The organism is Streptomyces sp. NBRC 110611 (assembly GCF_001590865.1).
In the GTDB taxonomy this organism is placed as follows: Bacteria; Actinomycetota; Actinomycetes; order Streptomycetales; family Streptomycetaceae; genus Streptomyces.
This window is the reverse complement of record NZ_BBUY01000023.1, coordinates 1-56773: the sequence shown is the minus strand read 5'-3', so window position 1 is coordinate 56773 and position 56773 is coordinate 1. Positions and strand designations below refer to the sequence as shown.

At 71.9% G+C, this 56773-nt stretch carries 51 protein-coding genes, 1 tRNA gene and 1 pseudogene (1 of these 53 cut by a window edge); 29 read left to right on the top strand and 24 right to left on the bottom strand.

The window, feature by feature from the left end; all coding sequences use genetic code 11:
- Positions 1–415, bottom strand: the beginning of a protein-coding gene (gene tgmB / locus AZE13_RS29925; RefSeq protein ID WP_066938904.1) for an ATP-grasp ribosomal peptide maturase. It extends 515 nt beyond the left edge of the window; 415 of the gene's 930 nt are visible here — the first part of the coding sequence; it begins with the start codon at positions 413–415; its stop codon lies beyond the left edge, outside the window.
- A gap of 6 nt (positions 416–421) precedes the next feature.
- Positions 422–613, bottom strand: coding sequence for a putative ATP-grasp-modified RiPP (tgmA, locus tag AZE13_RS29920; RefSeq protein ID WP_066938902.1), 192 nt, complete (start codon positions 611–613; stop codon positions 422–424).
- Between the two features lie 477 nt (positions 614–1090).
- Between tgmA and AZE13_RS29915 the strand changes: the two genes are divergently transcribed.
- The 5 genes from AZE13_RS29915 (at position 1091) to AZE13_RS29895 (ending at position 4587) form a co-directional block, all read left to right on the top strand.
- A complete protein-coding gene (locus tag AZE13_RS29915) occupies positions 1091–1324 on the top strand; it encodes a hypothetical protein (protein ID WP_066938899.1) in 234 nt (77 codons plus the stop codon).
- Between the two features lie 123 nt (positions 1325–1447).
- Positions 1448–1876 carry a hypothetical protein gene (locus tag AZE13_RS29910; protein WP_066938898.1) on the top strand — a complete coding sequence of 143 codons (429 nt, stop codon included), beginning with the start codon at positions 1448–1450 and terminating at the stop codon, positions 1874–1876.
- Between the two features lie 5 nt (positions 1877–1881).
- Entirely contained in the window at positions 1882–2472 is a 591-nt protein-coding gene (locus tag AZE13_RS29905; protein ID WP_258528082.1) for a thiol-disulfide oxidoreductase DCC family protein, read from the top strand.
- Between the two features lie 10 nt (positions 2473–2482).
- The gene (locus AZE13_RS29900) at positions 2483–3244 is read left to right on the top strand and encodes a TetR/AcrR family transcriptional regulator (RefSeq protein ID WP_066938895.1); all 762 of its coding nucleotides are present in this window, start codon (positions 2483–2485) and stop codon (positions 3242–3244) included.
- A 152-nt stretch (positions 3245–3396) separates the two neighbouring features.
- Positions 3397–4587 (top strand): serine hydrolase domain-containing protein, encoded by a 1191-nt coding sequence (locus AZE13_RS29895; RefSeq protein WP_066938893.1) that lies wholly within the window; start codon positions 3397–3399, stop codon positions 4585–4587.
- A 22-nt stretch (positions 4588–4609) separates the two neighbouring features.
- On the opposite strand, the gene AZE13_RS29890 is transcribed toward AZE13_RS29895, so the two are convergent.
- Both AZE13_RS29890 and AZE13_RS29885 read right to left on the bottom strand, forming a co-directional pair.
- Positions 4610–6331, bottom strand: coding sequence for an acyl-CoA dehydrogenase family protein (locus tag AZE13_RS29890; RefSeq protein ID WP_066938890.1), 1722 nt, complete (start codon positions 6329–6331; stop codon positions 4610–4612).
- A gap of 119 nt (positions 6332–6450) precedes the next feature.
- On the bottom strand, positions 6451–8076 hold the full coding sequence (locus tag AZE13_RS29885) for a hypothetical protein (RefSeq protein WP_066938887.1): 1626 nt from the start codon (positions 8074–8076) through the stop codon (positions 6451–6453).
- 192 nt (positions 8077–8268) lie between these two features.
- Between AZE13_RS29885 and AZE13_RS29880 the strand changes: the two genes are divergently transcribed.
- Entirely contained in the window at positions 8269–9636 is a 1368-nt protein-coding gene (locus AZE13_RS29880) for a PucR family transcriptional regulator (RefSeq protein WP_258528078.1), read from the top strand.
- Here AZE13_RS29880 and AZE13_RS29875 read toward each other — a convergent pair.
- The 11 genes from AZE13_RS29875 to AZE13_RS29825 all read right to left on the bottom strand — a co-directional run bounded on the left by AZE13_RS29875 (position 9633) and on the right by AZE13_RS29825 (position 21672).
- The gene (locus AZE13_RS29875) at positions 9633–10529 is read right to left on the bottom strand and encodes a cytochrome c biogenesis CcdA family protein (protein WP_066938881.1); all 897 of its coding nucleotides are present in this window, start codon (positions 10527–10529) and stop codon (positions 9633–9635) included. The two genes, AZE13_RS29880 and AZE13_RS29875, sit on opposite strands and share 4 nt — an antisense overlap.
- Complete coding sequence (locus AZE13_RS29870; protein ID WP_066938878.1) at positions 10526–11122, bottom strand: redoxin domain-containing protein; 597 nt, start codon at positions 11120–11122, stop codon at positions 10526–10528. The genes AZE13_RS29875 and AZE13_RS29870 overlap by 4 nt, the downstream gene beginning before the upstream one ends.
- A 174-nt stretch (positions 11123–11296) precedes the next feature.
- Entirely contained in the window at positions 11297–13147 is a 1851-nt protein-coding gene (locus AZE13_RS29865) for an ABC transporter ATP-binding protein (protein ID WP_079124521.1), read from the bottom strand.
- 413 nt (positions 13148–13560) lie between these two features.
- Positions 13561–14493 carry a TNT domain-containing protein gene (locus tag AZE13_RS29860; RefSeq protein ID WP_079124516.1) on the bottom strand — a complete coding sequence of 311 codons (933 nt, stop codon included), beginning with the start codon at positions 14491–14493 and terminating at the stop codon, positions 13561–13563.
- A 138-nt stretch (positions 14494–14631) separates the two neighbouring features.
- Positions 14632–15744 (bottom strand): M20 family metallopeptidase, encoded by a 1113-nt coding sequence (locus tag AZE13_RS29855; protein ID WP_066938977.1) that lies wholly within the window; start codon positions 15742–15744, stop codon positions 14632–14634.
- Between the two features lie 40 nt (positions 15745–15784).
- Complete coding sequence (locus tag AZE13_RS29850) at positions 15785–16606, bottom strand: VOC family protein (protein ID WP_066938873.1); 822 nt, start codon at positions 16604–16606, stop codon at positions 15785–15787.
- Positions 16607–16761: 155 nt separating this feature from the next.
- On the bottom strand, positions 16762–17925 hold the full coding sequence (locus AZE13_RS29845; RefSeq protein ID WP_258528077.1) for a macrolide family glycosyltransferase: 1164 nt from the start codon (positions 17923–17925) through the stop codon (positions 16762–16764).
- Between the two features lie 98 nt (positions 17926–18023).
- Entirely contained in the window at positions 18024–18464 is a 441-nt protein-coding gene (locus AZE13_RS29840; RefSeq protein WP_066938866.1) for a TIGR03668 family PPOX class F420-dependent oxidoreductase, read from the bottom strand.
- A gap of 29 nt (positions 18465–18493) precedes the next feature.
- Positions 18494–19114 (bottom strand): L-threonylcarbamoyladenylate synthase, encoded by a 621-nt coding sequence (locus AZE13_RS29835; protein ID WP_066938863.1) that lies wholly within the window; start codon positions 19112–19114, stop codon positions 18494–18496.
- A 141-nt stretch (positions 19115–19255) separates the two neighbouring features.
- Positions 19256–20977 carry a CocE/NonD family hydrolase gene (locus tag AZE13_RS29830; protein ID WP_066938861.1) on the bottom strand — a complete coding sequence of 574 codons (1722 nt, stop codon included), beginning with the start codon at positions 20975–20977 and terminating at the stop codon, positions 19256–19258.
- A gap of 221 nt (positions 20978–21198) precedes the next feature.
- On the bottom strand, positions 21199–21672 hold the full coding sequence (locus tag AZE13_RS29825; RefSeq protein ID WP_066938857.1) for an Hsp20/alpha crystallin family protein: 474 nt from the start codon (positions 21670–21672) through the stop codon (positions 21199–21201).
- 393 nt (positions 21673–22065) lie between these two features.
- On the opposite strand from AZE13_RS29825, the gene AZE13_RS29820 reads away from it, so the two are divergent.
- The 8 genes from AZE13_RS29820 to AZE13_RS29785 all read left to right on the top strand — a co-directional run bounded on the left by AZE13_RS29820 (position 22066) and on the right by AZE13_RS29785 (position 31364).
- Entirely contained in the window at positions 22066–22839 is a 774-nt protein-coding gene (locus AZE13_RS29820) for a GNAT family N-acetyltransferase (protein WP_066938854.1), read from the top strand.
- A 158-nt stretch (positions 22840–22997) separates the two neighbouring features.
- The gene (locus AZE13_RS29815) at positions 22998–23306 is read left to right on the top strand and encodes a hypothetical protein (protein ID WP_147264761.1); all 309 of its coding nucleotides are present in this window, start codon (positions 22998–23000) and stop codon (positions 23304–23306) included.
- Between the two features lie 247 nt (positions 23307–23553).
- Positions 23554–25446, top strand: a complete 1893-nt coding sequence (gene dnaK / locus AZE13_RS29810) for a molecular chaperone DnaK (protein ID WP_066938850.1) — start codon at positions 23554–23556, stop codon at positions 25444–25446.
- Positions 25443–26105 (top strand): nucleotide exchange factor GrpE, encoded by a 663-nt coding sequence (gene grpE / locus AZE13_RS29805; RefSeq protein WP_079124515.1) that lies wholly within the window; start codon positions 25443–25445, stop codon positions 26103–26105. Before dnaK ends, grpE begins: the two co-directional genes overlap by 4 nt.
- 126 nt (positions 26106–26231) lie before the next feature.
- Positions 26232–26762 carry a (2Fe-2S)-binding protein gene (locus AZE13_RS29800; protein WP_066938848.1) on the top strand — a complete coding sequence of 177 codons (531 nt, stop codon included), beginning with the start codon at positions 26232–26234 and terminating at the stop codon, positions 26760–26762.
- Positions 26763–26791: 29 nt separating this feature from the next.
- Positions 26792–27787 carry an FAD binding domain-containing protein gene (locus AZE13_RS29795; protein WP_066938845.1) on the top strand — a complete coding sequence of 332 codons (996 nt, stop codon included), beginning with the start codon at positions 26792–26794 and terminating at the stop codon, positions 27785–27787.
- Positions 27784–30024 (top strand): xanthine dehydrogenase family protein molybdopterin-binding subunit, encoded by a 2241-nt coding sequence (locus AZE13_RS29790; protein WP_066938843.1) that lies wholly within the window; start codon positions 27784–27786, stop codon positions 30022–30024. The genes AZE13_RS29795 and AZE13_RS29790 overlap by 4 nt, the downstream gene beginning before the upstream one ends.
- A gap of 71 nt (positions 30025–30095) precedes the next feature.
- On the top strand, positions 30096–31364 hold the full coding sequence (locus tag AZE13_RS29785) for a S1 family peptidase (RefSeq protein WP_079124513.1): 1269 nt from the start codon (positions 30096–30098) through the stop codon (positions 31362–31364).
- A gap of 12 nt (positions 31365–31376) precedes the next feature.
- Here the strand turns inward: AZE13_RS29785 and AZE13_RS29780 are convergent, their stop codons facing one another.
- Positions 31377–31886, bottom strand: coding sequence for a SixA phosphatase family protein (locus AZE13_RS29780; RefSeq protein WP_066938836.1), 510 nt, complete (start codon positions 31884–31886; stop codon positions 31377–31379).
- A 182-nt stretch (positions 31887–32068) separates the two neighbouring features.
- Here AZE13_RS29780 and AZE13_RS29775 point away from each other — a divergent pair, with 182 nt between their 5' ends.
- From AZE13_RS29775 to AZE13_RS29760, 4 genes are all read left to right on the top strand, one after another.
- On the top strand, positions 32069–32530 hold the full coding sequence (locus AZE13_RS29775; RefSeq protein ID WP_066938833.1) for an RrF2 family transcriptional regulator: 462 nt from the start codon (positions 32069–32071) through the stop codon (positions 32528–32530).
- A 129-nt stretch (positions 32531–32659) separates the two neighbouring features.
- Positions 32660–33988, top strand: coding sequence for an acyl-CoA dehydrogenase family protein (locus tag AZE13_RS29770; protein WP_066938831.1), 1329 nt, complete (start codon positions 32660–32662; stop codon positions 33986–33988).
- 138 nt (positions 33989–34126) lie between these two features.
- Entirely contained in the window at positions 34127–35347 is a 1221-nt protein-coding gene (locus tag AZE13_RS29765) for a cytochrome P450 (protein WP_066938828.1), read from the top strand.
- Between the two features lie 7 nt (positions 35348–35354).
- Positions 35355–35570, top strand: a complete 216-nt coding sequence (locus AZE13_RS29760) for a ferredoxin (RefSeq protein WP_066938826.1) — start codon at positions 35355–35357, stop codon at positions 35568–35570.
- A 10-nt stretch (positions 35571–35580) separates the two neighbouring features.
- On the opposite strand, the gene AZE13_RS29755 is transcribed toward AZE13_RS29760, so the two are convergent.
- Both AZE13_RS29755 and AZE13_RS29750 read right to left on the bottom strand, forming a co-directional pair.
- Positions 35581–36693 (bottom strand): CapA family protein, encoded by a 1113-nt coding sequence (locus AZE13_RS29755; protein ID WP_066938823.1) that lies wholly within the window; start codon positions 36691–36693, stop codon positions 35581–35583.
- Positions 36694–36757: 64 nt separating this feature from the next.
- Positions 36758–38167, bottom strand: coding sequence for a short-chain fatty acyl-CoA regulator family protein (locus tag AZE13_RS29750; protein ID WP_066938821.1), 1410 nt, complete (start codon positions 38165–38167; stop codon positions 36758–36760).
- Between the two features lie 510 nt (positions 38168–38677).
- Between AZE13_RS29750 and aceA the strand changes: the two genes are divergently transcribed.
- The 3 genes from aceA to AZE13_RS29735 all read left to right on the top strand — a co-directional run bounded on the left by aceA (position 38678) and on the right by AZE13_RS29735 (position 42299).
- Positions 38678–39958, top strand: coding sequence for an isocitrate lyase (gene aceA / locus AZE13_RS29745; protein ID WP_066938818.1), 1281 nt, complete (start codon positions 38678–38680; stop codon positions 39956–39958).
- A gap of 236 nt (positions 39959–40194) precedes the next feature.
- Positions 40195–41469, top strand: a complete 1275-nt coding sequence (locus AZE13_RS29740; RefSeq protein WP_066938816.1) for a VWA domain-containing protein — start codon at positions 40195–40197, stop codon at positions 41467–41469.
- Positions 41469–42299, top strand: coding sequence for a hypothetical protein (locus tag AZE13_RS29735; RefSeq protein WP_066938814.1), 831 nt, complete (start codon positions 41469–41471; stop codon positions 42297–42299). The genes AZE13_RS29740 and AZE13_RS29735 overlap by 1 nt, the downstream gene beginning before the upstream one ends.
- Before the next feature lie 122 nt (positions 42300–42421).
- Here the strand turns inward: AZE13_RS29735 and AZE13_RS29730 are convergent, their stop codons facing one another.
- Positions 42422–43591: a DUF5685 family protein gene (locus AZE13_RS29730; RefSeq protein ID WP_066938811.1), complete on the bottom strand. Its 1170-nt coding sequence runs from the start codon at positions 43589–43591 to the stop codon at positions 42422–42424.
- Positions 43592–43738: 147 nt separating this feature from the next.
- A complete protein-coding gene (locus AZE13_RS29725) occupies positions 43739–45073 on the bottom strand; it encodes a PP2C family protein-serine/threonine phosphatase (RefSeq protein ID WP_181690491.1) in 1335 nt (444 codons plus the stop codon).
- A 512-nt stretch (positions 45074–45585) separates the two neighbouring features.
- Between AZE13_RS29725 and AZE13_RS29720 the strand changes: the two genes are divergently transcribed.
- The 6 genes from AZE13_RS29720 (at position 45586) to AZE13_RS29695 (ending at position 52674) form a co-directional block, all read left to right on the top strand.
- Positions 45586–46536: a hypothetical protein gene (locus tag AZE13_RS29720; protein ID WP_066938808.1), complete on the top strand. Its 951-nt coding sequence runs from the start codon at positions 45586–45588 to the stop codon at positions 46534–46536.
- 246 nt (positions 46537–46782) lie between these two features.
- A complete protein-coding gene (locus AZE13_RS29715) occupies positions 46783–47223 on the top strand; it encodes a hypothetical protein (RefSeq protein WP_066938805.1) in 441 nt (146 codons plus the stop codon).
- 108 nt (positions 47224–47331) lie between these two features.
- Entirely contained in the window at positions 47332–47637 is a 306-nt protein-coding gene (locus AZE13_RS29710) for a hypothetical protein (RefSeq protein ID WP_066938802.1), read from the top strand.
- 136 nt (positions 47638–47773) lie between these two features.
- The gene (locus AZE13_RS29705) at positions 47774–48826 is read left to right on the top strand and encodes a zinc-dependent alcohol dehydrogenase family protein (RefSeq protein ID WP_066938800.1); all 1053 of its coding nucleotides are present in this window, start codon (positions 47774–47776) and stop codon (positions 48824–48826) included.
- 226 nt (positions 48827–49052) lie between these two features.
- On the top strand, positions 49053–51506 hold the full coding sequence (locus tag AZE13_RS29700) for a SpoIIE family protein phosphatase (protein ID WP_066938969.1): 2454 nt from the start codon (positions 49053–49055) through the stop codon (positions 51504–51506).
- Between the two features lie 13 nt (positions 51507–51519).
- A complete protein-coding gene (locus AZE13_RS29695) occupies positions 51520–52674 on the top strand; it encodes a sugar ABC transporter substrate-binding protein (protein WP_079124511.1) in 1155 nt (384 codons plus the stop codon).
- An 85-nt stretch (positions 52675–52759) separates the two neighbouring features.
- Here the strand turns inward: AZE13_RS29695 and AZE13_RS29690 are convergent, their stop codons facing one another.
- The 4 genes and pseudogenes from AZE13_RS29690 to AZE13_RS29670 form a co-directional block, all read right to left on the bottom strand.
- Positions 52760–53590, bottom strand: coding sequence for a protein kinase domain-containing protein (locus AZE13_RS29690; protein ID WP_066938790.1), 831 nt, complete (start codon positions 53588–53590; stop codon positions 52760–52762).
- Positions 53591–53762: 172 nt separating this feature from the next.
- Positions 53763–54194, bottom strand: a pseudogene (locus tag AZE13_RS34700) (hypothetical protein); the annotation flags it as partial.
- An 85-nt stretch (positions 54195–54279) separates the two neighbouring features.
- Positions 54280–54381, bottom strand: a tRNA-OTHER gene (locus AZE13_RS37240).
- A gap of 567 nt (positions 54382–54948) precedes the next feature.
- Positions 54949–55134 (bottom strand): hypothetical protein, encoded by a 186-nt coding sequence (locus AZE13_RS29670; protein WP_066938779.1) that lies wholly within the window; start codon positions 55132–55134, stop codon positions 54949–54951.
- Between the two features lie 105 nt (positions 55135–55239).
- Between AZE13_RS29670 and AZE13_RS29665 the strand changes: the two genes are divergently transcribed.
- Positions 55240–56073 (top strand): helix-turn-helix transcriptional regulator, encoded by an 834-nt coding sequence (locus tag AZE13_RS29665; RefSeq protein ID WP_066938775.1) that lies wholly within the window; start codon positions 55240–55242, stop codon positions 56071–56073.
- Positions 56070–56258, top strand: coding sequence for a DUF397 domain-containing protein (locus AZE13_RS29660; RefSeq protein WP_066938773.1), 189 nt, complete (start codon positions 56070–56072; stop codon positions 56256–56258). Before AZE13_RS29665 ends, AZE13_RS29660 begins: the two co-directional genes overlap by 4 nt.
- The last annotated feature ends 515 nt before the right edge of the window (positions 56259–56773 follow it).

Here is a 56773-nt window from a genome sequence, read left to right as displayed (position 1 = left end):
GCGTGGCGGGCACGGCGAATCCGCTCTGCTGGGCGATATGGAGCTGCCAGGGCTTGTGGCGGGCCTGGGCGGCGGCCGCGGGATGGTTCATCCAGCGGGCCCGGGTGGCGGTGAGCATGCCGTAGAGCGCCTGCTCGGACTCCGCGGTGAGCCACGCCGACCGTTCTCCGGCACGGGTACCCGGTGCGCCGGGCCGGCGGACCCAGACCGAACGCAGACTGCTCAGGCCCACCATGCGTTCGTCCGCCCTGAGGTAGCCCTGGAAGCCGTCGCCGCCGTAGTCCGCCGAGAGGGCGACTCTGCCGGGGAGGTCGGCGGGGTCGAGGCGGACGATCGGCACTCCGCGGTCCTGCAGGTTCGCGATGACCATGTCCGCGGTCAGGTCTTCCTCGCAGGTGAGCACCAGCACGGTCATCGACGGTCAATCGTCGAAGTGCGTCTTGGAACCGGCGGTGGAGGCGGTGGTGCCGGTGGCCAGCAGAACCGCCCGGCTACTGGTGGCCGGCCGGCCGTCGGGCAGGACGTTGAGTTGCCGCGCGGCGTCGTAGGTGTACGGCGTGGCGGCCTCCGGCTTCGCCGCCGGGCGGGCGTAGCTCAACGCAAACGGTCGCATACCTTCTCCTTCAAAGCCCCGTGGTCTGTCCCCATACCGCGGTCAGGGACGGGTATTTCGCCAAACAACTTTGCACAGATGACGCAACTGTTCGGTCAATAGTTGCTGCTTTTGATCGTTTCTCGCGAATCGCTTGACGGAACCGACGCCAGAACGTTTTCCGGACGAGCGCATGCCACTTGAGAGTGAGAACGGCACTACGCCGCGTATTCCCCCGCCATTACGCGGCGATAGGGCGCACGGCAGACTTATCGGCGCTTGCCGGCGCTTGTCGGGGAGCGCGCCGCTGCGGGCGCACGCTCCTTCCGGCCATCCGGCCGGAGTCGCCGCGGGCACCATCAAGAACACCCAACCAGGCCCAGGCGAGTGATCGGCCGGGCCGGCGCCGCCCGTTGCCTTGCGCCGTCCTGGCACTCGGCTCAGGCTCATCGTGTCCCGGAACAGCTCACGAGAAGCAAGCGCGAGGAGTGTTCGTCCATGGCGGTGTGCGAAGTGTGCGGCAACGACTACGAGATGGCGTTCGAGGTGCGCGCGGCCGGCGCCGAACACATCTTCGACAGCCTGGAATGTGCCGCCCAGAAGATGGCTCCGGTGTGCGAGAACTGCCACTGCCGCATCCTGGGCCACGGCCTCCAGTCGGACGGGCAGTTCTTCTGCTGCGCCCACTGCGCACGCCAGAAGGGACATGCGCAGCTCGTCGACCACGCCTGAGCCCCACCCTGCCCCGCCCCACCTCACCCCACCTCCCCCGCCTCCAGAGTTGAACATGTTCAAAAGCAGGTCTACAGTCCTCGGCACAGCAAGTTTTTGAACACGTTCAAGAGGGGCTGGGGAATGGACCTCACTGTCGTCGCGTACGTCGTCTACCTGCTCATCAGCATCGGTCTCACCGTGTGGGTCGCGCGGACGCTCAGCCGAGCCGGGCGGATCTTCCTCTCCGATGTGCTGCACGGGAACGAGAAGCTCGCCGACGCCGTCAACCATCTGCTGGTGGTCGGCTTCTACCTCGTCAATCTCGGTTTCGTCACGCTGTACCTGCGTTCCGCCGACGCGGTGGACGACGCCCGGGAGCTGGTCGAGGCGCTGTCGGTGAAGCTCGGCGTGGTCCTGCTGGTCCTCGGCGTGCTGCACCTCGGCAACGTCTACGTACTGAACAAGATCCGGCGCCGCGGGCTGATGGAGCGTGAGCAGGTGCCGCCGGTCGCGCCGACCGGCTGGACGAAGCCGGGTGACGGGGCGTTCGCGCCGGGCACGGGGGCGTGAGCACCTTGACCGCCCTCGACGACCGGGACCGGGGCCTGCGGGCCCCGGCCCCGGCCCCGGTCCCGGTCCGCCGGCTGACAGTCCTGTACGACGCCGGCTGCTCGCTGTGCACCTTCGTACGGAACTGGCTCGTACGGCAGCGGCAGCTCGTACCGCTGGATCCCGTCCCGGCCGGCTCCGGGGAGGCACGGCGGCGCTTCCCGGAACTCGACCATGCGGCGACGCTGCGCGAGATCGCCGTGGTCGGGGACGCCGGGCAGGTCTACACGGGGGCGGCGGCGTGGGTGGTGTGCCTGTGGTCCCTGGCCGGGTACCGGCCGATGTCCCACCGGTTCGGCTCCCCGTCGGGCGCGCCGCTGGCGAAGGCGGCCGTGCTCGCGGCCGCCAAGTACCGCGACGCGGCCACGCGGACGCCCGTCCCGTCCGTGTGGCAGCCCCCTCCCGCCGCGCCCGCCCCGCCATGGGGCCTGCGGGCCGACGGCCCGAACGGCGGCTGGGTGTACGACCCCGCCCGCGGCTGGACCGCCATCCCGCCCACGGCCGCGCCGGCCGCCGGACCGGACGCCTGTGCCGGTGGCTGCGCCGTCCCCGATTAGGCTCGCAGCCATGGAACAGGCGGAGAAGACGGCGACCCCGAAGAGCCCGCGGAAGGGCGCCCCGAAGAGCGAGCAGACCCGGACCCTGATCATGGAGACGGCGCTGCGCCTCTTCCAGGAGCATGGTTACGACAAGACCACGATGCGGGCCGTCGCCAAGGAGGCCGGTGTCTCGGTCGGCAACGCGTACTACTACTTCGGCTCCAAGGAGCACCTGATCCAGGGGTTCTACGACCGGATCGCCGAGGAGCACCAGGCGGCCGTCGTGGAGGTGCTGGCCACGGAGAAGGACCTCGCGGCGCGGCTGCGCGGGGTCCTTCTGGCCTGGGTGGACACCGCCCAGCCGTACCACGAGTTCGCGGCGCAGTTCTTCAAGAACGCCGCCGACCCCGAGAGCCCGCTCAGCCCCTTCTCCCCCGACTCCGCCGGCCCCCGGGATGCCGCGATCGACGTGCACCGGCGGGTGCTGGCCGGGTCCACCACGAAGGCCGACCCGGAACTCGCCGAACCGCTGCCCCGGTTGATGTGGCTGACGCAGATGGGCCTCGTACTCTTCTGGGTCTACGACCGCACCCCCGATTCCGCGAACACCCGCCGTCTCGCCGAGCGCATCTCCCCGATCGTCGCCCGGGCGATCGCACTCACCCGGTTCCGGCTGCTGCGTCCGCTCGTACGGGAACTGAACGAGCTGGTCGGTGACTTCATGCCGACAGCGGCCGGGATGGCCGCGTCGGGCCCCAAAGCCACCCGCACCGAGCGGAAGCAGCCCTAGAACCATCCACTAGTGCACTATTTGCACAGAAATCCATCACTCGGATATTTGTCCGGAAAATGGCTCCCCATCGGCGCATGACCGAGTCACGCTGGGCCGCACTCTCACGTCATCCGACGGCGGCACATGTCCCCGGCACCATGAGGAGTCCCATGAAGTCCAGGCGCCCCGAGGCCCACCGTTCGCAGTCCCGTCGTACGTGGTCCCTGCGTCTGACCACCGCGGGTGCGGCGCTCGGCCTCGCCGCCGTGATCGGCGCCGGTCCGGCGGTGGCGGCCGAGCCGACTCCGGCGGACATCCTGCGGGCCGGGGCCCAGAAGGGGGTCGCCGACGGATACCCGGGCGTGATCGGCCTCGTACGCAAGGGTGACACCACCCAGTACGTGCACGCGGGCGTCGGTTCGCTGGCCACCAAGGTGCCCGCCGACCCCAAGGCGCGGTTCCGGATCGGCAGCAACACCAAGGCCTTCACCGCCACCGTGCTGCTCCAGCTGGAGAGCGAGCACCGGCTCTCACTGGACGACACGGTGGCCAGATGGCTTCCGGGCGCGGTCGGCGCCAACGGCTACGACGGCTCGAAGATCACGCTCCGTCAGCTGCTGAACCACACCTCGGGGCTGCCCGAGTACGCCGGCAGCGTGGATGTGTCCGTGCCGTACGTCCTCAACACCGACCCCCGCCGGCCCTGGCCGCCGCAGACGCTGGTGAACATCGCCCTGAAGCAGCACAAGCCGAACAGCGCGCCGGGCCAGAAGTTCGGCTACTCCAACACCAACTACGTCCTGGCGGGCATGGTGATCAAGGCGGTCACCGGCAACGACGCCGCCACCGAGATCAAGCAGCGGATCATCGAGCCGCTCGGCCTGCGCGACACCACCTTCCCCACCTCCGACCCGGCCCTGTACGGCACTTACCTGCGCGGCTACATGTACCCGCTGGTCGGCGTCCTCATCAGGGACGTCACTGCCTCCAACGTCCAGGTCTTCGGTCCCGCCGGTGCGATGGTGTCGACCCAGGACGACCTGGCCGCGTTCGGGCGGGCACTGCTGACCGGGCGGCTGCTGCCGCCCGCGCAGATGGCGGAGCTCAAGACCACCGTCCCCATGAACGCCGAGGGAACCGCCGCATACGGGCTCGGCATCGAGCATCTGAAGCTGCCGTGCGGACAGTGGGCCTGGGGCCACAACGGCGCCGTACTCGGCTACTTCAGCGAATGGCTGACGAGCGAGGACGGCAGCCGGCAGGTGGTGCACGCCAACAACGAGTACCACATGATCGCGGGGACACCGGGGCAGCTCCACACCGGCGAAGCCGCCACGAAGGCGTACTGCGCGCTGTCCTGAGCGGCCGCGCCGTCCCGAGGGATCACGGAGTCATCTCGTAGGAACCGGCCAGTGCCTCGACCCGCTCCCAGACGCGCGCCGAGCGGGCCTCGTCGACCACCGGACGGCGGACCGCGGCCAGCGCCCAGCGCTGCTGCTCCGGGGTGGCGGAGTCCTTGCCGTGCAGGTCGACGGCGTGCGCGGAGAAGTCGCGGACGAGGACGGCGAAGAGTTCGTCGAGGACGTCCTGGTCCAGTCCGGTCAGGCGCGCCTGTTCCAGGATCAGCTGGCCGTGGACGACGAGCGCGAACAGCTGGCCGACGGAGAGGAGCAGATCGAGGTCGCGGCTCTGCTCCTCGTCCGGGGCGGCGGTGGTGACGAACTCGCACAGGGCGTCGGCCTGTTCGCGGAAGCGGGCGACGTTGGGGGCCTCGGCGTACGCGTCGTAGGCGGTGCGCCAGTCGTGGAAGCGGATGGCGCCCAGGCCGCGGGCCGGCCCCTGGTGGAAGAGGAACGTGTCATCGGCGGCGTCGAGGCGGGCCGGGACGGGCGCGTACTCGGCCGGGTTCAGCAGGTGATTGCCCATGAACTTGAGGATCAGGGCGAGGTTGACGTGGACCGTGCCCTCCAGCTTCGGCAGGCCCCGGATCTCGGTGGCCGCCTGGGCGAAGTAGGTGTCCTTCTCGAAGCCCTTGGCGGCGATGACGTCCCACATCAGGTCGATGACCTTCTCGCCCTCGGTGGTCACCTTCATCTTCGTCATCGGGTTGAAGAGCAGGTAGCGGCGGTCGTCGGGGCCGGCGGACCGGAAGTAGTCGACGGCGCGGTCGCTGAACAGCTTCATCCCGACGAGGCGGACGTAGGCATCGGTCAGCTCACGGCGCACGTGCGGGAAGGCGGTGACGGGACGGCCGTAGAGGACCCGGTGGTGGGCGTGGGTGACCGCCTCGTACATCGCGTGCTCGCAGATGCCGATCGACGCGGTGCAGAGGTTGAACTTGCCGACGTTGACGGTGTTGAGGGCGGCGTCGAAGGCGGCCCGGCCGGTGTGCAGGATGTCCTCGGGGCCGACCGGGTAGTCGTCGAGGCGGAATTCGCTGACGTACTTCGACGAGTCGACGACGTTCTTGACGAGGTGGTATGCGGGGTGGCGGCTGTCGGCGGCGAAGAAGACATAGCCGTCCGGGCCCTCGATGTCGGTGCGGCGGCCGAAGACGGAGACGAGTCCGGCGGCGTTGCCGTTGCCGATGTAGTACTTGGACCCGCTGGCCCGGAAGCCGCCGTTCTGGTCGGGCTCCAGCAGCATGCCGGTGGAGTAGATGTCGGCACCGTGGGCCTTCTCGGACAGGCCGAACGCGAACACCTCGCCCTGGGAGAGGAGTTCGGCGGCGCGGGCCCGGGCGGTGGCGTTGTCGCTCTGCCAGACCGGGCCGAGGCCGAGGATGGTGACCTGCCAGGCGTACCAGTAGTCGAGCCCGTAGAAGCCGAATATCTCGTTGAGGGCGGCGATCCGGGCGGTGTCCCAGCGCCGGTCCGGCTGCCCGTCGGCGGCGGAGGCGGGGGTGAGGAAGGTGGCGAACAGCCCTTCCTCGGCGGCGAAGGCGAGGAAATCCGCCAGCCAGGCGCGGGAGCGGTAGTCCTCGATGAGCTTCCGCTTGCCGCGGGCCTCGAACCAGTCGACGGTGGCGCGCAGCAGCCTGCGGGTCTCGGGGTCGAAGTGCGCCGGGTCGTAGGTGTGCGGGTGGAACAGCAGCGGATCCGCCATGGGTGTGCGCCTTTCCGGCTCGAGGGTCGCCCCCGATCCTTCTATGCAACTTGTTGCACAGACAAGCGGCACCGCCCGGGTGAGACACGGCTCACCCGGGCGGACGGAACACCGCGGGATCAGACAGGCGGCAGCTTTCCGCTGCCGAAGAGCTTGCGCTCGTCGTGCAGGGCGAAGGGGGTGGTCCTGAGGTCCACGATCTCGATGCCGAAGATCTTCAGTTGCAGCATCAGCTCGGTCTTCAGGTCGTAGCCCGCGCTCAGCGCCCAGGCCGGAGCGCCGCCGTCGGTGGCCGCCGCGGCCCGTCCGGTGAGGTGGACGGAGAGATCGCCGCCGACGCCCGCCGTGTCGTAGAGGAACACCTGGGCGCGCGCCCCGACGCGGGCGGTCGCGGAGGCCGCGCCCGCCACCCGGGGTGCGGCGCCCTTGGTCTGCTGTTGCGCCTTGTGCAGCGGCTGCCACCCGTGCGCGCGGTCGTAGTTCGCGCCGACGGCGAACGAACCGGAGGTGCGCTGGTCCGCGTCGAGCTCGATACTGCCGTCGGCGGTGAAGCGGTAGGTGAAGGTGACCTCGGTGCTGACCACGACCGGGACGGGGCCCACCCAGAAGACGTGCCGTCCGGTGACTGCCGCCAACGGCACCGCGGTCTCCCCGGTGTCCGCCGTTCCGCGCACCTTACCGTGCACCTGCCAGGCGTAACCGTAGGAGCCGCCGAGGCCGATGGCCGCGCGCTCCGGCAGCAGGTTCAGCCCGCCGCGCTTCTGGTATTGGAAGATCAGCTCGGGCCGGAACGTCACCTCGCCGGACAGCCGGGCCGGCGACTTACCGGTCGCCTCCACGCCCTTCGGCAGCGGCACATTGACCCCGAGCCGCAGACCGGCGGGCGTCTTCGACGCGGCCTTCGCCGCAGCGGGCGACAGCGCACCGGTACGCGACGAGGCGAGCGAGACGGTGTGCGCCGCACGGGCGCCGGAGCGGGTGAGCTGATCGCGTGCCGCGCCGGAGGCGGAGGCGGAAGCGGAAGCCGACGGGCTGGGTGAACCCGCGGGCGGCGTGCTCTCGCCCGCACCACCGGTGGTGACTCCGGCGTCGGCGCCACCGGTGCCGCCGGGCGACGGGCTCGCACCGTCGGGCGACGGAGTCGCGCCGTCCGACGGCGCGGCCGGGGTACCGCTGTCCTTGTCACCGCCGGCCGGCGGCTGCTGCACGGTGACGCCGGAAGAGAGCGGCTTGACGGTGAGCTCACCGGCTCGCAGCGCCGCCCGCTGGTCCACCTTCTGGTCGCCCAGCAGCTCAGGCAGCGTCGCGGGGACCGTGGTCACCCGGACCTCGCCACCCTGGGACCCGGTGACCTCGCCCACCTTGAACAGCGCCCCCGACGGGGCGTGCCGGTTGGGCGCGGCGGCGATGACATCGCCCTTGCGCACGGTCTTGCCGTCGGCCGGCTTCAGCACCGCCCGCTTGTTGCGGGCGTCGTACGACGAGAGCCGTACGGGAACCGAACGGCCGGCACCGGCGGGGGCGGTGGAGGGCTTGGCGACGACGGCGCCACCCTCCGGGTTGGCGGCGCTCGTGCTGTCGTCCGGCGCGCTGTCCGGGTCGGCGGACCCGGTGGCCCGTATCCCGACGGGAGTTTCGCCGGAATTGCCGGAGCCCGAGAGCAGGGCATGGGTGCCGAGGGCGGCGGGGACGAGTACGCCGACTGCGGCGGCGGGCACCGCGATACGGCGCCAGGGAACGGCCATGGAATTCCTTGCGGGTGTGGGGGTGATCCAGAGGCACTGCGGGGCCGGGTACCGGACCACAGAGGGTTCCCGGGGACCGCGGAAGGGTCGTCCAGGATCGAACGTCTGTAGGGGTTCGGTCGGCTTGCTCGTAGCATGGCGGCGAATGATCGCTTTCGCCATGGGGAAAGACACCGAGTCGGGAGGGGATGGGTGGAGACTTCCACAACGGTGCGGGAGGCCGTCACCGCGTTGCACGCCGGAATCGACATCCTCTCCGACGAGATCGTCCGCGCCCTCCGAGCCCAACTCCCGTCCTACGCGGCGGTATCGGCCGAAGAGCTCCGGCCGCGGGTGACGGCGTCCCTGCGGAACGGGCTGTCGCTGGTGCAGCGGGTGCGCCGGACGCAATGCCGCTCCGGCGGGGAAGGCCGGCCGTCGGGATCCGGACGATCCGGACAGGGCGGCGACCCGGCGTACGCCATCCCGGCCGGACACCTCGACGAGGTGACGGCCCTGGCCCGCGCCCTGCCCGTCGAGGACATCATCTCCGCGTACCGGATCGGCACGGACCTCGCCTGGCGGCGCTTCGGCGAGGAGGTGACGGCCCGGCACGGCACGGCCGAGGACCTGCTGCCGATCGCCGAGGCGCTCCGCGTCTGGGTCGACACCAACACCCTGCACATCGTCCGCAGTTGCCGGTCCGGCCCCCGGACCGGCACGGTGGCGTACCACCGGCGGACCGCGCTGGTCCGCGCACTGCTGCTCGGCGAGGCGAACGTGGTGAAGGCGGACGGTACGGGGACGGATGGCCTGAGGGCGGACGGCCTGAGGACGGACGGTACGGGGACGGTCGCCGCGGCGGCGTACGGCGGGTACGACTGGAGCACCGCCCTGCGGATCCCCTTCCGCGCCCGGCTGCCCGGCGCCGCCGTCCGCTCCGGCGACGGCGTCCGTGGCTCCGGCGACGGCGCTCGCGGTTCCGGCGACGGCGCTCGCGGTTCCGATGAGGGCGTCCTCGCCCGGGCCGTCGATCTGCTGCGCCCCTGGCTCGCTCTGGATGCCGCGGGGAAGCCCCTGGTCACGATCGTGGACGGGGATGCGGCCGGACTGCTGGCCGGCCGCCCGGGCGGACTGTGCCGCGGGCTGGTCGTAGGGCTGGGCGCCCCCGCGCCCGCATCGGGACTCGCCGCGGAGTTCGCCCGGGCCACCCTGGCGCTCCGCGCCGCCGTCGGCTGCGGGCTCGTCGGGACGTTCACCCACGAGGAGCTGGGTCTGCGGGCCACGGTCGTGGCGATGCCGGCCGTCGGTGAACAGCTGGTACGCCTGCGCCTGGCGCCACTGGCCGAACGGGGCGAGGACGGCGCCCAGTTGGAGGAGGCGGCGGCCGCCTACCTACGGCAGGGGCTGCGCCTGGAGGCCGCCGCGCGCACCCTCTATGTGCACCCCAACACGCTGCGCAACCGGCTCCGCCGCTTCGAGGAGATCACCGGCACCAGCCTGCGCGACCCGGCCGACCTCGCGGAGATCTGGTGGGCACTGACCCACCGCCAGGTGCACGACGACAGCCCGGCGGGCTAGTGCCCTTCTGATGGGTCGGGCTCCAGGGGGCCAGGAGTGCGGCGCCGGCGGCTGCGCACCGCCCGCGCCGTCCAGCCCCCGACGGCGAGCAGCACCAGGCTCCCCAGGACGGGTGCCGGACCGGCGGCGTCCAGCCAGTGGGTGAGCGTTCCCTGCCAGCGGGTGGCGGTGGCCACGACCGGGTCCTCGGCCGCGGCGCCGTCCCGTAGCCGGATCTCGTACCAGCCGTAGTGGGCGACGTACGCGCCGGCGAGCAGCAGCAGGGCGCCGGACGCCCGGGTGACGTACGGCAGGGCCCGGCGGATACGGGCGATGAGGGCCTGCCGGGACAGGGCCACGGCCAGGGTGAGGACACCGACGACGGCGCCCATCCCTGCGCTGTACACGGCGAACACCCCGATCGCCCCCGCCGGGCTGCCGGTGCGCACCGCGGTGGAGGTCAGAGCGAGGAAGGGCCCGATGGTGCAGGACAGTGAGGCGAGCGCGTACGAGATGCCGTACAGGGCCATGGTGCGGGCGGAGTCCGCCGGGTGGGCGGTGGTGCGCAGCCGCGGCAGGGGCAGGCGCAGCGCGCGCCCGGACAGCAGCCATCCGCCGAGCACCAGCAGGAGTACGCCGATGGTGAGGGTCGCCCACGGCAGCGAGCGTTCCAGGGAGCGGGCGAGGGGGGAGACGAGCAGCGCGAAGGCCCCGAAGACGGTGGTGAAGCCCGTGGTCATGGCGGCCGCGGCGACCAGTGCGCGCAGCACCGGGCCGCGCCGCGGGACATCACCGCTGCCGGGGTCTCCGGAGATGAACAGCGTCAGGTACGCGGGCAGCAGGGCGAAGCCGCACGGGTTGACGGCGGCGAGCATCCCCGCGGTCAGGGCCAGGGCGTAGGGGACGCCGCTCATTTCAGGGTCAGCCGTTCGACTTCGTCGTCCAGCATCGTGGCGCCGAGTCCGCCGGGGACGGTGTCGACCGTGCCGTCGTCGTCGACGAAGGCGAGTGCGGGCTGTGCGGTGACGCCGAACCCGGCCCACAGCGAGCCGTCCTCGTCGATGAGGTGCGGCATGCCCTTCAGACCAGTGTCGGTGACGAACCGTCGCATGTCCGCGGCGCCCGCGCGGCCCGCGATGCCGACGAAGGTCACCTTGCCGTGCCACTTGGCGGCGGTTCTGGCGATAGTCGGCGCCTCCGCCCGGCAGACACCGCACCAGGGCGCCCAGAACCACAGGACGGCGTCCTTGCCCGCCAGGGTGGCACCGCGGAAGTCCTTTCCGTTCACGGTGGCCGCGGTGAAGTTCAGCTCCTCGGGCACCTTGGCGGCAGTGCCGCCGGGCCGCGCCGCCGGGCCGGCGGACGCGGTGGCGGCGGACGGGGGTCCGCTGCCGGCGGACCGCGGGCTGCCGCCGCTGCCGCAGCCGGTGGCCAGCAGGGCGGTGGCGGCGAGGACGGCCACGGCGGCCGGGGGCAGCGGACTTCGACGGACGAACGGGGCAGGCATCGGGATCGGGATCCTTCCGGCCGACGGTGGCGAGACCGGCCGTCCGGTCGTGACGGCGGCATACCGGACGCGTACCCGTCGGGCCGGACTCCCTCACGGGTCAGCGGAGCCCGGGGCTCCGAATCGCCGTACCGGACGGGCCCGGTGTGCACCCGAACGCGCCCCGGGCCGCGCTCATACGGGTGACCCCGGCGCCGCACCCGTCCCACGGGCCGGTCCGGGGACCGCGGCGGGGGGCGGATCCGCGGTGGCGAGGAACTGGGTGGCGGCCAGCTCGGCGTAGAGCGGGTCGGCGGCCACGAGTTCATGGTGGGTGCCGACGGCGCGTACCCGGCCCTCCTCCATCACGACGATGCGGTCGGCCATGGTGACCGTGGACAGCCGGTGGGCGACGACGAGGACGGTGGTGGTGCGGGCGACGTCGGCGACGGTCTCGCGCAGGGCCGCTTCGTTGACGGCGTCGAGCTGGCTGGTGGCCTCGTCCAGCAGGAGGAGGCGCGGGCGGCGCAGCAGGGCGCGGGCGATGGCGACCCGCTGACGTTCGCCGCCGGAGAGCTTGGTACCGCGATGGCCGACGAGGGTGTCCAGGCCCTTGGGAAGGCGGGCGACGAGCCCGTCGAGGCGGGTGGTCTTCAGTACGCGGCGCAGTTCCGCGGCATCGGCGTCCGGGTTGCCGAGCAGGAGGTTGTCCCGCAGACTGCCCGACAGGACGGGGGCGTCCTGTTCGACGTAGCCGATGGCCGAGCGGAGGTGGGATATGTCCCAGTCGGTGAGGTCGCGGCCGTCGAGTGCGATGCGGCCCGAAGTCGGGTCGTAGAACCGCTCGATGAGGGCGAAGACGGTGGTCTTGCCCGCGCCGGACGGACCGACGAAGGCCGTCATGCCACAGGCGGGGACGGTGAAGCTCACTCCGTGGTGGACGTGCGGGAGGTCGTCGGCGTAGCGGAAGCAGACGTCGTCGAAGGCGAGCGCGGCGGGTTCGGCGGCCGGCTCGGGCAGCGGTGCGGGCCGGGCCGACGGCTCGGCGGGCAGGTGCAGCGCCTCCTGGATGCGGGACAGTGCGGCCGCCCCGCTCTGGTACTGGGTGACGGCGGTGACGACCTGCTGGATCGGCGACATGAGGTAGAAGACGTAGAGGAGGAAGGCGACCAGCGTGGCGATGTCGATGGCGCCGGTCGCGACCCGGGCACCGCCCACCGCGAGCACCGTGATGAAGGCGATCTGCATCGACAGCCCGGCGGTGTTCCCGGCCAGCGCCGACCACTTGGCGGCCCGTACGCTCTGCCGCCAGGAATCCACGGCGGCCGAGTGGAGGGCCTGCTCCTCGCGGTGCTCGGCGCCGGAGGCCTTGACGGTACGCAGTGCGCCGAGGGTGCGCTCCAGTGAGGCGCCCATCGCTCCGACCGCCTCCTGGGCGTGCCGGGCGGCCTTGGTGATACGGGGCACGATCACACCGATCACCGTGCCCGCCCCCACGATGACGCCGACGGTGACGAGGAGCAGCACCGGATCGACCAGGCCCATCATCACCAGCGTCGCGGCGAGGGTGAGCCCGCTGGTGCCGAGGCCGACCAGTGAGTCGGTGGTGACCTCGCTCAGCAGGGTGCTGTCGGAGGTGATCCGCGCCATCAGGTCGCCGGGCTCGCTGCGGTCCAGCGCGGTGATCCGCAGCCGCAGCAGATACGACGCCAGGGCACGCCGCGCGCCGAGGACGACGGACTCGGCGGTGCGCTGCAGCACGTAGGTGCCCAGCGCGCCGAGCGCGGCGTTGGTGATGACCAGTGCGGACATCCAGACCAGCGGCCCGGCGACGGATCTGTCATGGGAGAGGCCGTCGATGAGCGCACTGGCCACCAGCGGCAGGGCGAGACCGGTCGCCCCGGTGACCAGCGCCAGCACGGCCCCGGCCAGCAGGGTCCAGCGGTGCGGTCGTACGTAGCCGAGGAGCAGCCGCCAGGTGGAGCCTGCCGGGTCCGGGGGCGGAGCTGCGCGCGAGGCTGCGGACCCGGTCGCGGGGGTTTCCACGGGCGGGGGTGCGTCTGCGGGCGAGGGTGCGTCTGCGGTGGTGGACAAGGGCGCTCCTCGGAACGGTTGGGTGCCAGGGCGGGACTGCCGGGGGGGCCGGGACTGCCGGGGGCCGGGAGCGCCGGGGACCTGGGCCCCGCCCCCGGCAGGACGCAACGGACGGCAACAGGCCCTTCGGCAACCGGCTTTCCACGGCCGATGCCGAACGTGTCGGAGCGGAAAGGGCGTTGGGCGCCTCACGGGTCAATCGAGCATTTCCCGATGGTATGCGCGCTACGCAGGAACCTGGGATTCCGCACTGCACCGCACCCCATGGAGCCTGACCGGCCGCAGGTCGGCAGTCGGGCAATCGCCGATACGGTCGAGAGCCGAGCATCAGGCCGACGGCCGGCCGGCATCCAGGATTCCCGCCGTCAGCCCTTCGAGAGTTCCTTGAACAGACGCTGGACGGCCCCGGATTCGTCGGCGTATCGGCCGGTCAGGGTGGTCCTGCCGCGCTCGGTGAAGGTGAGTTCCCACTGGCCTGCGGCCTTGCGAAGGCGGTAGTACTCGGTCGCCTGGAGGCCGGGTTCGTGCAGGCCGTCGATGCGGTAGGAGTCGTCGGGGACTCCGGCCCGGCGGAGTTCGGCGCGGGCGGTGGCGCGGTCCGTGACGGTGACGGGACGGGCGGCCGGAGCGGCCAGGGCGGAGCGACGGGGGGCGGGCGCGGCGGCGCCGCCGAGAGGAATCTCCTCGAGCGACTTGTCGTTCAGGAGGTCGGCGACTTTGGTATCCCCGCCGAGCTTGATCTGCGTTCCTCCACCGGCTTGACCGAACCACGCGGCTATGCGGCCCTGCTGCACGGTGAACTCCTTGTTCACCCGGTAGCGGTGGTAATTGCATTCCACGTCATTCGGGTACGTGTGCAGGTTGGACGGGGGTATGGACCGCGCCTGATAGAGGTCGGCGTTCTGGTTCACGACAGGTGACAGGAAACTGCCGTTCGCCGATCCGAAGCGGTCCAGAATCGTCCCTTGCTTCAGGGTCACCGTGCGGGGATTTCCCTCGAATCCGTCGTTCCCGGGGTACGACCAATCCCAGTTGTCCTTCTTCCACTTGTCGAAGAACGCCCGGGCCGTCGTGGCCCCCTTGATGCGGTCGTAGCCCTTGACCAGCGGGGCCACCGGCCCGGTCCCCGGCAACTGCTTCGGGCCCAGGTCCCAGTTCCCGGACAGGAAAGGAACCAGGCACTGGGTGGGCGCCGTCGCCTGCTGCCGCTCCGGTGCCGCCTGGGCCGTTCCCGTCAGAGTCACACCGCCGAGCAGCGCACCGCACACAGCCGTCGTCACGACGGTAGAAACCCTCATTGTGGTCCTCCTCAATAGCCGAGGCCCCACTGGCCCCAGGCTTCAATGACCGGGAACCTAGCAACCTGCTGAACGGCAGAGGGGAATTCACGCCAGGGAATGACCGCAGGGCGAGGATGGCGAGGAGGACGGCGTTCGCTATGCGTTCCGCACCGCGTTCACCAGTCCGGCGACGAGGTTCGCCCGCTCGGCCATGGCTTCGATCACCACGTACTCGTGGTCGGCGTGGGCGCCGCCCCCGACCGCTCCGAGCCCATCGAGCGTCGGCACCCCCAGTGCGGCCGTGAAGTTGCCGTCGCTCCCGCCACCGACCGCGTGGCCGTCGAGGCCGGGAAGCAGTCGCTGAGCCACCGCGAAGAGCTCGGCCGACGCCGCCTCGGGCATCGGGGGCCGGCTGACCGCTCCCCGAACCGTGATCTCCGCCCCGTCGAGATGCGGAGCCAGCGCCGCGAACGCGGACTCCACACGCTGCTGCTCGTCGGCCGACTCGACCCGGACGTCGACGACGATGGTCGCCTCCGCGGGGACGACGTTGTCCAGGGTTCCCGCGGCCGCGACGGTCGGGGTCACGGTCGTACCGATGGCGGGCCGGCCGAGCGCCGCGATGTCCAGGACCTGGTGCGACGCTTCGATCAGGGCGTTGACCCCGGCTGCCGGCTCAAGGCCGGCGTGCGACGCCCGGCCCGCGACGGAGACCCGGAACGTCCCGCAGCCTTTACGGCCGGTCTTCACCGCTCCGCCGTCGGCGGCGCCCTCGACCACCAGCACGGCGCCGCAGGCGAGGGCTCGTTCTTCGAGGAGGGCGCGCGAGGAGCCGGAGCCGACCTCCTCGTCCGCGGTCACCAGGATCTCCACACCGGACCGGTCATCGAGCGTCGCCAGACCATGGACGGCCTGTACCAGTCCGCCGAGCATGTCGAAGACGCCGGGGCCGGTCGCATGTCCGTCCGCGATCCGGAACGGGCGGCGTTCGAGAGTGCCGAGCGGAAACACCGTGTCATGGTGGCCGAGGATCAGTACGCGGGAGTCGCCACCCGCCGACCAGTGGACGTGCGGCCCGCCGTCGCTCTCCACGAGGACGGCCCGCCCGCCGAGGCGGCTCTCGATGACAGCGGCGACGGCGTGGGCCGATGCCGTCAGGGCGTCGCGGTCCCGCGAGGGAGACTCGACCTCGACGAGCGTCCTGAGGTCCTCCAGCATCGCGTCGACGCTCACATCGACGGTCTTGTGCGGCGTCACGGCCTTGTCCATGGTCACGGCGCAAGGGTACGCGGCACGCCGCGACGCGCGGTCAGGCGTCGGTCACCTGCGGCATGGCGCCGACCGTGGTGCTCATGTCGATCACCGCGAAGCTCGCGCCCTGCGGGTCGGCGAGCGCGGCGAAGCGGCCGAAGGGGCTGTCCGTCGGGCCGAAGTGCAGCCGGCCGCCGAGCTGCCTGGCCTTGGCCACCGCGTCGTCGCAGTTCTCGACGCCGAAGTAGATCTGGATGCAGGAGGGGACCTCCGCGGGGAACTCGTCGCCCATCTTCATCCGGCCCAGCACCGGGTTGTCGCGGCCGCCGAGGCTGAAGACCTTGTAGTCCATACCCTGGGCCCCGGGGTCGTCACCGGATTCCATCTTCTGCGCGGCGTACGGGAAGACCGCCCCGAGGAACGCATCGGCCTTGCCGGGCTCACGGGTGAACACCTCGGCCCAGCAGTACGAGCCGGGTCCGGCCGTCTTCTCGAAGCCGGTGTGCTCAGCGGCCTGCCAGACGCCGAAGACGGCGCCGCTGGGCTCCTTGGCGAGCGTCATCGAGCCGAACGGGCCGACCTGCATCGGCTCCATGATCAGGGTGCCGCCCGCGGCCTTGATCTTCTCGGCCGTCCGGCTCACGTCCCTCGACGCGAAGTACAGACACCAGGCCGACGGGGTGTCGTCGCCTCCGGGCATGGGCGGGACGACGGCGGCGACCGCCTTGCCGTCCGAGTAGGCCTGGGTGTAGTTGCCGTACTCACTGGACGACTCACCGAAGGTCCAGCCGAGCACCTCGCCGTAGAAGCTCTTGGCGCCTTCGACGTCCTTGAACATGGCATCGGCCCAGCAGGGGGCGCCTTCCGGGAAATCGGTCATGGTGCACCTCACTCCTCTCCGGCTCCTCACGCTAGGCGCGCGGTGCACCGGCCGCACGGGGAACGCGGCGACGGGGTGTCATGTCCGCCCGCTCTCCCCGCCCCGCCCTACGGCTGTGGCTGGGCGAGGAGGCGGGCCGGCCTCGGCTCATCGGCTCAGCCGAGGTACTCCTCGATCACGTCCGCACCGCGCGCCGCTCCGCCGCTCTCCCGGACGACCTTGCGCATCCGGTCGAGGTTGGTGCGTACCGTGGAGTCGGCGGTGATGCGGGCGACCGCGGCACGCAGCGACTCGGCGGTCACCGTCGCGGTGTCCAGCTGCTCACCGAGCCCCAGCGCCTGCACCTGTCCGGCGTTGGCGGCCTGTTCGGGCATCTGCGGGACGGTGACCAGCCCGACCCCGTAATACAGCGCCTCCATCGTGGAGTTCATGCCGGCGTGGGAGACGAAGGCGTCGGCATGGCGCAGTACGGCCGGCTGCGGGAAATACGGACGGACATCGAAGTGGGGCGGTCTCTCGCCCAGAACGGCGAGGTCCAGATCGCCCACGGTCATGGCCACCTGATACGGCCCGTCACGGAAGGCCTCGACGCATGCGCGGTAGAACTCGGGCCGGTCGTTGAAGACCGTCCCCAGCGAGATGTACAGCACGGGTGCGTCGGGGTCGGCGGGCGCCCAGGTATCGGTGTGTTCCCGGCTTCCGATGGAGGGGCCGACGAAGTGGAAACGTTCGTCGAAGGTGTCCCCCGCTATCTGGAACTCCCTGGGTATGAACACGAGGTTGAGCTTCTCGGTCCGGTCCATGAGGGTCGACGGGTTGAGCTCGACACCATTCTCGGCGGAGAACGCCGCGCAGCTCTCGGCGAGCTCGCCGGTCACCGGAGTCCCGTCGTCACCGGCTTCGCCCTTGAAGGCGGCGAACAGCGAATACTCTTCGTTCGAGGCGAAGTTGGGAATGGTGCGGATGGCGGGCAGGTCCAGTTGTTCGGCGACGACCCAGGCCGGCCAGTTCATCGAGTCGTAGACGATGGCGTCCGGCGACTCCGTGACGCAGTACTCGTGGAGCACCGGGTGGATCCGACGGGCGGCCTCGAACAGGAGGCGCATGAACTCGGCGTGCTCTTCGGGGCCGAATTCGCTGGGCGGCTTCCTCGCCGTCATCTCGTCCGGGAGTTCCAGCTCCACCCAGCGGGCGCCGGCCCTGATGACTCCTTCGGAGTATTCCGCGCTGGTGGCGTAGTCCACGCGGTGGCCTCGCCGTACGAGTTCCTCGACCAGCGGCAGTGTCGGATTGACATGTCCGTGGCCGGCAAGTGCCACGAATAACAGGTGTTTCGACATATCGCACATCCTACCGAGGCGAGGATTCCGCCCGAGGAGGGGCCTGGGTCCTGCCCGTTGGGCCGGGCCCAGGGCCGTCAGGTGGCACGCCAGCCGGACCAGCGGGTCACCGCGACCGCCACCACGGGACCGTCCGGCGGCCGGGCCGCGTACTGCTCCCCGTGCCGCCGGTACTTCTCCACCAGCAGGGCCACATAGCGCGCGGACGCCGGTGATCGGTCGGCCGGCGGCAGTACGGCGGCCGTGCCGTCCCCGCGTGCCCACCACAGGCGGTCCCAGTCCTCGGCGTAGCCGTCGGCGAGGAGGCAAACCCCGGGGTGGGTACGGATGTTGGCCAGCCGCTTCAGCTGCTGCGTCCGTTTCGGCTTCTGGTCCACGGCGAAGACCACGGTGTCGCCGGTGAGGGCGAACAGCACAGGGACCAGATGCGGGTGACCGGTGGCGTCCGTCGTCGCGAGACGGGCGATCCGGGCCCGGGCGAAGCGCTCGCGGGCCTGCCCGCTCGTCATCCCCGGCACTGCGTCGGCTCCTCCGTCTCGGCGCGCGGCTACTCGAACCGTGCGGTGTCGCCGGCGCCGCGGCGTACGATCTCGGCTGCGCCGCCGGAGAAGTCGATGACCGTGGTCGGTTCGGTGCCGCAGTCGCCCGAGTCGAGTACCGCGTCCACCTCGTGGTCGAGCCGCTCCTTGATCTCCCAGCCCTGCGTCATCGGCTCGTCCTCGTCGGGCAGGAGCAGGGTGCTGGAGAGCAGCGGCTCACCGAGCTCGGCGAGCAGGGCCTGGGCGACGACATGGTCCGGGATCCGGACTCCCACCGTCTTCTTCTTCGGATGCAGCAGCTTGCGCGGCACATCCTTCGTGGCGGGCAGGATGAAGGTGTAGCTGCCGGGCGTCGCCGCTTTGACCGCGCGGAACACATCGTTGTCGACGTGTACGAACTGCCCCAGCTGGGCGAAGTTCTGGCACATGAGGGTGAAGTGATGACGGTCGTCGAGGTTCCGGATCGACCGGATCCGCTCGATGCCCTCGCGGCTGCCCAGCCGGCACCCCAGCGCGAAACAGGAGTCCGTCGGGTACGCCACGAGCGCGCCGGAGCGGATGCTCTCGGCCACGGTGCCGATGGTGCGCCGCTGGGGATTTTCCGGGTGTACGTCGAAGTACTTCGCCATCCGCCGAGTCTAGGGCCCCTGGGCGACCGGGTCCGGTGATCGTTTTCGGCGCGCCGGGCCGGCGGCGTGCGGACCGGGGCAGGCGAACCGGAGCCCGCGGACCGGGCAGGGAACCCGCCCGGTCCGCGGGCTTCGGCCGGGTCAGCGCAGAGGCACCGTCAGCTCGGCCGGGTCGGCCGCACTGGAACCGAACGACACGCTGCTCCCCCGCGGGGTACGGCCGCCGTACATCGGGTCCTTGGTGTCCACGACCAGCGCCAGCCGGTGCCCGGCGGGCAGGTCGTACGCGGTGGTGAAGAGCGACACGTCGAGCGGGAAGGCGCGGCCGGGCTGCTTGCCGGTCCAGCTCTGCGGGGCATGCGAGATCAGCTTCCCCACGCCCAGGGAGTTCACGTCGTAGAGGTAGGCGAACGCGGTGCCCTGCGGTGCGGACGCCGTGACGGTGGTGTGCAGCCGCGCGGCGCCGCGGATGTGCTGCGCATCGGCGTACGGCGCCGACTCCCACACCGCCGCGGACTTACGGGACAGCAGGGGGACGAGTACCGTCGGCGGCAGGCCGATGAGCTGGTCGAGCCCCCCGGCCAGTTCCGCCACACCGCCGTCCGCGCCCGAATTCGTCCCGCCGGCGACCTGCTTCCGCCAGCCGGTCGCGGCCGCGCCGCCGAGCGCACCGGTGCCCCAGGAGTCCGGGCCGCCCAGGCGCAGGTGGGAGGTGCGGGAGCTGACCGAGCGCCAGTCCGGGTAGCTCTCATGCGTGCGGGTCGGCCGGACGTCCAGGAGCACGGGCTTCTCCGCGCCGTCCGCACCGGCTGCACCGGCTGCACCCTTGCCGCGGCCGGCGCCCTTGACGTGGTGGTCGAGCCAGCGTCGTGCGCCCGCCCAGACGGGGTTGTTCAGCCCCAGAAAGCCGGTCAGCTCCTGGGTGGCGTGGTCTCCGGGGCGCAGCTCGAACCGCTTGGGCACGGTCAGCCGCTGGTAGAAGGACGTCATCTGGCTGGGGTTGAAGATGCTGTCGCCCCAGTTGTTGGCCAGGTAGACGGCCGTGCCATGGGCGTTGATCCGGTCCACGTAGGTGGCCGGCGACCTGGTGCGCGCCCAGGCGACGACGTCGGGGATGTCGCGGTCGGCGTAGAGGTTCGCCAGTGCACGCGCGAACTCCGGGCTCTTGCGGCCGGTGGGTGTCTGGATGAGGTCGAGCAGGGCGGCGGCCTGGACGTGCCGGGTCTGCCCGCTGTAGAGCGCGTCGACCAGGTCTCCCCAGCCGCTCAGCGAGGCGACCGCCTTGATCCGGGGGTCGAAGGCGGCGCCCAGCAGGGTGAGGCCGCCGCCCAGGGAGAGCCCGATCATGCCGATGCGCTGCCGGTCGGCCGGGGTGTGGGCGAGCGCCCAGTCGATCACCGCGGAGATGTCCGACACGTCCTTGGACCCGGCGACGTCGACCTCGCCTCCGGAGAGCCAGAAGCCGCGCACGGTGTAGGTCACCGCGACATAGCCGTCGGCGGCCAGCTTCCTGCCCTGGGCGAGGTACTCCAGGTCGTTCTGCCCCCAGCTGGCCGGCTGCACGACCAGGGGGTAGCGGCCGTCGCGGCCGGCGCCGGGCGTACCGGGCGCGGGCGTGAAGACATGGGCCTTGAGGACGGTGCCGTCCTTCATGGGTATGTCCGTCAGGCGGAACGAGGACGCGGCATGCGCGGCGGCAGAGGTGTGTGTGGCAGCGGAGGCGGCCTCGGATCCGGGGCGGGCAGCCGCTGACGCGGGTTGGGTGATGAGGGTGCCGCTGAGGGCAAGTGCCGTGATGAGAACGGCAGTTGTCTTCCGGCGTCGGCCGTGCTGACGGCCGGCGATACGGCGGGGTCGCGCCATCGATGCTCCATCGGGATCTGACCGCGGTGCCACAGCGGCACTCGTCTCGTGCGGTGATTGGGAGCGTAGGGGCGCGCCATCGGCCCTGGTGAGATCATGATCAGCCAAAAAATTACTCGCGGGTACGGAATCCCCTCCCCTTGCCCCGCGCAATCCCCCACCGCCGGAACCCGGGCCGATCGGCCCCGGAACTCAGGCCGTTCGGCCCGGAACCCGGCGGTTCAGCCCTGGATTTCGATGTGGCGCGGCTTGGCGACCTGCGCCTTCGGGATCGTCACCGTGAGCACCCCCTCGTTGAGGGTCGCGGTGACATCCTCGGCCCGCACATCCGTGGGCAGCAGGGTCCGGTACTCGAATCGTCCGGTGGGACGGCCGCGGCGGCGCACCACGCCTTCCCGTTCGCACGCCTTGAGCTCTCCCGAGATGCACAGTTCGTGCTCACCGACCTCGACGTCGATGTCCTCCCGCCGCATGCCGGGCACATCGCACTCGACGTGGTACGCCTCGTCGGTCTCGTGGATGTCGGCCAGCGGGGCCCAGGCCGTCGCCCCGGTCATGGCCGGTGCGATCGAAGCCGACTCCATGAACCGGTTCATCCGGTCGAACAGGTCCTCGAACTCGGCCGCCATCGACTCGGGCCAGTGGAACCCTCGCTCCAGCAGACTGCCGGGCCGGTGTCGTATGGGCAGCGTCATCACGCTTCACCTCCCCGTACGGGCAGCAGAACGGTTCTGCTCCTTCCATGCTGGCCAGCGTCGGCCCACGCGGCGACCCGACGGCGGAGCGGGGCGGGTACCCCTGGCACCCAGGTCCACCCGCCGCCCTTCGGCCGCCTCGTCATCCGTAGCCTCACCTACCCTCAGCTGCGGAAACGTGGTCCGTGCGCGGATCCCCGTCGTCGATTTGCCCCGGCCCGGGGGCGGTGTGCGACAGTGAGCCGTCCGGGCAGCCGGGCGTGCGCCGCCGTGCGCCGCCGCTGCCGGGCCCTTCTCGCTTCACATACCTCACAGACAGCCGGACTGGTTCCGGGCGCGCCCGCACGCGCCCGGGCGCCCCTCCCCCACCCCTACGTCCTTCCGCAGAGAGCCATGCAGGCAACGACCTCAGTTCCCCGGACCGCCGACCTGTTCCATCAGGGCCTGGAACGGCAGACAGGTTCCGCCCTGCTGCGCTTCGGTGCCGCGCGGCACCGCCCGGCGGGCCGGATCAGCTGGTCCGGCGACGGCGCCGTCGCCTGGCTCGACCGGCCCCGTGGGCATGTGTGGAGTGTCGGCACGCCCGCCGCAACCGCCGGCCTCATCCTCCGCGCCGCACACCAACTCCCCGATGATGTGCGGGAGTTCACCGCACCACGTGGCACCGACGCCCTGATCGGCCGCCATCTGGCCGTGACGGACGTCGTGGAGTGGGTCTTCCGCTGGACGCTGGAGGAGCCGCCCGTCCACCCGGCGGAGCAGCGCGTCGTCGGGCTCGGTGAGGCCAGCCACGGGGAGCTGCTCGCCTTCCTCGAGCAGCACAGCCCGGCCCACTCCACCGGCCCCGGGTCCTCCGACGTCAGCCTCTGGGCCGGCATCCGCGACACGGACGGCCGGCTGGTGGCCTGCGGCGCCCTGAGCAGCCTGCGGGACAGCGGCGCGCCGCTGATGGCGTCCGTGGCGACGGACGCCGCCCAGCGCGGCCAGGGCCTCGGCGCGGCACTGACCTCATGGCTCACCCGGTACGCGGTACGCCGTCACGGGTTCTGCACGCTGTGGCAGCTCGCCGACAACTCCCCCGCCGACCGGCTCTACACGCGCCTCGGATACCGCAACGAGGATCCCTGCGTGGCCGCGCGCCTCAGCACCTGCCCCGCCGGCGTCTGACGCCCCCGCCGGCCCCACCCGAGTCGCCGCCCGGTGCGGCACCCTCCGTGGCGCCGCATTCACTCTGCCGGACCATGCGACGCGCGCTCCGGGCGGCGGCGGGATACCTCTGAACGCGGGGGGCAGCACCGGCTGCCCCCGCACGAAGGAGGAATCTGATGCGAAATCGCTTGAGGCAGCGCGCCGCGCTGGGCACCGCTGCCGCTCTCCTGGCCGGCGGCGCCGTCCTGGCCGGCCCCGCGACCGCCTCCGCCGCTCCCGCCGAGCACCGGCCGCCACCGGGGCACACATCGGTGTCCGCGATGGTGAAGGTCAACAACGGCCACAAGAGCGGTCACAAGAGCGGCCACAAAGGCGACCACCGACGCGGCCACCACCGACACCACGGCCATCATCACCACGGGAAGCAGCACGGCGGTCTCGGCATCCTCCGCCTGGTCTTCTCCCTGCTCCACTTGCTCTACTGAGAGCGATCCACGAGCCACCTCGCCCTGGCGACCGGCAGAGCGCCCGTCCGGCCGGTCGCCAGGCGGTTCACGAGCGGCCCGCACCCGCAGCGGCGGTTACGTTTCGTAACCGAACAACTGCGGGATATTTGCCGTGAACAGGGACATCTTGACAGGTGTCCGGGCGCGGCCTATCCAGTTGATGTAGCTGGCTTGGTCTCCATATCAGCAGGTGAGACGGCCTGCGAGCGGTGGCGAGGAGAAGACCATGGCACGAGCAGTCGGCATCGACCTCGGAACGACGAACTCGGTGGTCAGTGTGCTGGAGGGCGGTGAGCCCACGGTCATCACCAACGCCGAGGGTGCCCGGACCACCCCCTCGGTGGTCGGCTTCGCCAAGAGCGGCGAGGTACTGGTCGGCGAGATCGCGAAACGGCAGGCCGTGACGAACGTCGAACGCACCGTGCGCTCGGTCAAGCGGCACATGGGGGACCCCGAGTGGCGCTTCCCGGAGACCGGCGACATCGACGGCAAGCGGTACACCGCGCAGGAGATCTCCGCGCGGGTGCTGCAGAAGCTCAAGCGGGACGCCGAGGACTACCTGGGCGAGGACGTGACGGACGCCGTCGTCACCGTTCCGGCGTACTTCAACGACGCCCAGCGCACGGCGACCAAGGAGGCCGGTGAGATCGCGGGGCTGAAGGTGCTGCGGATCGTCAACGAGCCGACCGCCGCGGCGCTGGCGTACGGCCTCGACAAGGAGAACGACCAGACCATCCTGGTCTTCGACCTCGGTGGCGGCACCTTCGACGTATCACTCCTGGAGATCGGCGAGGGCGTGGTCGAGGTGAAGGCCACCAATGGCGACACCCACCTGGGCGGGGACGACTGGGACCAGCGGATCGTCGATCACCTGACCAAGCAGTTCAAGAACGCGTACGGGATCGACCTGTCCAAGGACAAGATGGCGACCCAGCGGCTGCGGGAGGCCGCGGAGAAGGCGAAGATCGAGCTCTCGTCCGCCACCGAGACCACGGTCAACCTGCCGTACATCACCGCCTCGGCCGAGGGCCCGCTGCACCTGGACGAGAAGCTCACCCGGTCCCAGTTCGAGCAGCTGACCGCGGACCTTCTGGAGCGGTGCAAGACGCCGTTCCACCACGCGGTCGACGACGCGGGGATCAAGGTCGCCGACATCGATCATGTGATCCTGGTCGGCGGCTCGACCCGGATGCCGGCGGTGACCCAGCTGGTCAAGGAGCTGACCGGGAAGGACCCGCACAAGGGTGTCAACCCGGACGAGGTCGTCGCCATCGGCGCCACCCTCCAGGCCGGTGTCCTCAAGGGCGAGGTCAAGGACGTCCTCCTGCTGGACGTCACCCCGCTGTCCCTCGGCATCGAGACCAAGGGCGGCATCATGACCAAGCTGATCGAGCGCAACACCACCATCCCGACCAAGCGCTCGGAGATCTTCACCACGGCCGAGGACAACCAGCCGTCCGTGCAGATCCAGGTCTTCCAAGGTGAGCGCGAGATCGCGGCGTACAACAAGAAGCTCGGGATGTTCCAGCTGACCGGTCTGCCGCCGGCCCCGCGCGGAGTCCCGCAGATCGAGGTCTCCTTCGACATCGACGCCAACGGCATCATGCACGTGACCGCCAAGGACCTGGGCACGGGCAAGGAGCAGAAGATGACCGTCACCGGCGGCTCCTCGCTCCCGAAGGACGACATCGACCAGATGGTGCGCGACGCCGAGCGCCACGCCGAGGAGGACCGCCGCAGGCGGGAGGCCGCGGAGACCCGCAACCAGGGCGAGCAGCTCGTCTACCAGACCGAGAAGTTCCTCAAGGACAACGAGGGCAAGGTCCCCGGCGACATCAGAGCCGAGGTCGAGGCCGCCGTCGGCGAGCTGAAGGAGAAGCTCAAGGCCACCTCCCCCGACGGCGACAACACCGCCGAGATCCGCACCGCCAGCGAGAAGCTCGCGGCCGTCTCCCAGAAGCTCGGCCAGGCCATGTACGCCGACACCCAGGCCGCGCAGGCCGCCGCCGGCGGCGGCGAGGGCGGCCCGGCCGGTGCGCAGGCCAAGGCCGAGGACGCCGACGACGTGGTGGACGCCGAGATCGTCGACGACGACAAGCAGGAAGGGAGCGGACGATGAACCGCCCGACCGATGTCGGTGGCCTCCCCCGCCCTCCGCTGGCGCTCGTCGGGCACCGGCCGGGGGACGGCCCCGGCCCGCACCGCCCGCGGGACGCCGCCCCCGGAGAGACGGCGGGGCGCAACGCCGCCTCCCCCTCCGGCGCCCGGCCCGGCTCCCCCTCCGGCGCACGCACGGGGGCCGGCGACGCCATACGACCGGGGCCCGACGAGGCGGCGCGGCTGGCGGCCGCCCTGCGTGAGCGCACCGCCGACCTGCAGCGGCTGAAGGCCGAGTTCGACAACTACCGCAGACGGGTCCGCCGCGACCGGCTGGCGGTCGGTCAGATCGCCGTGGTCAATGTACTGGAGCGGCTGCTGCCGGTACTCGACGCGATCGACGAGGCGGCCGGACAGGACGAGGTGACCGGCGGCTTCCGGCGCGTCGCACTGCTGCTGGAAGCGCAGTTGACGTCGCTGGGCCTGACGTCCGTCGGCACCGTGGGCGAGCCCTTCGACCCGAACGTCCACGAGGCGATGACGTACACCCCGGTGGAACGGGCCGGGCGCGCCGCCTGCACCGAAGTCCTCCGCCAGGGCTACCGGGTGGGTGACCGGCTGCTGCGGCCGGCCCAAGTGGCCGTCACGGGCGAGCCGCAGGCGACGGCGACGGGAGTCTGACGACACCGAACCAGGAACGGCGCCCGAGAGACGTCTGCCACCGAGGGGACCACCGATGGCGGTCACCGGTCGCGGGGGCACTGCGGATGAAACAGGATGAAATATCCGGTCAGAGGAGGTCCGTCAGTGTCCGCTCCGCACACCCCGCCCCAGGCGCCCGCAGCCGTCGTGCTGCCGGAACGCGGCCCCGGCCCGGTGAAGATCACCCTGTCGGTCAACGGAGACGAGCGTACGTTCGACGCCGAACCGCGGGTCAGCCTGCTGGACGCGCTGCGCGAACGGCTGGCCATGACGGGTGCGAAGAAGGGCTGCGACCAGGGCACCTGTGGCGCCTGCACGGTGTGGGTGGACGACCGGCGGGTGCTCGCCTGCCTCACCCTGGCGATCGCCTGCGAGGGGCACGCGGTGACCACCGTCGAGGGCCTGGCCGAGGGCGGGGAACTGCACGCCATGCAGAGCGCCTTCATCGAGCAGGACGCCTTCCAGTGCGGCTTCTGCACCCCCGGCCAGATCATGTCCGCGGTGGCGCTGCTCAACGAGGGACACGCCTCCGACGACGCCGAGATCGGCGAGTGGATGAGCGGCAACATCTGCCGCTGCGCCGCCTATCCCCACATCCGGGCCGCCATCCGCAGCGTTCGCGACCGGAGCCGATAAGCCGGAGGACCACACCTTAAGGAGCCCTTGTGCGGCCGATCAGTTACTCCCGCGCGACCGCCGTCGCCGACGCGGTCGCCGCCGTCGCCGCGGACCCCACCAGCGACTTCCTGGCCGGAGGCACCACCGAGATCGACCTGCTGCGGCAGAACGTATTGCTGCCGCGCCGGCTCGTGGACATCAACGACCTGCCCCTCACCGAGATCGAGGACCGGCCGGACGGCGGCCTGTACATCGGCGCGCTGGCGCGGATGAGCAAGGTGGCCGCGGCCCCCGCCGTACGGGAGCGGTACCCGATGATCGCCGAGGCACTGGAGCTCGGTGCCTCCGCGCAGCTCCGCCATATGGCCAGCATGGGCGGCAACATGATGCAGCGGGTGCGCTGCGGCTACTTCCGCGACGCGATGTCACCGTGCAACAAGCGGGACCCGGGCAGCGGCTGCAGCGCCCTCGACGGCTTCAACCGCGGCCATGCCGTCCTCGGCGTCAGCGATCACTGCATCGCCACCCACCCGTCGGACGTCGCGGTCCCGCTGACGGCCCTGGGGGCCCGTATCCACACCGAGGGGCCACGAGGCCGGAAGGTCTACGCGATCGACGACTTCTTCCTCCTGCCCGGGACCACACCGCACCTGGAACACCCGCTGGAACACGGTGAGCTGGTGGTGGGGATCGAGGTTCCGGGCATGCCCGCGGCGCGCACGTCCCGGTATCTGAAGGTCCGGGACCGCGAGTCGTACGAGTTCGCGCTGGCCTCCGTCGCGGGCGCGCTGGCCATGACGGACGGGGTCATCAGCGATGTACGGCTCGCGCTGGGCGGGGTGGCCACCAGGCCCTGGCGCGCCCACCGCGCGGAGGAGGTGCTGCGCGGGGCAACCGCCGACGCCGAGGCCTTCCGGCGGGCGGCCGACGCGGAGCTGGCCGCCGCCCGCACCACGCCGCTCAACGCCTTCAAGGCCGAACTGGCCCGGCGGACCATGGTCCGCGTCCTGGAGACGCTCACCCGCACGGAGAGTCGGTCATGACCACTGCCCTCGCGATCGGACAGCCCACCGACCGGGTCGACGGCCGCCACAAGGTCACCGGCGGCGCGCAGTACTCCGCGGATCTGCTGCTCACCGGCATGGCGTACGCCGTGCTGGTCGGCGCCGGCGTCCCGAGCGGCCGGGTCACCGGTATCGACTCCGCCGAGGCGCTGCAGGCCGACGGGGTGCTCACCGTCCTCACCCACGAGAACCTGCCCAAGATCGCCGGCCAGCCCCCGCTGATCCCGTCCCTCGCGGGGATGCCCGCCCCGGGGCAGACCTTCTTCCCGTTCCAGGACGAGGTCGTGCACTACACGGGACAGCCCGTCGCCATGGTGGTCGCGGACACCTGGGAACGCGCCCAGCACGCGGCCGCGCTGGTCCGCGTCTCGTACCAGGAAACCCCGTCGGTCACCACCCTCGACCAGGCGCGGGACGAGGCGTACGAGCCCGAGGCGGTCTTCGGGGGCTTCGTTCCCGGCCGGAGCACCCGCGGGGATGTGGCGGCGGGGCTGGCGAAGGCCGACGTCCGCATCGACGCCGTGTTCAGCTACGCCGCGAACAACCACAACCCCATCGAGCCCTCGGCCACCACCGCGGCCTGGGACGGTGACCAGCTCACCCTCCACGACGCCACGCAGGGAGTGGCGGCCACCCAGCTCACCGTGGCCGCGCTGCTCGGCCTGACGCCCTCGAAGGTCCGCGTCATCTCGCACTACGTGGGCGGCAGCTTCGGCTGCAAGGCCATGATCTGGGCGCACCCGGCGCTGGCCGCGCTCGCCGCCCGCGAGGTCGGACGCCCCGTCAAGCTCAGCCTCACCCGTGAGCAGATGTTCACCTCGGTCGGCCACCGGGAGGAGCAGGAGCAGCGCCTCACCCTGGGGGCGGACAAGGAGGGCCGCCTCACCGCGCTCCGGCACCACAAGCTCTCGCCCACCTCGCACTTCGACGACTGGGCCGAGCCCTCCCTCGGTGTCGCCTCCCAGTTCTACGCCTGCGACAACTACGAGGGTGTCTACCGGCTGATCCGTGCCCACACCATGACGCCCACCTTCATGCGGGCCCCCGGCGAGGCCTCCGGCATGTTCGCGCTGGAGAGCACCATGGACGACCTCGCCCATGAACTGGGCATCGACCCCATCGAACTGCGGCTGCGCAACTTCACCGACACCGATCCCACCACCGGCAACCCCTGGTCCAGCTCCGGGCTCAAGGAGTGCTACCAGCGCGGCGCCGAGCGCTTCGGCTGGCACCGGCGCAACCCCGAGCCGCGGTCCCACCGCGACGGCCACCTGCTCATCGGCTACGGCATGGCCGGCGCCGGCTACCCCGGCTACGGCCCGAGCAACCCGCAGCGGGCCCGGGCCCGGCTCTACTCCGACGGCACGGCCGTGGTGCAGGCCGCGACCCCAGAGTTCGGCACCGGCGTGGCCACGGTGATGACGCAGGTCGCCGCCGACGCTCTCGGGCTCCCCGTCGAACGGTGCCGCTTCGAGGGCGGTGACACCATGCTGCCCACCATCGCCGCGGCGGTCGGCTCCTCGGGAGCGGGCATGATCAGCGCGGCCGTGCACACCGCGGCCACCAACCTGCGCCGTCAGCTCGTCGCACAGGCCGTGGCGGACGCCCAGTCACCGCTGCACGGCGCCGATCCCGACGCCGTCACCGTCCGGGATGGCCGGATGATACTGCGGGACGCTCCCGACACCGGCGAGACCTACGTCGAGCTGCTGCACCGGAACTTCCTGCCCGACGCCGAAGCGGTCGGTGCCTGGTCACCGTCGCCCGAGAGCACCCGCTACGGGAAGATGACGTTCGGCGCGCAGTTCGCCGAGGTGGCCGTCGACCCCGGCCTCGGCCTCGCCCGGGTCCGCCGGATGGTCGGCGCCTTCGCCCCCGGCCGGGTCCTCAACCCCAAGACGGCCCGCAGTCAGCTGATGGGCGGGATGCTCTGGGGGCTGGGCCAGGCCCTGCTGGAGGCCAACTACATGGATCCGCGCCGCGGCCGCTGGGTGGCCTCCAGCCTGGGCGACTACCTCGTACCGGTGAACGCCGACGCGCCCGAGGTGGAGGTCGAACTCGTCGATGTGACGGACGAGATCATCAATCCGCTCGGGGTCAAGGGCGTCGGCGAGGTCGGCCAGGTCGGCGCCGCCGCGGCCATCGCCAACGCCGTTCACCACGCCACCGGGCGCCGAGTCCGCAAGCTGCCGATCACCCTCGAGGACCTGCTCTGAACAGGCGGGACCGTACAGGTGATTCCGGCTGAGCTCCGGTCGGGCGGGTGTAGCGGCCGACGGCGGCAGGAATGATCTCCGATAGCAGGTACCAGGGGAGCCCCCCTCCCCCGCCCTCCTCCGGGCACTCCCCCGGGCCCCTCCTCCGGGCCCGGGCACCCTTCACCGGCCCACCCCCACCCAGAGGTTCCGAGTTGACGTACACACACGTATCCACGCCTCGCACCACCGCCGTCGCGGGTGCCGGGGCGGTGGCTCTGATCACCGCCGTGCTCACCGTGCCGAGCGCCGACGCCGCCACCGGCCAGCCCCCCGATCCGCCGTCGGCCACCCTGGCCGCACAGCGCGCCGAGGAGATCCGCACGACTCTCGGCGGCGAGGAGGCGGGCTCCTACTACGACGCCGAGAACCGCAAGCTCGTGGTGAACGTGACCAGTGAGGCCGCCGCGGCCAAGGTCCGTGCGGCGGGCGCTCAGGCGAGGATCGTCAAGCACTCCCTCGCCTCGCTGGACGCCGCCCGCGCGACCCTCAAGGAGCAGGCGGCGATCCCGGGGACGTCCTGGGCGATGGACCCCCGGATCAACAAGGTGGTCGTCGTCGCCGACCCCACGGTCAAGGGCAAGCACCTGGACCGGCTCACGACGGCCACCGCGTCACTCGGCGAACGGGTCACCCTCAGCCATTCGCCGCACGAACTCCGGCCGGTGATCGCCGGTGGCGACGCCATCTGGGGCAGCCAGGCGCGCTGCTCGCTCGGCTTCAACGTCGTCAAGGACGGCCAGCCCTACGTGCTGACGGCCGGGCACTGCGCCAAGGCGGTGCAGCGCTGGTCCGAGCAGATGGGAGGCTCCGAGATCGCCGTGACGGAGAACCACAAGTTCCCCGGTGCCGACTTCGGGCTCGCGAAGTACACCGCGGCCGATGTGGTCCACCCCAGCGCGGTGAACCTCTACAGCAGCCAGGGCAAACACAGCAGTGGTGGCGACGACGGCGGCGGTGGCAGCGGCGGCGGTGGCGGTGGCGGCAATATGCAGACCATCACCAAGGCGGCCGACCCGATCGTGGGCCAGAAGGTGCGGCGCAGCGGCAGCACCACCCATGTCCGCGACGGTGAGGTCACCGCGCTCAACGTGACCGCCAACTACCAGGAGGGCCCGGTCGAGGGCCTGATCCAGACCACCGTCTGCGCGGAGCCCGGCGACAGCGGCGGCCCGCTCTTCGACGGTGACACCGCGCTCGGCCTGACCTCGGGCGGCCGGGGCTCCTGCTCCCAGAAGGGCGAAACCTTCTACCAGCCGGTGCGCGCGGCGCTGGAGAAGACCGGGGCCAAGCTGGGCTGACGCGTACCGCCCTCACCGCTCCCCGCGCGGCACGGCCAGGTCGGTGAGCAGAGCCCGTCCCGGGGCGACCGCCGGCCAGGTGTCCTGCTGGGCGAGTACGGCGATCGCGCAGGTCGGGAACTTCTCCCGGGTGCGTTCGAGGGCGTCGCTGAGCGCCTCGTGGGCGAGCAGGAGGACGAGGTCCTGGACCGCGGGATTGTGTCCGACCAGCAGCAGTGTGCCCACGTCGGGCGGGGTTTCACGGACGACGGCGAGCAGGGCCGCCGGGTCCGCGCCGTAGAGGCGGGGCTCCTGGCGGACGGCGGGCCGGGCCGGGAGCTGCGCGGCGGCGAGTTCCCAGGTCTGCCGGGCGCGTTCGGCGGTGGAGCAGACGACGAGGTCCGGGACACAGCCGGCGGTGCGCAGCCAGCGCCCGGCGGCCGGGGCGTCGCGCAGCCCGCGCTTGGCGAGCGGCCGGTCGTGGTCCGCCACCTCCGGCGGCCAGGCGGATTTCGCGTGTCTCAGGACGACCAGCCGGCACATAGTCTCCACAGGGGCCGCCTCCCTCCATCGTCACCGGGCGAGCGTCTCACTTCCCAGCCTCACACCCAAGGGTGGCTGTACGCACCCACCGCGCCGGACCGGGCGGGGCCGGGCACGCCCGGGAGGGCCGGGCGGTCCTCCCGTGGGCGCGGGCCGTTCCGGCGCTGCGGAATAATGCCGCCATGCGGATTTCGGCCAGAGCTGACTACGCGGTGCGTGCCGCACTGCAACTCGCTGGTGTCCGGGATGGCGAGCCGCCCCTCAAGGCGGAGACCATCGCCCGCGCCCAGGACATTCCGCACAAGTTCCTGGAGAGCATCCTCAACGACCTGCGCCGGGGCGGGCTGGTCCTCAGCCGGCGCGGCGGCAACGGCGGCTACCGGCTGGCCAAGGCCCCGGAGGCGATCAGCATCGCCGATGTCATCCGGGTCGTGGATGGTCCGCTGGTGTCCGTACGCGGCGTGCGCCCGCCGGAACTGTCGTACACCGGCCCCGCCGAGTCACTGCTGCCGCTGTGGGTGGCGCTGCGGGCCAACGTCCGCCTGATCCTCGACGGGGTGTCACTGGCCGATGTCGCCGCGGCCGAACTGCCCGGCGGGGTCTCCGCACTGGCCGAGGACCCCGCCGCCTGGACGAATCCGTAGGCGGCACCCCGCCTCGTCCGGATCGCAAGACCTGGTCGTCCACGTCGTGAACACCCCCTTGCTGTCGGCGAATTCCGGGCGCAGGCTTTCCCTACTGATTCAGTGGGAAACTGGGAAAGGACTTCCGCAGTGCGCCCCACCTCCGATCTGGTCAACTCCCCGCCGGAATCCGGTATATGGCGGCGCGTCACCCGTGAGATCGCGGACGATCTCGCCGTCGACGCGCTCCCCCGCGACCGGGCCGGCAAGCCCCCGTACGACGAGGTCGCCCGGCTGCGCGAGGCCGGGCTGCCGGCTCGGCTGCTGCCGCCCGGCCCGCCCGGCAGGGGAGCCGGCTGGCAGGCCGCCTGTGCGGTCATCCGGGAGATCTCGGCGGCCGACAGTTCCCTCGGCGAACTTCTCGCCCGGCACTACGTCCTGTCGTGGAGCGCCCGGCTCTTCGGCACCGCGGAGCGGGCCGAGGTGCTCGAACTTCAGGCTGCCGAGGGACAGTGGCTCTGGGGCGGGAGCATCGACGTCCCGGGACCGGAGACCGAGCCGGTGGCGGCGGGGACAGGATGGCCGGGGACGGGAACGGGGTCGGGACCGGAGACCGGCTCCGGGCCGCCGGTGCTCACTCCGGTGCGCGGCGGGCACGCGCAGGACGGCTATCTGCTCGACGGACGGCGGAGCTTCCCCGCGGGTGTCGCCGTGGCCGACCGGCTGGTGCTCGGTGCGGTCCGTGCCGGAACCGGCGCACCACTGATCGTCCTCGTGGACCCGGCCCACCCGGGCGTCCTGGCCGAGCCGGCCCATGACCGCCTCGGCCAACGGCTGGCCGGAGCCGGCACCGTCGGATTCGACGGTGTCCCGGTGCGCCCCGAGCAGGTACTCGGGGCCGTGCCCCGAGAGGAGCACGACGCCTCCCCGTTCACCACGCTCGCACCGCTGGCGCTCCGGCTCGCGCTGGTCCATGTCGCCCTGGGGATCGCCGAAGGAACGCTGGCCGAGGCCCGGGATGTCAGCCGCACCACGCCACGCGCCTGGCCGCCGGCCGAGACGGCGGAGACGGACGGCGGCGCCTACGAAGGCCGCCCCGGCGGGGATCCCTACCTCCTGCTCGCCTACGGGGAGCTGGTGGCCGCCGCGCACACGGCGGCAGCGGTCGTCGAACCGGCGACGGAGGCCCTGGCACGGGGGCTGCGCAGCGGGCACGCACTCGGTGTCGAGGAGCGCGCCGACATCGCCGTCCTGGTCGCCGCGGCGGAGGCGGTCACCCACAGGTCCGTCATGCACATCACCACCCGCGTACTGGAGCTCACCGACGGCACCGGCGCACCCGCCGGCGGCCCCGGCTTCGACAGGTTCTGGCGCAACGCGCGAGTCCTGACGGCACAGAGCTCGCCCGCCCACCGGCTCCGGGACATCGGCGACCACTACCTGAACGGAACCCGTACGCCCCTGACGCTGCGCATCTGAGCGCCGGCGCGAGGCGGCCGGCCCCGTGCCGGGCGCCGCGCCCCCGGCCATGCCCCCTCGGACAGGCCCGCACTCCGGTGGTGAGGCACTCTGGGGAGAGAGGTGCGTTTCTCGCCACCGGATGGAGGGAGCGTTCCGATGTGCGCGACCCGGCTCGCCCCGGCACCGCTGCCGACGCGCCGCGGCTGCCCGCTCGACCCACCGGACGAGTTCCGACGGCTGCGGCAGCAGGACCCGGTCAGCAGGCTGTCCTTTCCCGACGGCAAGACCGGCTGGCTGCTCACCCGCCATCGGGACGTCCGCGCGGTGCTCGCGGACGACCGGTTCAGCGCGGACCGCAGGCGGGCCTCACTGCCCCTGCGGAGGATCCCGATCCGGCTCGCCGAGGCCGAGCAACGCGCCGGTGTGCTGCTGACCATGGACCCTCCGGAGCACACCCGCTACCGCCGGATCCTCACTCGTTACTTCACGGTACGGCGGATGCGGGCCCTGGCCCCGCGGGTCGAGCAGATCGTCACCGACCACCTCGACGCGATGGAGCTCGACGGCCCCCCGGTGGACCTCGTCCCGGCCTTCGCCCTGCCCATCCCCTCGCTCGTCACCTGTGAGCTGCTCGGCGTCCCGTACGCGGACCGGGCCGGATTCCAGCGCTGGAGCGCGACGCTGCTCGGGCTGGACGTCGCCGAGGCCGACGCGCTCGCGGCGTACCACGCGCTCTGCGGGTATATGCACGACCTCGTGGTCGCCAAACGCGCCCGGCCCGATGACGCCCTGCTCAGTCAGCTGATCGCCAGGGGAACCGAGACGCCGGAGGACGCGCTCGGCGACGACGAACTGGCCGGAATCGGGCGCCTGCTGCTGGTCGCCGGCCACGAGACCACCGCGAACATGCTGGCGCTCGGTACGTACACCCTGCTGTCGCACCCCGGCGAACTCGCCGCGCTGCGGGCACACCCCGAGGGCGTCCCGCGCGCCGTCGAGGAGTTGCTTCGCTACCTCACCATCGTGCAGTTCGGCACCATCCGGGTCGCCAAGGAGGACGTCGAGATCGCCGGGCGGCAGATCCGCGCCGGGGAGACCGTGGTCGCCTCGCTGGCCGCCGCGAACCGGGACCCCGAGCAGTTCGAGGGGCCCGACCGGCTCGATGTGACCCGCGAGCCCTCGCAGCATGTCGCGTTCGGGCACGGTGTCCACCAGTGCCTGGGCCAGCAGCTGGCGCGGGTGGAGATGGAGGTCGCCTTCCCGGCGCTCTTCGGACGGTTCCCGGACCTGCGGCTCGCCGTACCGGCGGACCACGTCCCCTTCCGCGACGACATGTTGATCTACGGGGTCCACTCCCTCCCGCTCACCTGGGGGTGAGGACACGATGCGCATCCGCGTCGACCGCTCGCGCTGCCGTGGCGCCGGCCAGTGCGCCCTCACCGCTCCCGCGCTCTTCGACCAGTCCGAGGAGGACGGCACGGTCGTCGTGCTGAACGACGAGCCCCCGCCCGGACTGGCGGCCGCCGCCCGCCGTGCGGCGGCCCTGTGCCCCAACTCGGTCATCCGGATCGTCGAGGACACCGAACACAGCCAGTGCTGAGCTGGTCGCCTCACGAGGGGCGCAGGGTGAACGTGCCCTCCGGGTCGGCCGCGGGGCACGGGCGGAAGCCGGTACTGATCCGGTCCAGGAGCCCCCGCAGCCAGCCGAGGTCCTCGCGCGAGGGGTGCCGCAGCCGCATCTGCCGGGCCTGGAGCGGTGTGACCCGCAGGTCGTGGAGCCGGCCGGTGTCCTGATCCACCGAGACGAGGAAGACCAGCCGCAGGTCGTCGCGGTACTCCTCGTAGCCGGTGATGCCCTCGTAGTCGTCGATGAAGTCGCCGCACCCGTGGATCATGAGCTTTCCCCGGTGGACCTCCAGGCCGCGGGGGTGGTGTGCGGAGTGCCCGTGGAGGATGTCCACCTCGCCTTCGAGGAGGTGGTACGCGAAGGCCGTCTCGGCGCGGGAGGCGCGGTATCCCCAGTTGGGACCCCAGTGGACGGAGGCCACCGCGACGTCGCCGGGGCGCTTGGCCTGCCGCACGCGGGCGGCGAGCTCGGTGGCGGCGCCCCGCGTCGGCCCGGCGACGAAGGCGACACCGCTGCGGTCCTCGGCCGCGGCCCAGCCGTGCGGGATGCCGCTGGACGGCATTCCGACGGAGAAGACCAGCACCCGGCCGCCGCCGTCGACCGGCACCACGGCCGGACGCCCCGCCGCCGCGGCGTCCGCGCCGGCCCCCGCCGTGCGCAGCCCGGCACCTGCCAGGGTGCCGAGCGTCTCGGCCAGTCCGCCGCGGTCGAAGTCCAGGACGTGGTTGTTGGCCAGTACGCAGACGTCGGGACGGGCGGCGGTCAGGCAGGGGAGGTTCGCCGGGCTCATGCGGTAGTGGACCGCCTTGCCGGGGGCGAAGGAGCCGCTGCGGGTGACGCTGGTCTCCAGGTTGATCACCCGGGCGTCGGGCGCCGCCTCGTCGAGCACGCGCAGCGCCTCCCCCCAGGGCCAGGAGAATGCGACCGGACGGGGAACCGGCCCGTTCACCGCCTCCGCCAGGTCGATGTAGACGCGGGCGTCGCGAACGTACCCCTCACGCAGCGCGGGGTCGCCCGGGTGCGGAAGGATCTGGTCGATGCCGCGCCCGAGCATGACATCACCGCAGAGGAACACGGTGACGGGGTCACTGCCCACTCCTCCAGGCTAGTGCCCCAACAGGCCCTGTCTCTCCGGTCTCAGTCGGTCTGCGGGCGGCCCGTCACCGTCGTGCGTCGCCGACGGGGTACGGCACGAAGGTGCTGCTGTGCTCGTCGATGGCGAGCGGACGGCCCAGGGGCGGTACCGCGCGCTGGGGGCAGTCCAGGCGTTCGCAGATGCGGCAGCCCATGCCGATGGGGGTGGCGGCGGAGGCGTTGTCGAGGTCGAGGCCGTCGGAGTAGACGAGCCGGGAGGCGTGCCGGATCTCGCAGCCGAGGCCGATGGCGAAGGTCTTGCCCGGTTCGCCCCAGCCACCGCGGTGCCGGGTGACGGTGCGGGCGGTCCACAAGTAGCGCTGTCCGTCCGGCATCGCGGCGATCTGGACCTGGATACGGCCGGGCGCGGCGAACGCCTCGTAGACGTTCCACAGCGGGCAGGTGCCGCCCGCGCGGGAGAAGTGGAAGCCGGTGGCGGACTGGCGTTTGGACATGTTGCCCGCACGGTCGACGCGTACGAAGGAGAACGGCACACCGCGCAGGCGGGGGCGCTGGAGGGTGCTGAGCCGGTGGCAGACCGTCTCGTAGCCGAGGCCGAAGCGGTCGGTGAGGCGCTCCAGGTCGTAGCGCATCTCCTCGGCCGCGGTGTGGAAGGCGCGGTACGGGAGGATCAGGGCGGCGGCGGTGTAGTTGGCGATGCCGATCCGGGCGAGCGACCAGGTGGTGGCGCCCTGCTCATAGTCCTCGGAGGCGAGCGCGGACAGCTCGTCGGCGAACTCCAGCAGGGCCAGCTGGGTGGCCATGCGGAAGGCCTGCTGGCCAGGGCGCAGGCGGTGGGAGAGGTGCAGCACCCGGGCGGCCGGGTCGTAGTGGTGCAGACGGCGGCCGGAGCCGGGGGCGAGGCGGACGCCGTGGGTGTCGGCGAGCCGGGCGGCTAGGGCGGGCAGCACCTCGCCCGGCCGGATGCCGAGGGAGCCGGCGAGGGATTCGGCCGCCAGGTCGAGGTCGTGCAGGTAGTTCTGGCGGCGGTAGAAGAACTCCCGGATCTCCTCATGCGGCGTGCGGGGCGCGGCCGGGTCGTCGTGGTCGCGGCCGTGCGTCGCCTCGGCCAGGCGCTCGGCCAGCTTGTGGTTGCGGCGGCCGAGGTCGAGCAGGACGCCGGCGACCGCCGGGAGCCGGGACGCCAGTTCCGAGAGGTCGGCGGGCGACACCCGGGTGGCGGTGACCTCGTCCGCGAGCGCCTCGCGCAGGTCGGCCAGGAGGCGGCTGGTGTCGCGCTCCGAGAAGAAGCCCGGGTCCACGCCGAAGGTCTCGGTGAGGCGCAGCAGCACCGGCACGGTCAGCGGCCGGGAGTCGTGCTCCATCTGGTTGAGGTAGCTGGGCGAGATCGCGAGCATCCTCGCCAGTGCGGCCTGGCTGAGCCGCCTCTCCTCGCGCAGCCGTCGCAGCCGTGCCCCCGCGTATGTCCTGCTCAAGCCATCCGTCCTCTCCGTGCGTTCCGGAGGGAGCCTACGAAGCGCCGGGTGCGAAGGGACAGGATGCTTGGCAAAGTTGGCAAGAAGCCGTCGGAAGATGCGCGGAAGTTGGCAGGTATCCATGGTTGTTGGCACTCAGTGCCAATGCCAGAGTCGTCGTGCGGCCCGCCGGACCCCGGCGGCCGGAGCGGAACCACGGGACCGACCAGACGCCCTGACGTCGTACGTCCCGGAATTCCGGCCCGGCCTCCCGGGCGCATTGCTCACCTCTCCACCACACCGGGCGGGGTTCGGCGGGCGTCGCAGCGGACGGTATGGCACTCAGTGACGCGCCTTCGCACCGTTCGCAGGCACCACAGTTCACGGGTTCTCGGGCAGCTCACGGGCAGTCACGGGCGGCTCACGGACCCACGCTTCACAGGCAATCAGTTCACCGGCACACCGTCCTAGGGCCATCTGGCCCCTGGGCGGACGATCCACAGCGATCTCAGGCGACCACGGGAGACGGTCATGGCGCAGGCAGGTACGACGGCGGCCGAGCAGCTGGCCCAGCGGTGGGCTACGGACCCCCGCTGGGCGGGAGTTGAGCGGACGTACGGAGCCGAGGACGTGATCCGGCTGTCCGGCAGCGTCCGCGAGGAGCACACCCTGGCCCGGCGGGGCGCCGAGCGGCTGTGGCGGCAGCTGCACGAGCTCGACTACATCCACGCGCTGGGCGCGCTGACCGGCGGTCAGGCCGTACAGCAGGTCAAGGCCGGGCTCCAGGCGGTCTACCTCTCCGGCTGGCAGGTCGCCGCCGACGCCAACCAGGCCGGGCACACCTACCCGGACCAGAGCCTGTACCCCGCCAACTCCGTTCCGCAGGTGGTGCGCCGGATCAACAACGCGCTGCTGCGGGCCGACCAGATCGCCACCTCGGAGGGCGACACCTCCGTCGACTGGCTCGTGCCGATCGTGGCCGACGCCGAGGCCGGCTTCGGCGGCCCACTCAACGCCTTCGAGCTGACCAAGGCGATGATCGCGGCCGGTGCGGCGGGCATCCACTACGAGGACCAGCTGGCGTCCGAGAAGAAGTGCGGCCACCTCGGCGGCAAGGTCCTGGTGCCGACCGGACAGCACATCCGCACCCTCAACGCCGCCCGCCTCGCCGCCGATCTCGCCGACGTGCCGACGGTGATCGTGGCCCGCACGGACGCGCTGGCCGCCAACCTCCTCACCAGTGACGTGGACGAGCGCGACGCCCGGTTCTGCACGGGCGAGCGGACCGCCGAGGGCTTCTACCGGGTCGAGAACGGCATGGCTCCGGTCATCGCCCGGGGCCTGGCCTACGCGCCGTACGCGGATCTGCTGTGGGTGGAGACCGGAACCCCGGACCTGGCACAGGCCCGGGAGTTCGCGGAGGCCGTGCACGCCCGCTACCCGGACCAGATGCTGGCCTACAACTGCTCGCCGTCGTTCAACTGGAAGGCCGCGCTGGACGACGACCAGATCGCCAAGTTCCAGCGGGAGCTGGCCGCGATGGGCTACCGCTTCCAGTTCATCACCCTGGCCGGATTCCACTCCCTCAACCACGGGATGTTCGACCTGGCCCGCGGCTACGCGGAGTCCGGCATGACGGCGTATGTCGACCTGCAGGAGCGGGAGTTCGCCGCCCAGCGGCACGGCTTCACCGCCGTCAAGCACCAGCGCGAGGTCGGCACCGGCTACTTCGACCTGGTCTCCACCGCGCTCAATCCGGCCTCCTCGACCACCGCGCTGGCCGGATCCACCGAGGAGGAGCAGTTCCACTAGGAGCGGTTCCAGTGGGAGCTGTTCTCTCCGGAGACGTTCCGCCGGGAGACACTCCACCGACGCTTCCCGGGGAGGGAGGCGCCCGCCACGACCGGGGCTGAGGGGCCCGGTCGGCCGCCGGGGCTGAGGGGCCGCGGCTGCCGTGACAGAGGGGTGCGGGGGCAGCGGACTGAGGCTGCCCCCGCACCCCTCTCGTGCGTTTTGGCACAGCCGGGATTTCTCCATACGATCCATCGATGATCACAAGAAAACGGTTGACGGCCGGGGTGTGCGGACTGCTCGCCGCCATGGCCGTCGGCCTTCTGCCCACACCCGCCGGCGCCGACCAGCCGGATGCGAAGGCCACCCCCAAGGTCGAGCTGACACTCGATGTCAGCGGCTCGATGCGGGCCCGCGACATCGACGGGCAGAGCCGGATGTCCGCCGCCAAGCAGGCGTTCAACGAGGTGCTCGACGCCGTACCGCAGGACGTCCAGCTCGGCATCCGCACCCTCGGCGCCAACTACCACGGCGACGACCGGCAGGTGGGCTGCAAGGACACCCGGCAGCTCTACCCCGTCGGGCCGCTGGACCGGACCGAGGCGAAGACCGCGGTGGCGACGCTGACGCCCACCGGCTGGACGCCGATCGGCCCGGCCCTGCTGGGCGCCGCCGAGGACCTCAAGGGTGGCGACGGGACCCGCCGGATCGTCCTGATCACGGACGGCGAGGACACCTGCGCCCCGCTCGACCCCTGCCAGGTGGCCCGGGACATCGCGGCCCGGGGCATCGGTCTCACCGTCGACACCCTCGGGCTGCTGCCGGACGCCAGGACCCGCAAGCAGCTGAGCTGTATCGCGGAGGCCACGGGCGGGACGTACACCTCGGTCCAGCACACCAAGGAACTGCGCGACCGTGTACACCAGTTGGTGAAACGGGCCGCCGACCCCGTCGTCGCCCCGGTGCCCGCCGAGGGTGCGCAGCAGTGCGCCAAGGCCCCGAAGCTCACGTCCGGTCTCTACACCGACCGTGAGAAGTTCGGCGAGCACCGCTGGTACCGGGTGGACGTCCGGCCGGGCCAGGAGCTGCGGGCGTCGGTGAGCGTCGCCGCCGACCGCGCCGTCAACCGCGACTACGGGGTCCTGCTGCGGGCCTCGACCGTGCACGGACGGGAGATCGTCCGCGGCTCGGAGGCGGGCTACCGACGGACGGATGTGATCTCGTCCGGGCTGCGCTACCCCAAGGCCGAGGCCGACTCCCGGGACGGCGGGGACCAGGCCCCGGCGGAGACCGTCTGTCTCCAGGTCGGCAACTCCTTCTCGGCACCCGCCTCGGTGAAGACCGACCCGGGACTCCCGGTCGAGCTGGCCATCGACGTCGTCGACGGTCCCCGCGACGGCTCCGACGCGGCCTCCTTCGGCCTCGGCCACGGCTGGTGGCTGCTGGGCTCGCTGGCTCTCGCCGGTCTGCTGGCCGGTCTGCTGTGGGGCTGGATCTCCCGTTGGCGCGTGACCGTGTGGAGGACCAACTGATGCGTACCGTACGCATGCTGATGACCGCCGTCCTGGCCGGGGCCGGACTGCTCGGCCTGGCGGCGCCCGCGCTCGCCGACAGCCCCACGCCGACCCCGAGCGCGAGCGGGAGCCCGGACACGGCCGCGCCCACCGAGGCCGGCACGTCGTTCCGTACGGCGACCGCCATCCGGCCGGACCAGCCCGCCACCGCCGACGCGTCCACCGGCGACTACCTCTACTGGGTGCTGCCGGTCGACGCCGGGCAGCAGGCTACGGTCAAGGCCAAGGTGACGCTCCCGCCGGCCGCCGGCCGGCATGGTGCGGCCACCTGGCAGCTCGACGTCTACGACGGGCTGCGCCGCCGCCAGGCGTGCACGTACGGCGCCTCGTCCCGGTCCGCGGAACGGGACGCCGGGTCCGTCGAGCTGTCCTGCACCCTGCGCACGGTCCGCGGCTGGGCGGAGCCGTGGTCGAACGATCCGCTGCCGGGCAGCTACTTCGTCCGCCTGACGGTCACCGATCTGCCGCAGGAGGACCTGGGCCAGCCGGTCCACGCCGAGGTCGTGGCGGCCACGCCCGACCGGGGCGGGGCCCACGCGGTGGACGGCGCGCTGGCCGCTCCCCTGGTGCCCGGTGCCGGGGCCGCCACGCCGCGGACGAAGGGTGACGGCGCGTCACCGCGGCCCGCGGCCATGGCCGAGCCGGAGGGCGGCTGGTCCTCGGGCCGGTGGTCCGACCGCTGGATCTGGACCGCGGCCGGGGGTGCGCTGGCCGCGCTCGCGGGTATCGCCGGCTACCGCGCCACCCGGGGTTCCGGCCGCCCGTCACGGGTGCCGCCGGGAGTCTGATCCCGGTTCCCGCGTTCACGGGGGGGCGGCCATGGAAGGTTCCGTGGCCGCCCCCCGTGCTGAGGAGGGCCGATGCCCGAAGGTCGGCGGTCGGCGGTCGGCGGTCGGCGGTCGGCGGTCGGTCAACCGTCGCAGCAGCAGCAGCAGTTGTCGCAGCAGCAGCAATCGTTACAGCAATCGCAGCCGTCACAACCGTCGCTGCAGTCGCAGTCCCGGCAGCAGCCTTCGCGCTTCTTGCGCGACCAGGGCCCCTCGTACTGCTCCGCACAGCAGAGCTGGCAGGTGCAGCACAGGCCGATGGCGACCGCGCAGCCGGCGAGGAAGCCGCGGGGCTGCTTGGGCTGGTGCGGGAGGTGCGGCCCGCCGCCGTACGGGCCCGGCGCCCCGTTCCCCTGGGCGCCCTGCCCGGCGGCACCGTGCCCCAGGTGGGCGCAGGCAGCGGTGCCGAAGGCCCGGTCCACCGAGCGGCGCAGCTCGTGCACCAGCAGCACATGGACCAGGGCGGAGTCGGTGAACTCCACATCGCGGAGCGCGAGCCGGATGCCGTGCAGTGCGTCGTCGCAGAGCCGGCGGGCCTGCGCGGTGGTGGCGCCGGTGGCCGTCAGCGGGTTCCAGGCGCCCTCGGCGTCGTCCCGGGTACGGTCCTCCACGGCGTCGAGGAGGTGGGCCAGCCGGCCGAAGAGCCGGCCCGCCTCGGCCAGCGGCCCGGCGTTGCCCGGGCGGCCCGCCAGCACCGCGGTGTGGGCGAAGGCGGCGGCGGTGGCGGTCTCGGTCGGTTCGGTGATGGCCGTCAGGGGTGTGCCGGGGCCGGCCAGTTGCTCGATGCCCAGCTGGCGGTCGACCGCGTCGACGAGGACGGCGGTGTCGAAGCCGACGCCGGCGCCGGTCCGCGCCCCGGCGCGGTCCCACCCCGCGGCGACCTTCCGCGCCGCGACGGCCACCGGCCTGCGGCGCAACAGGCCGTTCCGGTCGGCCACATGGTCCCGGATCTTCGCCGAGGCGAGCACGAGGGACACCGAGGCGGCGAGCCGCGCGCCCTCTCCCCGGGCCACGGAAGCGGTCCGCATCCCCCGGAGCGGGCAGGGTCCGGCGGTGCGGCGGTGCTTCGCCGTCCGGCCCGACTGGGCTTCCGTCAGTACGGAGATGATCAGTCCGTCGTAGTTGGTGACGACCCGGGCGAACTGCCCGTGATCGGCGCGCAGGGCGAGACAGAGGCCGCACAGATGGGCCATCCACTCGGCCTTGAGCCCCTGGGACAGGCGATGGGAACAGGGCCTGACGATTCCGAACATGGTGAATCCCCCCGTGAGACGTCGGAATGGTGGCGTGGGCAACCGGGCAACCGGGCCCGGGCAACGGCTGGAGATCGTACCGACTACTGGGCTGACCTGGGTACATGGCCCCTAGGGCCTGTCCGATGGGTCCGCGTGGGCCCGTCGTCAGATGGCCAACGGGTGCTCCGGCTCCACGACGGGCTCGCCCGGCTCCGGGCCCGTGTGTGCGCGCACCCGCGCCGCGAGCACGGCGACATCGTCCTCGGCGTACATCCCGTCGAGGTCGAGCAGGACCTCGTCGAGCACCTCCTCGACGCCGGCCCCGACGGGCAGCCGCATCCGGGCCAGCCGGGCCAGGGAGACGTCGATGTCCTCCCCGCGGCGCTCGACGAGGCCGTCGGTGAACATCAGCAGCGTGTCGTCGGGTGTCAGGGTGCGGGTGATCATCTCGTAGCCGCCGATGCCGGTGCCCAGCGGCGGGCCGACGGGCACCGGCACCAGGTCGGCGGTGCCGTCCGGGCCGAAGATCGCCGGGGGGAGGTGGCCGGCGCTGGCGAACCCGACGGTGCCGCGCGCCGGGTCGACCCTGGCCAGCAGACAGGTGGCCGGACGGCGGGACTCGTCCTCGGCCACCGCGGTGTCCAGCTGGCGCAGGACGCGGTGCGGCGGCAGGTCGGTCGAGGCGACGTAGCGGAGGGTGGAGCGGTAGGCGTTCATGTCGACCGCCGCGTCGAGTCCGTGCCCCATGACGTCGCCCATGACGAGGAGGGTGCGCCCGTAGTGGAGCCGGACGGTTTCGAACCAGTCGCCGCCGACCAGGGAGCTGGAGCCGGAGGGAAGGTAGCGGGTGGCGAGGTCCAGGTTGGGGTGCGGCCGGCCCGGTTCGGCGAGCAGGGCCCGCTGCAGGTCCATCGCGGTGCGCTGCACCGAGGCGTACCGGCGGCCGTGGGCGAGGTGGCCGGCGGCCAGGCGTGCCAGATGGTGGGCGGTGGCGGTCTCCTGGTCGCTGAACGTACCGCCCGCGCGGAGGGCGAGCAGCGCGCCGTAGCGGCGGCCGTGCGCGAGCAGCGGCACCGACAGGGCCTGGGCCGACATACCGCCCTTGAGGACCGCGGTGGTGGTGATCGGGCGGGCCTCGTCCAGCGCCCGTAGCGCGGGTGCTCCGCCATCGGGCACCCCCGTCGCGTCGTCGGGGAAGCGCGCCTGAAGCACCTTCACCAGACCTGCCGACGCCGCCCGGTGGAGCACCGGCCGGGCCGGGCCCGGTGCCCCGGTGACGTCCTCGGACAGCAGGTCGACCGCGGCGGCGTCACACAGGTGCTTGCACAGGAAGCGGCACAGCTCGGCGCAGGTCGTCTGCTCGTCCAGGGTGGTGCCGATCCGTTCGGCCGCCTCCTCCACCACGCGCAGCCGGGCCAGTACGCCGGCGAGGTCGGTGTCCCGGCCCGCGCCCGCGAGACCGGTGTCGCGGTCCGCGTCCGAGCCCTCCCGCTTCGACAAGGCCACCTCCAGGGTGCCGCGTCCCGCGTCGAGCGGTCCGCTCTCTCACTGACCCATACCAACTGAGCCATACCACCAGTACGGGCGCGTTCCGGCGGCCCGACGCGGCGGCCCGGGTGACCGTCAGTTGACCACGCCGATGCCCGGCAGGGTTCAGCAGGGTGCGGAGCGGCGCGCCGACGAGGATCCGGCAGCGGATGAGGATCCGACAGCGGACAAGGATCCGGTAGCGGACGAAGGAGCGCCGTCCGTCCGAGGGGCGGGCCCCGGGGCGTCCGACGACGGGCCCGTAACGCCCCGCCGACGTTTGGCGCTGTCCTGTACGGGCGGCGGCATGCCCGGCACACCGCCGCCCTGGGCCCTGTCGTCACGCTCCCGTCATCCGCCGGGAGGCGGGAGTATGACGACGGGGCCCAGCAGCCGAGTTCCGTCCGCCCGCCCCGTCCACCCCGTCCGTCCACCCCATCCGTCCCGTCCGCCCGCACCTCCGTCTGGGAAGGCCACCCGAGCACATGTCCGTCTTCCGACGCCGTAAGAGCACCCGTCCCCGGCTGGTCCCCGAACTCGACGACCTCGACCTGGGGCGGGTGCGGCGGCGCGTCGAGACGTGCTGGGCCCGCGGTTCCCTCGACACAGCCGTCATGGCCCTGATGGCGAACGTGCTCGACGACGCCGGTGAGGACTGGGACCGCAAGGCGCACCGGCTGCGGGTGCTCGCCGGGTCCGCGGGGCGGGCGCTGCCCGGGATCTGGCGGCAGCACGCTCCGCGGAACCAGCACGCGCTGCTGCTCCACGCCTGGTCGGAACTGCTCCGAGCGCAGCAGCCGGACAACGGCGTCGATCTGGACGCCACCCGCGAGACCTGCCGGCTGGCGGCCGAGCTGCTCCCGGCGGACCCCACGCCGTGGACCCTGAAGCTGGCCCTGCTCCGGCTGGAGCGGCGCCCGTCGAGCGAGTTGTCGGCGGTGTGGCGGGAGATCAAGGCCCGCGACCCCTGGAACCGGGAGGCCCACCTCCAGGCCCTGGGGTATCTCTCGCCCGACGAGTGCGGCTCCAGTTCCCTGGTGCTGGACCTGCTCGACGGGGTCCGCTCCGGTATGCCGGCCGATGCCCCCGCCGCCGCTCTGGAGGTGACCGCACTGGTGCGTACCCATCAGCGGGCGGTGGCCCCCGGGGGTGTGACGGCCCTCGGCGCGGGGGAGATATGGCGGCGCCCGGACGCCATCAGAGCACTCGACCAGGCGGCGCACTACTGGCCGCGGCCGGGGTTCCTGCACCACGCGGCGGCGCTGGCCGATCTGAACGTCCTGGCCTATGCGTTGATCAAGTCCGCGCGGATCGCGGAGGCCGCGACCGTGCTGCGCGCCACCGGTGGTGTGGCGACGCCCTGGCCGTGGAACGCGGAAGGCACGTCGCTGGAGCACTTCTCGCACTGCTACGAGCGCGCCGTGTCGGCGAGCTGACGTGCTCGGCGGCCACGCATGGTGGCCATGCATGGCGGCCACGCAAGGTTGCCGCGCATGGTGGCCATGCATCGTGGCCGTGCATAGTGGCCGTGCATGGCGGGAGACATGTCCGGTTATCCATATATGAGGCAGATGTGCGCCCCATAGTCGGATCGGGTGGAATTACGCCCTGTTTCCGGTGTCTCCGGAGTGCCCCGATGTCTTCCAGGGGATTTTTTCCTGGAAGAGCGTTGGGAGACCCGCATGCGCGACACCGCCACCATCGGCCGCTCCGCGGCGACCGGCGGTCGGCGTCTCCTTCTCCTCCTCACACTGCTGACGCTGCTGCACGCGGCGTTCCTCACCGGCTCCTCCGACGCTCCGCTCCCGGAGGCCGGCCGCTGCCTCACCCACACCGCCGCCCCCGCCGCCTCCGGCCCGTCCGACCGGGCCTGCGACTCCGCGGCGCCGGTGGTGAGACCGTCCGAGGGCGGTGACAAACACCCGGGCCGCGGCGTCCGCCGCAAGCACCAGGCCTCGGCCTGCCATCTGCGTCACCATGTCCCGACCGGGTCCGGCGGCAAGGCGATCGACGAAACCGCCGCGGTGCAGGCCCTCGCCGCACCGCCGGACTCCGCTTCCTGGGCCGTCGTCCCGGCCACACTCGCCCCATCTCCCCGGCGCGCCACGGTTCTTCGCTGCTGATCGGCCCCCGGCCGCACGCCCCTCCCCCGCCAGGGCCGAGGGGCGGCGTGCCGTGCCGCCCCCCGGCCCCTCGGCCCCTCAGAACCTTCGCCCCACAGGAGATTCGGCATGCCCATCGACGTCTTCGCCGCGCTCGGCGCCCTGGTACGCGCCGAGGCCGCCCGTACCCGCCGCACGCCCGGGCCCCGGCAGGCCACCGAGCACCCGGACGGCTCCGCCGCACGACCGCCAGCCGACCCGGAGCCCTCGCCCTCGACCTCGCCCTCGGCCGAGCGCCCGGCGGACGAACCCGCCGCGCCCGCCCCCTCTCACCCCTCTCCCCCCTCACTTCCCTCTCCCCCGTCCGCCCGCCGCGGTCTGCTGGCACGCCTCCTCCGGAAGCCGACCGCGCGCGCCCGCCGCGGCCGGAAGTAGTCCCGTAAGTAATCCCGGAAGCAATCCCGGCCGACTGCCGGCCGGGTGGCGGCCGGGTGGCGGCCGGGTGGCAGCCCGGATATCAGGGCCTGTGTCGGTATTTGTCGCGCCCCCGAACCAGCGCGATCCTGAACCCATGGCTGGTCACAAGGCTGAGCCCGCCGCACCGACCGCCGCCCCGGGCACGGTGGGCGGCTGGGCCGTCGCCCGGCCCGGGCCGATCACCTCCGGGCCGCTGATGCAGGTGCGGCGCCCCGCCCCCGTACCGGGGCCCGGCGAGATTCTGGTGCGCGTCGAGGCCTGCGGGGTGTGCCGTACGGATCTGCATCTGGCCGAGGGGGATCTGGCCCCACACCGGCCGTCCACCGTGCCGGGACACGAGATCGTCGGCCGGGTGACCGCCACCGGCGAGGCGGTCACCGGCTTCCGCGTCGGCGACCGGGCCGGCGGGGCCTGGCTGCGCGGTACCTGCGGTGACTGCCGGTACTGCCGGGCCGGGCGGGAGAACCTCTGCCCGGCGTCCCGGTACACCGGCTGGGACGCCGACGGTGGTTTCGCCGAGGCCGCCGTCCTCCCCGCCGACTACGCCTATCCGCTCCCGGACGACCACGACGCCGCCCACCTGGCGCCGCTGCTGTGCGCCGGGATCATCGGCTACCGGGCGCTGCGCCGCAGCGCGCTGCCCCCGGGCGGCCGGCTCGGCATCTACGGCTTCGGCGCCTCGGCGCATCTGGCCGCGCAGGTCGCACTGGCCGAGGGGGCCAGGGTGCATGTGCTGACCCGGTCGGCCCAGGCCCGCGAACTCGCTCTCGGCCTGGGCGCGTCCTCGGCCGGCGAGGCCTACGCCCGCCCGCCCGAGCCGCTGGACTCGGCGATCCTGTTCGCCCCGGTGGGCGATCTGGTGCCGGTGGCCATGGCGGCGCTGGACCGGTCGGGGACCCTGGCCGTCGCCGGGATCCATCTCACCGATGTTCCGCCGCTGAACTACCAGGACCATCTGTTCTACGAGCGGAACCTGCGCAGCGTCACCGCCAACACCCGGGCGGACGGCCTCGAGTTCCTGCGGACCGCGGCCCGGATCGGCATCCGCGTCACGGTCAGCCCGTACCCGCTGAGCCGCGCCCCCGAGGCGCTCGCCGACCTGGCGGCCGACCGGGTCCACGGGGCCGCGGTGCTGATCCCCGGCTGAGGATCCCTGGTCACCCTCCGTGGCTCGCCCAGGGCCTGTCGCCGCGCCGACTGGCTGCCCACTGCTTGAATGTCGCACCATGGAGTGAAGGCGATAATGCACGACATATCCGGTGAGTGCACGACATATCCGGTGAGACGGTGGCGGGATGGACGCCCTGGCCCCGAGGGCGGATACGACCGTGGCTTATGACGACGGCTTCCCGCGTACGGAGGCGGAGCAGGCAGTGACCGCGCGGGTCCTAGGCTCTTCGGGGGCCGAGCTGACCGCCGTCTATGTGCCGGCCGAAGGGGACGGCGAACTTCAGCTGGCCGAGATGGTCGGTGGCTCCGGTGCCCCTTGCGGACTGCCCTCGCGGTACGACCTGTCGGGGGACTCCCCCGTGGCGGCGGCGTTCCGTACCGGACTGCCGCAGTGGCCGGGGCCGGCCGAGCAGGCCGCGGGCGGCACGCTCACCGCTCCCCCGGGTGACGGCCGTGCCGGGGCGGCGCCGGCCGCGGCCGCCCTCGGCGCACTGCCGCTGGGCGGGGACGCCAAGCGGCTGGGGTGCCTGGTCGTGCTGGACCAGGCGGCGGACGCCTTCGACGACGACCGGCGGCACCTGCTGGAACTCCACGCCGACCAGGTGGCCGCCGGACTGGAGGCCGTCGCGGCCCGGGTCATGGCGCGGACCGGACGGCGGCAGCTGCTGGGGCCGGGCCTGGACGCCCTCCGGGGCGGCGCCTTCACGCTCGTTCTGCACACCGGACGGATCGATGCGGACGCCCGGGTGCTGGAGCTCTTCGGGATCGGCCCGCAGGAGTTCGACGGACGGGTGGAGACGCTGCTGGAGCACACCGCCCCCGACGATGTCCCGGCACTGATGCAGACCGTCGAGCCGGGCGGAGCGTCCGCCGTCGGCCGGCAGCTGTCGTTCCGGATCCGGCGGGCCAACGGCGAGCTGCGCTGGCTGAGTCTGCGCTGCCGGGTGCTGATCGACGCCGAGGGGACGCCGGAGCGGATGCTCGGGGTGGTGGCCGACGCCTCGTACCTGCGGCCCAGCGCGGACGAGGTCTCCGTCGTCCAGCGGCTGTCCGCCGCGCTGGCCGGGACGACCACCATCCGGGAGGTGAGCCGGGCGGTGGTGACGGCCCTGCGGGCGCCGCTGGCCGCGAGCCGGATGGCGGTCGCCGAGCGGGCAGCCGACCGGCTGGTGGTCACCCTCCTCGACCCGCCGGAGCCGGAGTCCTGGCCCGCGTCCTGGCAGTCCGCGTGGCGCTCGGAGTGGCCGGAGGTATCGGCCCACTCACTGCCCACGGTGGAAGGAGTGCTCCGGGCCGGCCATGTGGCCGTGTGGCCGCCGGGATCCGAACTGGAGCCGGGGCTGGCGGGCGTCGGGCCGGGCGGGCTCGCCGTACTGCCGCTGCCGGCGAACGGACAGAACGTCGGGGTGTGCCTGGTCGGCTGGGACGACCCGCACCGCTTCGGGCCGGAGGAGCGGTCGCTGCTGACCGCGACCGCCGGCCTGGCCGGGCAGGCCCTGGTACGGGCGCACGCACTGGACGCCGGGCATGAGCTCGCCACGATGCTGCAGCGCAGCCTGCTGCCCCGCACGCTGCCCGAGCTGGCCGGCGGGGTGGCCGTGGTCCGCTATCTGCCCGCCACGATGGGGCTGGAGGTGGGCGGCGACTGGTACGACGTGATCCCGCTGTCGGACGGGCATGTGGCGCTGGTGATCGGCGATGTGGAGGGGCACAGCGCCGGGGCCGCGACGATCATGGGGCAGATGCGGACCGCCATCAGGGCGTACGCGGTGGAGGGCCATCCGCCCGACGTGGTGATCGCGCACGCCAACCGGCTGCTGCTGGGGATGGAGACCGATCTCTTCGCCACCTGCTGCTATGTGGACCTGGACATGGAGGAGGGCATCGCCTGGTTCGTCCGGGCCGGGCATCTGCCGCCGCTGCTGCGCCACCCCGACGGCAGCACCGAGGAGGTCCCGGTCGAGGGCGGGCCCCCGCTGGGGGTGTCCGCCGAGGGCGAGTTCCCGCTCACCGAGGTCGGCCTGGCGCCCGGCACCGTACTCGTGCTGCTCACCGACGGTCTGGCCGAATCGTCCCGGCTCCCGCTGGAGGACGGTATCCGCCAGGTCCGCGCGGCGCTCGCCGCGGCCGATCCGGCCGACGCCGGGCGGCTCGCCGACGACCTGCTGGGCGGCGCCGAGCGGCGCCACGACGATGTGGCGGTGCTGGTCCTGCGGTACGACGGGATGCGGGTACGGCCGGCCCGGGCCCGCTGGGCGGTCTGGCGGCTCCCGGACGCCGTGATGCACGCCCGCCGCTTCACCTCACGCACGCTGCGCAAGTGGCAGATCACCGAGGAGATGGACGTCGCGCTGCTGGTGGTGTCCGAGCTGGTCACCAACGCCATCGCGCACACTCAGGGCGAGGTGCAGCTGGATCTGACGCTGGCCGCGGGACGGCTGCGGATCGCGGTGAACGACGGCTCGCCGCGGGCCCCGGTCAAGCCGGTGAGCGTGGACTGGGAGGCGACCGGCGGCCGTGGGCTGCTGCTGGTCGAGGCGGTGTCGGCGGCCTGGGGGTCGGTACCGCTGAGCGGCGGCAAGCAGGTGTGGAGCGAGATCGGCCTGGGGCCGGAGGAACGGCTCGCCCAGGCGGCCGCGGCGGAAGCCGGAGAGTGAGGAGGTCCCCGCGATGACCAGGCCCTGCCGTCGCGCTCCCGCCGTCCGGCCGACGGGCGGGCCCCGCCGTCCGCGTACCGCTGCCGCCGCCCTGGCCGGGCTGTGCCTGGTGGCCGCCGTGGCAGCCTGCGGAGGGCAGCCGCCGGGCGGTTCCGGTGCCCTGCGGATCGGGGTGCTGTTCCCGGACAACAACTGGCGCTTCCACCACTTCGACAAGCCGCTGATGGTGCGGGAGATCCATCGGCTCTGCCCCGAGTGCGAGGTGGAGGTCGTCAGCGCGCAGCACAGCATCGCCACCCAGCAGGCGCAGATGGACGCGATGATCACCAAACGGGCGGACGTCCTGGTCCTGGACGCCGTCGACTCCCGCTCGATGCGCGCGCCGGTCGAGCAGGCCCGCCGGGCCGGTGTGCGGGTGGTCTCCTACGACCGGCTCGCGGAGGGGCCGGTCTCCGGCTATGTCTCCTTCGACGGCGCCGAGGTCGGCCGGCTCCAGGCCCGGGCGCTGCTGCGGGCGCTCGGCGACCGGGCGCGCGACAGCCAGATCGTGATGATGAACGGCGCGGTCACCGACCCCAACTCCGCCTGGTTCAAAGAGGGCGCGCTCTCCGTGCTCCGCGGCAAGGTCCGCATCGGCAAGTCGTACGACACCGCCGGCTGGCGTCAGGAGGCGGCGAACGCCAATATGTCCGCCGCCCTCTCGGCCCTCGGCGCCGAGCACATCGACGCGGTCTACTGCGCCAACGACATCCTCGCCACCGCCGTCATCGCCGCCCTCAAAGCGGCGAAGGTCTCTCCGCTGCCCCCGATCACCGGACAGGACGCCCAACTCGACGCGGTCCAGCGGCTCCTCTCCGGCGAGCAGACCATGACCGTACTGAAGCCCTTCCGGCCCGAGGCGGAGCACGCCGCCGCCATGGCCGTGGCGCTGGGCCGCGGCGAGAGCCTCGCCGGCCTGGCCCAACACCGGGTCAACAGCCCCACCACACAGAACATTCCGGCCGTACTCCTCACCCCCGTCCCGGTGACCGTACGCACCATCAAGGACACAGTGATCAAGGACGGGATGTACACCGTCGACCAGATCTGCACCCCCACATACGCGCCCGCCTGCGCCAAGGACGGGCTCACACACCCTACGAACGGCGAGGGGACATCCCCTCGATGACCAACCAAGGGGACATCGGTACGCCCTGTCCATGAGAGCGACCGCAGCCCGCCGGACGCAGCGCGGAGGCCCCGTCATCTGCTGGTCACAGCGCATTGTGGATCTCTGCGCATACCTCTGCCATGGCCGGCCGATCGGCAGGCTTCGGACTCATCATCTGTTCGATGAGGGGGCCCAGCGGCCCGGGTACGTTGATCGGCCGGTGAGGCTTGTCCACGATGGCCTGGCGCTGGTCCTTCCGGTCGGCGTCGTCCGGGTAGGACACGTGTCTCCAGCCGGTGGCGGAGATGAACCATGAGGCCCCCAACGCGTACACGTCGGCTTCTCTCGTGGGCACAGCCGTACCGGTCGTCAGGATGTCTCGCGAGATCTCTGGCGCTTCGTAGTGGACGAGGCAGCCCCGATAGGGGAAGTCGTAGGCCGCGGGCACTGCGCCGCCCCGGGCCAGGCCCAGGTCGATGAGAAAGGCTCCGTCGGGCCTGAGGATGAAGTGATTGGGTTGCACGTCGCCGTGTATCCATCCCCTTTCGTGAAGGTGGGCCAGAGCAGTAGCGCACGCGAGGGCATCGTTGAGGCTTGGTTCCTTGGGGTTCGTGGCGTGCCGGCCCGGCTGCCATAGGTCGAAGAGAGAGGTTCCGTGGCGCCAGGGCTGGGCGTTCCAGGTGCCTTCGGCCCATTCGCCGAGGAGCACGCGCTCAGGGGAGATGAGCTGCCGGAGAATGGTGGCTTCACGAGCGGGTGCCAAGGCTGTCCACTTGTGAATTTCGGTCGGATAGCCGAGCTTGACCGCGTAGCGGCTCCAGGGGGTTTGCACGTCCCAAACGGTGGATCCCCGCCGGTCCACGACGAGTTGTGTGGTGTGCGACCCCAGGGCGTTTTTGACGTGTGTGGGGAGTTCGAACGGTCCGCTGGGCATCGTTGCGTCCTCTCATCGACAGGGACCGGCCCCCGGCGGGGCGGAGGCCGGTCCGCAGATCGGAGCAGGCTACTGGTGATCAGTTGTAGTAGTCGCGTCCGTCGTCGCTGTCGCCGGTCGGCGGGTTGGGTTCTCCGGCGTCGTCTTCACCCTCGCCGCCGCTGGATACGACGTACGGGCGCCCACAGTCCGAGTCACACTGTGCCGCGTTCTCTCCGTTCACGGTCCACAGATCGTCGAATATCCGGAACCCGGCTGCCTTGATGGCACGGGCTGACGCGGTCACGGCCTCGACCGTGCGTGGCCCCCCGCCGGGGCGCGGGTTGTGGTGGAGCATTCGCCCCGCGTGCCCCTAACAGAATTTCGAGTAATCCGCGGTGTGCAGGATGAACGCGTGCAACGCGTGATCCACGTCGTCCGACGGGATCACGGGGACGGTTGCGGCTGCCGCAGTTGCGACGAAGGCCAGTGCCTGGTCCGTCTGACGCTCCGCCCGCTCCGGCGTCTGCCCGAAGTGGGTGACGACGATGTTGACGATGCTGGCGAACAGTTCGGACGTGACGAGAGCCCGCCCCGTCCGAAGATCGTTCATTGTTGCTGTCATGGTGCGTGTTCCCTCCTGCTGGAGTGGTGCACTGCACTTGCAGACTCGCTCCGACCGTAGAGTTCTGCGCACGCTCGGGCGAGAATTCCCTTGCCCGGACTCGAACCGGGGTCGCGCCCGCCCCGTAGCCATGCCCCGGGGTGTCACCTCGGGTGGGTCGTGCTCTTCCTGACTGAGCTACAAGGGATTGACGGTCGCCCGGCCCCGTTAAACCGGACGACCGCTTCGCGCTCCTCATGTCGTCCCCTGACCATCACGGAGGGACTGGGGCCGTTTCGGGGGTGTTGTGGCCCTCGACGGGGAGCGCGCCCGGCCATGGACTAGCCGGGGGGGGCTCGGGGGTGTCGTTGTGGGAGCCGAACTTCCGGTGTTCCTGGATCTTCATACCGGCGATTACGGCCAGCCCGCACTCTGCCTGGTCACGATGGTGTGAGCGCTCTTCAGCCAGCGCTGCACACCGTTCGCAGTCCTTTTTACGGGCTCCGGGTCGAAGTCCCGGGGACTGTACGGCCACGGCAGCTCTACGGCCTTCTCCTGGTAGCCGCTCATGCTCGACGCCTCCGGCCGGCCACGCGGGCGCGAAGACGATCAAGCTCGTTCGGCGGCCGGAAGGTGTCGGTCTCCCACGGCTCTCCGCCGTCCAGTGGGGCGAGGATGACCTCCCGCGTGTCGGGCTCCCATCCCACGGCTTTGCCAATCCGGCCGCTCAGCAGGTCCTTGACCATCACGCCCGGGGACGGCACCCACGGGGCGATCACCGCGCGCTCCGCTTCGCGTGCGGGTGGTTGCCCAGTTCCGCGTTGAGGTCAGAGACCTTGTGCCAGTCCCCGCGCGCCTCGGCCAACTGGCGCTCGTGCACCGACGATCGGCACACATCGCACTCCGCCGGGGGCTTGGCGGGTTCGGGCTTGCGGTGTCGTTCAAGGCTCCGGGGCGGCATGGGAGGCTCCTCTCCGCAGTGCTTCCACTACCGGGATGCCTCAGCGTGGCCTAGAGTCGGGCTATCCTCAACTTGCACTTATTGAGGGGGGAGTTGGTTGCCCGGATGGTGAACCGCAAGGAACTTGAGCCCGACAAGTCGCCCAACGCGCGCTTCGGGAAGCTCCTGCGCAGGCTGCGAGACGAGCGCGGCTTTACGCAGGAAGAGCTAGCCGAGCGCATGGGGTGTTCCGACACGCACATCTCAGCCGTAGAAACTGGACGCCGCCCGCCAACTCCCCGTTTTGCCAGAAGCGCTGACAGGGCACTTGGCACCGGTGATCAGCTTCAGCGCCAGTGTCGGGCCGTGCGGAATAGCGCGATACTTGAGGGGTTCCCGGAGTTCGTTGCTCTTGAGGCACGCGCATCAGAGATCCGGCTCTTCGAGCCGGGCATCATCCCCGGGCTACTTCAGACCCCGGACTACGCCGCCGCCATCACGACCGGAGCCGTCCGCCGGGGCGCGATCAGCGAAGCGCAGGCAGAGGAACGACTCAACCTGCTTGCTGATCGGCAGGCATCGCTGACGCGAACTCCGCCGCCGATGGTGTACGTCGTGCTGGACGAGAGCTGTATTCGGCGCCCCGTGGGCGGCCCTGGGGTCATGGCGGAGCAGCTACACCGTCTTACCGCGTTCGCCGAGCTTCCCTCAACGGTCGTGCAAGTGGCTCCGTATGATCTCGGCGAGCGGCGCGCGTTCGATCTGCCCGTGACGCTGCTGACTCTCGCCGATCGAGCACATGCCGCGTATGCCGAATCGTCGCAGCAGGGACGGCTAGAGCGGGAACCACGGCTCGTGCAGCCCCTCTTGACGGCCTACCATCAGTTGCAGGCAGAGGCGCTGTCTCAGGCTGCGTCTGTGACCTTGATCAACCAGTTAAGAAAGGGCACCCCGACGTGACAACCGACTCTCCCAGCTGGTTCAAGTCCTCTTACAGCAGCAACGGCGGCCAGTGCATCGAGGTTGCCGCCAACATCCCCGGCGTCGTCCCCGTCCGTGACAGTAAGGACCCGCACGGCCCCCGCCTCACGCTGACCTGGGAGGCGTTCGCCGGCCTTGTCCAGTTCGCCAAGTCGCACGGCTGATCGATCCTGGCACACGCGTCCGCGAAGACCAGAACGTCCCCCTTCACCAACTGATGAAGGGGGACGTTGATATCAGGCAACGAGGTATGCGGCCACCTTCAGCACGTCGTCCAGGCCAGCCGCCGGACCAGCCAGTTCTCGGGTCTGCGAGGAAGATTTCCTGGCGGGAGGCCTGTCCGCCCTCTGTGACGGGTTCGACGGGGAGGAACAGATCCGCCACAGCCATCCGGCGGCACTCGGACCGCTCGGCGCAATCCGAGGTGCAAGCCCCGTTGTCCTCGGGGCATGGCGCGGTGGCCTGCTCGGAGGCGGCAGCGGTCGGCATCTCCGGGGCCTGTTCCCCCTCCGCCGGTGATAGACGCCAGCGTGATCGTCCGGGCGAACCGGCGGGCGGCCTCCGGGGCCAGGCACAAGTACGCCGGAGGCTCGGGCCCGTCGTCCAGGCGCCGGACTTCTACTTCCACGCATCCGTCCGGTTCCGCCTGCACCGTGGCGCGCGTCCCGCCGTCCTAGGG

Coding starts and splice junctions, on each gene's coding strand:
- tgmA (WP_066938902.1), bottom strand. CDS start 613: ATGCGACCGTTTGCGTTGAGCTACGCCCGCCCGGCGGCGAAGCCGGAG.
- AZE13_RS29915 (WP_066938899.1), top strand. CDS start 1,091: ATGGCGGTGTGCGAAGTGTGCGGCAACGACTACGAGATGGCGTTCGAG.
- AZE13_RS29910 (WP_066938898.1), top strand. CDS start 1,448: ATGGACCTCACTGTCGTCGCGTACGTCGTCTACCTGCTCATCAGCATC.
- AZE13_RS29900 (WP_066938895.1), top strand. CDS start 2,483: ATGGAACAGGCGGAGAAGACGGCGACCCCGAAGAGCCCGCGGAAGGGC.
- AZE13_RS29895 (WP_066938893.1), top strand. CDS start 3,397: ATGAAGTCCAGGCGCCCCGAGGCCCACCGTTCGCAGTCCCGTCGTACG.
- AZE13_RS29890 (WP_066938890.1), bottom strand. CDS start 6,331: ATGGCGGATCCGCTGCTGTTCCACCCGCACACCTACGACCCGGCGCAC.
- AZE13_RS29885 (WP_066938887.1), bottom strand. CDS start 8,076: ATGGCCGTTCCCTGGCGCCGTATCGCGGTGCCCGCCGCCGCAGTCGGC.
- AZE13_RS29875 (WP_066938881.1), bottom strand. CDS start 10,529: ATGAGCGGCGTCCCCTACGCCCTGGCCCTGACCGCGGGGATGCTCGCC.
- AZE13_RS29870 (WP_066938878.1), bottom strand. CDS start 11,122: ATGCCTGCCCCGTTCGTCCGTCGAAGTCCGCTGCCCCCGGCCGCCGTG.
- AZE13_RS29860 (WP_079124516.1), bottom strand. CDS start 14,493: ATGAGGGTTTCTACCGTCGTGACGACGGCTGTGTGCGGTGCGCTGCTC.
- AZE13_RS29855 (WP_066938977.1), bottom strand. CDS start 15,744: ATGGACAAGGCCGTGACGCCGCACAAGACCGTCGATGTGAGCGTCGAC.
- AZE13_RS29850 (WP_066938873.1), bottom strand. CDS start 16,606: ATGACCGATTTCCCGGAAGGCGCCCCCTGCTGGGCCGATGCCATGTTC.
- AZE13_RS29835 (WP_066938863.1), bottom strand. CDS start 19,114: ATGGCGAAGTACTTCGACGTACACCCGGAAAATCCCCAGCGGCGCACC.
- AZE13_RS29830 (WP_066938861.1), bottom strand. CDS start 20,977: ATGGCGCGACCCCGCCGTATCGCCGGCCGTCAGCACGGCCGACGCCGG.
- AZE13_RS29825 (WP_066938857.1), bottom strand. CDS start 21,672: ATGACGCTGCCCATACGACACCGGCCCGGCAGTCTGCTGGAGCGAGGG.
- AZE13_RS29820 (WP_066938854.1), top strand. CDS start 22,066: ATGCAGGCAACGACCTCAGTTCCCCGGACCGCCGACCTGTTCCATCAG.
- AZE13_RS29815 (WP_147264761.1), top strand. CDS start 22,998: ATGCGAAATCGCTTGAGGCAGCGCGCCGCGCTGGGCACCGCTGCCGCT.
- dnaK (WP_066938850.1), top strand. CDS start 23,554: ATGGCACGAGCAGTCGGCATCGACCTCGGAACGACGAACTCGGTGGTC.
- grpE (WP_079124515.1), top strand. CDS start 25,443: ATGAACCGCCCGACCGATGTCGGTGGCCTCCCCCGCCCTCCGCTGGCG.
- AZE13_RS29790 (WP_066938843.1), top strand. CDS start 27,784: ATGACCACTGCCCTCGCGATCGGACAGCCCACCGACCGGGTCGACGGC.
- AZE13_RS29785 (WP_079124513.1), top strand. CDS start 30,096: ATGATCTCCGATAGCAGGTACCAGGGGAGCCCCCCTCCCCCGCCCTCC.
- AZE13_RS29780 (WP_066938836.1), bottom strand. CDS start 31,886: ATGTGCCGGCTGGTCGTCCTGAGACACGCGAAATCCGCCTGGCCGCCG.
- AZE13_RS29775 (WP_066938833.1), top strand. CDS start 32,069: ATGCGGATTTCGGCCAGAGCTGACTACGCGGTGCGTGCCGCACTGCAA.
- AZE13_RS29765 (WP_066938828.1), top strand. CDS start 34,127: ATGTGCGCGACCCGGCTCGCCCCGGCACCGCTGCCGACGCGCCGCGGC.
- AZE13_RS29760 (WP_066938826.1), top strand. CDS start 35,355: ATGCGCATCCGCGTCGACCGCTCGCGCTGCCGTGGCGCCGGCCAGTGC.
- aceA (WP_066938818.1), top strand. CDS start 38,678: ATGGCGCAGGCAGGTACGACGGCGGCCGAGCAGCTGGCCCAGCGGTGG.
- AZE13_RS29740 (WP_066938816.1), top strand. CDS start 40,195: ATGATCACAAGAAAACGGTTGACGGCCGGGGTGTGCGGACTGCTCGCC.
- AZE13_RS29735 (WP_066938814.1), top strand. CDS start 41,469: ATGCGTACCGTACGCATGCTGATGACCGCCGTCCTGGCCGGGGCCGGA.
- AZE13_RS29730 (WP_066938811.1), bottom strand. CDS start 43,591: ATGTTCGGAATCGTCAGGCCCTGTTCCCATCGCCTGTCCCAGGGGCTC.
- AZE13_RS29720 (WP_066938808.1), top strand. CDS start 45,586: ATGTCCGTCTTCCGACGCCGTAAGAGCACCCGTCCCCGGCTGGTCCCC.
- AZE13_RS29715 (WP_066938805.1), top strand. CDS start 46,783: ATGCGCGACACCGCCACCATCGGCCGCTCCGCGGCGACCGGCGGTCGG.
- AZE13_RS29710 (WP_066938802.1), top strand. CDS start 47,332: ATGCCCATCGACGTCTTCGCCGCGCTCGGCGCCCTGGTACGCGCCGAG.
- AZE13_RS29705 (WP_066938800.1), top strand. CDS start 47,774: ATGGCTGGTCACAAGGCTGAGCCCGCCGCACCGACCGCCGCCCCGGGC.
- AZE13_RS29695 (WP_079124511.1), top strand. CDS start 51,520: ATGACCAGGCCCTGCCGTCGCGCTCCCGCCGTCCGGCCGACGGGCGGG.
- AZE13_RS29690 (WP_066938790.1), bottom strand. CDS start 53,590: ATGCCCAGCGGACCGTTCGAACTCCCCACACACGTCAAAAACGCCCTG.
- AZE13_RS29670 (WP_066938779.1), bottom strand. CDS start 55,134: ATGCCGCCCCGGAGCCTTGAACGACACCGCAAGCCCGAACCCGCCAAG.
- AZE13_RS29665 (WP_066938775.1), top strand. CDS start 55,240: ATGGTGAACCGCAAGGAACTTGAGCCCGACAAGTCGCCCAACGCGCGC.